General features: G+C 62.4%; 57 protein-coding genes and 1 riboswitch (2 of these 58 only partly in view). Of the genes, 28 read left to right on the forward strand and 29 right to left on the reverse strand.

Translation table 11 applies throughout. The features are described from left to right. From O4H62_RS09975 to O4H62_RS09985, 3 genes are all read left to right on the forward strand, one after another. Positions 1 to 693 carry the 3' portion of a methyl-accepting chemotaxis protein gene (locus O4H62_RS09975; RefSeq protein ID WP_269387388.1) on the forward strand. Its footprint begins 1,080 nt before the window's first position, so 693 of the gene's 1,773 nt are visible here — the last part of the coding sequence; the start codon falls outside the window, past its left edge; its stop codon occupies positions 691 to 693. Between the two features lie 66 nt (positions 694 to 759). After that, the gene (locus tag O4H62_RS09980) at positions 760 to 1,137 is read left to right on the forward strand and encodes a hypothetical protein (RefSeq protein WP_269387389.1); all 378 of its coding nucleotides are present in this window, start codon (positions 760 to 762) and stop codon (positions 1,135 to 1,137) included. 614 nt (positions 1,138 to 1,751) lie between these two features. Next, complete coding sequence (locus tag O4H62_RS09985) at positions 1,752 to 2,297, forward strand: YaeQ family protein (RefSeq protein ID WP_269387390.1); 546 nt, start codon at positions 1,752 to 1,754, stop codon at positions 2,295 to 2,297. 289 nt (positions 2,298 to 2,586) lie between these two features. Here O4H62_RS09985 and O4H62_RS09990 read toward each other — a convergent pair whose 3' ends face one another. From O4H62_RS09990 to O4H62_RS10000, 3 genes are all read right to left on the reverse strand, one after another. After that, a complete protein-coding gene (locus tag O4H62_RS09990; protein ID WP_269387391.1) occupies positions 2,587 to 4,251 on the reverse strand; it encodes an electron transfer flavoprotein-ubiquinone oxidoreductase in 1,665 nt (554 codons plus the stop codon). A gap of 391 nt (positions 4,252 to 4,642) precedes the next feature. Continuing rightward, a complete protein-coding gene (locus O4H62_RS09995; protein ID WP_269387392.1) occupies positions 4,643 to 5,341 on the reverse strand; it encodes a PAS domain-containing protein in 699 nt (232 codons plus the stop codon). Positions 5,342 to 5,809: 468 nt separating this feature from the next. Then, the gene (locus tag O4H62_RS10000) at positions 5,810 to 6,535 is read right to left on the reverse strand and encodes a Crp/Fnr family transcriptional regulator (RefSeq protein ID WP_269387394.1); all 726 of its coding nucleotides are present in this window, start codon (positions 6,533 to 6,535) and stop codon (positions 5,810 to 5,812) included. 170 nt (positions 6,536 to 6,705) lie between these two features. Between O4H62_RS10000 and hemN the strand changes: the two genes are divergently transcribed. From hemN to O4H62_RS10035, 7 genes are all read left to right on the forward strand, one after another. Further along, positions 6,706 to 8,055, forward strand: coding sequence for an oxygen-independent coproporphyrinogen III oxidase (gene hemN / locus O4H62_RS10005; protein WP_269387396.1), 1,350 nt, complete (start codon positions 6,706 to 6,708; stop codon positions 8,053 to 8,055). 120 nt (positions 8,056 to 8,175) lie between these two features. After that, on the forward strand, positions 8,176 to 8,460 hold the full coding sequence (locus tag O4H62_RS10010) for an acyl carrier protein (protein ID WP_152599498.1): 285 nt from the start codon (positions 8,176 to 8,178) through the stop codon (positions 8,458 to 8,460). 23 nt (positions 8,461 to 8,483) lie between these two features. Beyond that, the gene (locus O4H62_RS10015; protein ID WP_269387398.1) at positions 8,484 to 8,969 is read left to right on the forward strand and encodes a 3-hydroxyacyl-ACP dehydratase FabZ family protein; all 486 of its coding nucleotides are present in this window, start codon (positions 8,484 to 8,486) and stop codon (positions 8,967 to 8,969) included. Further along, on the forward strand, positions 8,966 to 10,168 hold the full coding sequence (locus O4H62_RS10020; protein WP_269387400.1) for a beta-ketoacyl-ACP synthase: 1,203 nt from the start codon (positions 8,966 to 8,968) through the stop codon (positions 10,166 to 10,168). Before O4H62_RS10015 ends, O4H62_RS10020 begins: the two co-directional genes overlap by 4 nt. Next, complete coding sequence (locus tag O4H62_RS10025) at positions 10,165 to 11,451, forward strand: beta-ketoacyl-ACP synthase (protein WP_269387401.1); 1,287 nt, start codon at positions 10,165 to 10,167, stop codon at positions 11,449 to 11,451. The genes O4H62_RS10020 and O4H62_RS10025 overlap by 4 nt, the downstream gene beginning before the upstream one ends. Positions 11,452 to 11,613: 162 nt before the next feature. Further along, positions 11,614 to 12,642: a zinc-binding dehydrogenase gene (locus O4H62_RS10030; protein ID WP_269387402.1), complete on the forward strand. Its 1,029-nt coding sequence runs from the start codon at positions 11,614 to 11,616 to the stop codon at positions 12,640 to 12,642. Between the two features lie 15 nt (positions 12,643 to 12,657). Then, on the forward strand, positions 12,658 to 13,650 hold the full coding sequence (locus O4H62_RS10035; protein ID WP_269387403.1) for a lipid A biosynthesis lauroyl acyltransferase: 993 nt from the start codon (positions 12,658 to 12,660) through the stop codon (positions 13,648 to 13,650). On the opposite strand, the gene O4H62_RS10040 is transcribed toward O4H62_RS10035, so the two are convergent. From O4H62_RS10040 to cobA, 5 genes are all read right to left on the reverse strand, one after another. After that, a complete protein-coding gene (locus O4H62_RS10040; RefSeq protein WP_269387404.1) occupies positions 13,647 to 14,078 on the reverse strand; it encodes a L,D-transpeptidase in 432 nt (143 codons plus the stop codon). The genes O4H62_RS10035 and O4H62_RS10040 overlap by 4 nt on opposite strands. Positions 14,079 to 14,209: 131 nt before the next feature. Next, on the reverse strand, positions 14,210 to 15,181 hold the full coding sequence (cbiB, locus tag O4H62_RS10045; RefSeq protein WP_269387406.1) for an adenosylcobinamide-phosphate synthase CbiB: 972 nt from the start codon (positions 15,179 to 15,181) through the stop codon (positions 14,210 to 14,212). After that, on the reverse strand, positions 15,181 to 16,203 hold the full coding sequence (gene cobD, locus O4H62_RS10050; RefSeq protein WP_269387409.1) for a threonine-phosphate decarboxylase CobD: 1,023 nt from the start codon (positions 16,201 to 16,203) through the stop codon (positions 15,181 to 15,183). Before cobD ends, cbiB begins: the two co-directional genes overlap by 1 nt. 2 nt (positions 16,204 to 16,205) lie before the next feature. Beyond that, complete coding sequence (locus tag O4H62_RS10055) at positions 16,206 to 17,507, reverse strand: cobyrinate a,c-diamide synthase (RefSeq protein WP_269387410.1); 1,302 nt, start codon at positions 17,505 to 17,507, stop codon at positions 16,206 to 16,208. Continuing rightward, positions 17,504 to 18,349: a uroporphyrinogen-III C-methyltransferase gene (gene cobA / locus O4H62_RS10060; RefSeq protein WP_269387411.1), complete on the reverse strand. Its 846-nt coding sequence runs from the start codon at positions 18,347 to 18,349 to the stop codon at positions 17,504 to 17,506. The genes O4H62_RS10055 and cobA overlap by 4 nt, the downstream gene beginning before the upstream one ends. Positions 18,350 to 18,458: 109 nt before the next feature. On the opposite strand from cobA, the gene O4H62_RS10065 reads away from it, so the two are divergent. The 5 genes from O4H62_RS10065 (at position 18,459) to O4H62_RS10085 (ending at position 21,441) form a co-directional block, all read left to right on the forward strand. Beyond that, the gene (locus O4H62_RS10065) at positions 18,459 to 19,565 is read left to right on the forward strand and encodes a cobalt-precorrin-5B (C(1))-methyltransferase (protein WP_269387414.1); all 1,107 of its coding nucleotides are present in this window, start codon (positions 18,459 to 18,461) and stop codon (positions 19,563 to 19,565) included. Beyond that, positions 19,555 to 20,247 (forward strand): cobalt-precorrin-6A reductase, encoded by a 693-nt coding sequence (locus O4H62_RS10070; protein ID WP_269387415.1) that lies wholly within the window; start codon positions 19,555 to 19,557, stop codon positions 20,245 to 20,247. Before O4H62_RS10065 ends, O4H62_RS10070 begins: the two co-directional genes overlap by 11 nt. Positions 20,248 to 20,332: 85 nt before the next feature. Then, a complete protein-coding gene (locus O4H62_RS10075) occupies positions 20,333 to 20,716 on the forward strand; it encodes a type II toxin-antitoxin system RelE/ParE family toxin (protein WP_269387416.1) in 384 nt (127 codons plus the stop codon). Further along, positions 20,713 to 21,051, forward strand: a complete 339-nt coding sequence (locus tag O4H62_RS10080) for a helix-turn-helix domain-containing protein (protein WP_269387417.1) — start codon at positions 20,713 to 20,715, stop codon at positions 21,049 to 21,051. The genes O4H62_RS10075 and O4H62_RS10080 overlap by 4 nt, the downstream gene beginning before the upstream one ends. Positions 21,052 to 21,090: 39 nt before the next feature. Then, positions 21,091 to 21,441 carry an MmcQ/YjbR family DNA-binding protein gene (locus tag O4H62_RS10085; RefSeq protein ID WP_269387418.1) on the forward strand — a complete coding sequence of 117 codons (351 nt, stop codon included), beginning with the start codon at positions 21,091 to 21,093 and terminating at the stop codon, positions 21,439 to 21,441. Between the two features lie 3 nt (positions 21,442 to 21,444). Here the strand turns inward: O4H62_RS10085 and cobM are convergent, their stop codons facing one another. From cobM to O4H62_RS10125, 8 genes are all read right to left on the reverse strand, one after another. After that, complete coding sequence (gene cobM, locus O4H62_RS10090; RefSeq protein WP_269387419.1) at positions 21,445 to 22,227, reverse strand: precorrin-4 C(11)-methyltransferase; 783 nt, start codon at positions 22,225 to 22,227, stop codon at positions 21,445 to 21,447. Continuing rightward, positions 22,224 to 24,074 carry a precorrin-3B C(17)-methyltransferase gene (cobJ, locus tag O4H62_RS10095; protein WP_269387420.1) on the reverse strand — a complete coding sequence of 617 codons (1,851 nt, stop codon included), beginning with the start codon at positions 24,072 to 24,074 and terminating at the stop codon, positions 22,224 to 22,226. The genes cobM and cobJ overlap by 4 nt, the downstream gene beginning before the upstream one ends. Next, complete coding sequence (gene cobI / locus O4H62_RS10100) at positions 24,071 to 24,799, reverse strand: precorrin-2 C(20)-methyltransferase (protein ID WP_269387421.1); 729 nt, start codon at positions 24,797 to 24,799, stop codon at positions 24,071 to 24,073. Before cobI ends, cobJ begins: the two co-directional genes overlap by 4 nt. After that, positions 24,796 to 26,037, reverse strand: coding sequence for a precorrin-6y C5,15-methyltransferase (decarboxylating) subunit CbiE (gene cbiE / locus O4H62_RS10105; protein WP_269387422.1), 1,242 nt, complete (start codon positions 26,035 to 26,037; stop codon positions 24,796 to 24,798). The genes cobI and cbiE overlap by 4 nt, the downstream gene beginning before the upstream one ends. Next, positions 26,030 to 26,671 carry a precorrin-8X methylmutase gene (locus tag O4H62_RS10110; protein ID WP_269387423.1) on the reverse strand — a complete coding sequence of 214 codons (642 nt, stop codon included), beginning with the start codon at positions 26,669 to 26,671 and terminating at the stop codon, positions 26,030 to 26,032. Before O4H62_RS10110 ends, cbiE begins: the two co-directional genes overlap by 8 nt. 3 nt (positions 26,672 to 26,674) lie before the next feature. Further along, on the reverse strand, positions 26,675 to 27,832 hold the full coding sequence (locus O4H62_RS10115) for a sirohydrochlorin chelatase (RefSeq protein WP_269387592.1): 1,158 nt from the start codon (positions 27,830 to 27,832) through the stop codon (positions 26,675 to 26,677). Between the two features lie 18 nt (positions 27,833 to 27,850). Further along, positions 27,851 to 28,090: a DUF6732 family protein gene (locus O4H62_RS10120; RefSeq protein ID WP_269387425.1), complete on the reverse strand. Its 240-nt coding sequence runs from the start codon at positions 28,088 to 28,090 to the stop codon at positions 27,851 to 27,853. Between the two features lie 268 nt (positions 28,091 to 28,358). Continuing rightward, a complete protein-coding gene (locus tag O4H62_RS10125; RefSeq protein ID WP_269387426.1) occupies positions 28,359 to 29,228 on the reverse strand; it encodes a TerB family tellurite resistance protein in 870 nt (289 codons plus the stop codon). Positions 29,229 to 29,365: 137 nt separating this feature from the next. On the opposite strand from O4H62_RS10125, the gene O4H62_RS10130 reads away from it, so the two are divergent. Beyond that, positions 29,366 to 30,151, forward strand: a complete 786-nt coding sequence (locus O4H62_RS10130; protein WP_269387428.1) for a TSUP family transporter — start codon at positions 29,366 to 29,368, stop codon at positions 30,149 to 30,151. Between the two features lie 4 nt (positions 30,152 to 30,155). Here the strand turns inward: O4H62_RS10130 and O4H62_RS10135 are convergent, their stop codons facing one another. The 9 genes from O4H62_RS10135 to O4H62_RS10175 all read right to left on the reverse strand — a co-directional run bounded on the left by O4H62_RS10135 (position 30,156) and on the right by O4H62_RS10175 (position 40,228). Next, positions 30,156 to 30,587, reverse strand: a complete 432-nt coding sequence (locus tag O4H62_RS10135; RefSeq protein WP_269387430.1) for an EamA family transporter — start codon at positions 30,585 to 30,587, stop codon at positions 30,156 to 30,158. Between the two features lie 15 nt (positions 30,588 to 30,602). Beyond that, positions 30,603 to 31,247 (reverse strand): cob(I)yrinic acid a,c-diamide adenosyltransferase, encoded by a 645-nt coding sequence (gene cobO / locus O4H62_RS10140; protein WP_269387431.1) that lies wholly within the window; start codon positions 31,245 to 31,247, stop codon positions 30,603 to 30,605. A 69-nt stretch (positions 31,248 to 31,316) separates the two neighbouring features. Then, positions 31,317 to 31,754, reverse strand: a complete 438-nt coding sequence (locus O4H62_RS10145; RefSeq protein WP_269387435.1) for a GNAT family N-acetyltransferase — start codon at positions 31,752 to 31,754, stop codon at positions 31,317 to 31,319. A 46-nt stretch (positions 31,755 to 31,800) separates the two neighbouring features. Next, positions 31,801 to 35,742, reverse strand: coding sequence for a cobaltochelatase subunit CobN (gene cobN / locus O4H62_RS10150; RefSeq protein WP_269387436.1), 3,942 nt, complete (start codon positions 35,740 to 35,742; stop codon positions 31,801 to 31,803). A 5-nt stretch (positions 35,743 to 35,747) separates the two neighbouring features. Further along, positions 35,748 to 36,803 (reverse strand): cobalamin biosynthesis protein CobW, encoded by a 1,056-nt coding sequence (gene cobW / locus O4H62_RS10155; protein ID WP_269387438.1) that lies wholly within the window; start codon positions 36,801 to 36,803, stop codon positions 35,748 to 35,750. A 4-nt stretch (positions 36,804 to 36,807) separates the two neighbouring features. Continuing rightward, the gene (gene cobU / locus O4H62_RS10160) at positions 36,808 to 37,332 is read right to left on the reverse strand and encodes a bifunctional adenosylcobinamide kinase/adenosylcobinamide-phosphate guanylyltransferase (RefSeq protein WP_269387439.1); all 525 of its coding nucleotides are present in this window, start codon (positions 37,330 to 37,332) and stop codon (positions 36,808 to 36,810) included. A 7-nt stretch (positions 37,333 to 37,339) separates the two neighbouring features. Continuing rightward, positions 37,340 to 38,095, reverse strand: coding sequence for a CbtA family protein (locus O4H62_RS10165; RefSeq protein WP_269387440.1), 756 nt, complete (start codon positions 38,093 to 38,095; stop codon positions 37,340 to 37,342). A gap of 12 nt (positions 38,096 to 38,107) precedes the next feature. Then, entirely contained in the window at positions 38,108 to 38,287 is a 180-nt protein-coding gene (locus O4H62_RS10170; protein ID WP_269387441.1) for a CbtB domain-containing protein, read from the reverse strand. Between the two features lie 49 nt (positions 38,288 to 38,336). Continuing rightward, positions 38,337 to 38,711: riboswitch (cobalamin riboswitch) on the reverse strand. 50 nt (positions 38,712 to 38,761) lie between these two features. Next, positions 38,762 to 40,228, reverse strand: coding sequence for a cobyric acid synthase (locus O4H62_RS10175; protein ID WP_430538404.1), 1,467 nt, complete (start codon positions 40,226 to 40,228; stop codon positions 38,762 to 38,764). On the opposite strand from O4H62_RS10175, the gene O4H62_RS10180 reads away from it, so the two are divergent. From O4H62_RS10180 to bmt, 5 genes are all read left to right on the forward strand, one after another. Continuing rightward, positions 40,227 to 40,592 (forward strand): hypothetical protein, encoded by a 366-nt coding sequence (locus O4H62_RS10180; protein WP_269387442.1) that lies wholly within the window; start codon positions 40,227 to 40,229, stop codon positions 40,590 to 40,592. The two genes, O4H62_RS10175 and O4H62_RS10180, sit on opposite strands and share 2 nt — an antisense overlap. A gap of 624 nt (positions 40,593 to 41,216) precedes the next feature. Beyond that, complete coding sequence (locus O4H62_RS10185) at positions 41,217 to 42,224, forward strand: ABC transporter substrate-binding protein (protein WP_269387443.1); 1,008 nt, start codon at positions 41,217 to 41,219, stop codon at positions 42,222 to 42,224. 201 nt (positions 42,225 to 42,425) lie between these two features. Then, positions 42,426 to 43,313 carry an ABC transporter permease gene (locus tag O4H62_RS10190; protein ID WP_269387445.1) on the forward strand — a complete coding sequence of 296 codons (888 nt, stop codon included), beginning with the start codon at positions 42,426 to 42,428 and terminating at the stop codon, positions 43,311 to 43,313. Further along, positions 43,306 to 44,358 (forward strand): quaternary amine ABC transporter ATP-binding protein, encoded by a 1,053-nt coding sequence (locus O4H62_RS10195; protein ID WP_269387446.1) that lies wholly within the window; start codon positions 43,306 to 43,308, stop codon positions 44,356 to 44,358. Before O4H62_RS10190 ends, O4H62_RS10195 begins: the two co-directional genes overlap by 8 nt. Positions 44,359 to 44,525: 167 nt before the next feature. Continuing rightward, on the forward strand, positions 44,526 to 45,536 hold the full coding sequence (gene bmt / locus O4H62_RS10200; RefSeq protein WP_269387448.1) for a betaine--homocysteine S-methyltransferase: 1,011 nt from the start codon (positions 44,526 to 44,528) through the stop codon (positions 45,534 to 45,536). Positions 45,537 to 45,615: 79 nt separating this feature from the next. On the opposite strand, the gene O4H62_RS10205 is transcribed toward bmt, so the two are convergent. The 4 genes from O4H62_RS10205 to O4H62_RS10220 all read right to left on the reverse strand — a co-directional run bounded on the left by O4H62_RS10205 (position 45,616) and on the right by O4H62_RS10220 (position 50,695). Continuing rightward, positions 45,616 to 47,643, reverse strand: a complete 2,028-nt coding sequence (locus tag O4H62_RS10205) for a vWA domain-containing protein (protein WP_269387450.1) — start codon at positions 47,641 to 47,643, stop codon at positions 45,616 to 45,618. Next, positions 47,640 to 48,209, reverse strand: a complete 570-nt coding sequence (locus O4H62_RS10210) for an RNA polymerase sigma factor (protein WP_269387451.1) — start codon at positions 48,207 to 48,209, stop codon at positions 47,640 to 47,642. The genes O4H62_RS10205 and O4H62_RS10210 overlap by 4 nt, the downstream gene beginning before the upstream one ends. Before the next feature lie 72 nt (positions 48,210 to 48,281). After that, entirely contained in the window at positions 48,282 to 48,992 is a 711-nt protein-coding gene (locus O4H62_RS10215; RefSeq protein ID WP_269387453.1) for a ferredoxin, read from the reverse strand. A 113-nt stretch (positions 48,993 to 49,105) separates the two neighbouring features. Next, positions 49,106 to 50,695 (reverse strand): trimethylamine methyltransferase family protein, encoded by a 1,590-nt coding sequence (locus O4H62_RS10220; protein ID WP_269387454.1) that lies wholly within the window; start codon positions 50,693 to 50,695, stop codon positions 49,106 to 49,108. A 251-nt stretch (positions 50,696 to 50,946) separates the two neighbouring features. On the opposite strand from O4H62_RS10220, the gene O4H62_RS10225 reads away from it, so the two are divergent. The 7 genes from O4H62_RS10225 to O4H62_RS10255 all read left to right on the forward strand — a co-directional run. Continuing rightward, complete coding sequence (locus O4H62_RS10225) at positions 50,947 to 51,648, forward strand: corrinoid protein (RefSeq protein ID WP_269387456.1); 702 nt, start codon at positions 50,947 to 50,949, stop codon at positions 51,646 to 51,648. 253 nt (positions 51,649 to 51,901) lie between these two features. Beyond that, positions 51,902 to 52,540: a DUF1638 domain-containing protein gene (locus tag O4H62_RS10230; RefSeq protein WP_269387458.1), complete on the forward strand. Its 639-nt coding sequence runs from the start codon at positions 51,902 to 51,904 to the stop codon at positions 52,538 to 52,540. A 146-nt stretch (positions 52,541 to 52,686) separates the two neighbouring features. Beyond that, positions 52,687 to 53,331, forward strand: coding sequence for an exopolysaccharide biosynthesis protein (locus O4H62_RS10235; RefSeq protein WP_269387460.1), 645 nt, complete (start codon positions 52,687 to 52,689; stop codon positions 53,329 to 53,331). Between the two features lie 127 nt (positions 53,332 to 53,458). After that, a complete protein-coding gene (locus O4H62_RS10240; RefSeq protein WP_269387461.1) occupies positions 53,459 to 54,229 on the forward strand; it encodes a formyl transferase in 771 nt (256 codons plus the stop codon). 143 nt (positions 54,230 to 54,372) lie between these two features. Next, positions 54,373 to 54,678, forward strand: coding sequence for a virulence factor (locus O4H62_RS10245; RefSeq protein WP_269387462.1), 306 nt, complete (start codon positions 54,373 to 54,375; stop codon positions 54,676 to 54,678). Further along, the gene (locus O4H62_RS10250; RefSeq protein WP_269387463.1) at positions 54,671 to 55,258 is read left to right on the forward strand and encodes a methylenetetrahydrofolate reductase C-terminal domain-containing protein; all 588 of its coding nucleotides are present in this window, start codon (positions 54,671 to 54,673) and stop codon (positions 55,256 to 55,258) included. Before O4H62_RS10245 ends, O4H62_RS10250 begins: the two co-directional genes overlap by 8 nt. Next, a protein-coding gene (locus O4H62_RS10255; protein WP_269387465.1) for a methylenetetrahydrofolate reductase crosses the window boundary here: on the forward strand, positions 55,255 to 55,985 show its 5' portion. It continues 370 nt past the right edge of the window; only the first 731 of its 1,101 coding nucleotides appear in the window; it begins with the start codon at positions 55,255 to 55,257; its stop codon lies beyond the right edge, outside the window. The genes O4H62_RS10250 and O4H62_RS10255 overlap by 4 nt, the downstream gene beginning before the upstream one ends.

Genomic DNA, 55,985 nt, shown 5'->3' on the forward strand with positions numbered 1-55,985 from the left:
GACGCGATTGCCGCCATGGACGGGATCAATGAGTCCTCCGGCCAGATCAGCAACATCATCGGGGTTATCGACGAAATTGCGTTCCAGACAAATCTGCTGGCACTCAACGCAGGTGTCGAAGCGGCTCGCGCTGGTGAGGCCGGCAAGGGATTTGCTGTTGTGGCGCAGGAAGTTCGCGAGCTGGCACAGCGGTCCGCAAAGGCCGCCAAGGAGATCAAGGACCTGATCACGACGTCTGGCAATCAGGTTAAGAACGGTGTGGCGCTGGTCGGCCAGACCGGCACAGCGTTGGAAGAAATCGCCAAGCAGATCCAGGAAATCACCAGCAATGTCGAGGCGATCGTTAAAGGCTCGAAGGAGCAGGCCTCTGGCCTTAGCGAGGTCAATTCGGCCGTCAACTCGATCGACCAGGCGACCCAGAAGAATGCGGCAGTGGCGGAAGAGTCGAACGCAGCAAGTCATGCCCTGGCAGACGAAGTTCATACGCTGAACACATTGCTGAGCAAGTTCACGACCAAGGTGTCGAGTCGTTCGGCACCAATTGCAAGCACCGCGTCTAACGGCTCTCGTGACATCTCCAGGAATGAGGATGCGCGTGCCGCCTCCCCGGTCCGGCAGATGGTCAAAAAGGTCGCCGGTGCTTTCTCGGGTTCGAGCAGTGCCGCTGCGGAAGCATCATGGGAAGAGTTCTGACGCAAAAGCAGGCCGGCCGCCGAATTGGCGGCTGGCCCTTTTTGAGTAACAAGGTGCCCGCCGAACATGCAAGCAGCGATGACAGCGTCAGAGTATCAAAGCGAAACGAAATCCGCGCCGCCGGCTTGGATTGCCTATAGCCTGATGGCCCTGCTTTGCGTTTCGGCAAGCCTTGTGACGGGCCTTGCACCCTACTTTTCGCCGCCAGCTGTCGACCGCCCAATGGGCGTCGTCTTTTTCCCACTATCAAATGGAAGGGAAAATATGGCGCGCCTCCTTGAGGCTGATCCCAGACTTGCCATTGTCGATTCCTGGTATTCCGAAAAGATTATTTTCATTGTTACGTCCGACCCGGACTTTTCCCGCAAATTGACAGGCATTGGCGCCATTCACGCCTTCGATGCAATCGCTGCGGGTTGCCATGTGACAAATCAGGAAATTTAACGCGAAGACGCCGTCAGGTCATGATCTCAACCCCGTTTGCCCGTGCTTATAGGTAAAACCCGGAGTGCATTTCCCGAGATCTTCCCCTGAAGGAAGTGAAGGTCGTGACGCAAAGATCCCAACAAATGCGCCGAAGTAGTCGGTTGGTGCTCAGCTACGCCAATGCTAATGTCGGTTTTCGGGAAATCGCAATGTCAGTCGAACGGCCGAATGAAGGCGCGAAGCGGTCATTGAGTGGATGCATCACCAAAGTCGGCTTTGGGCCGTTTCCTGCCCTGATCTTTTTCCCCGCGTCACACCGGCTTGGGTCGATGTAACGCCCCAGTGTTCCCCGCCTTTGCCGCTTCGACTATGACCGACCGGATAACCCGCTCTGGCGGGATGAAGGGTTTGCTGGTTACGCTGCGGCAACCGCGCGACGTCAGGAGGGAGGCCATACGCAGTGTTTTACGCCGGCTCGAAGGCGTGGCTTGGTTCGGACCACGCATTAAACGAAGTCAGGCCACACACCTTGCTGACACCTGTTCGCCACCTTTGTCAGTGGTTTTTTATCTGCTTTCACAATCGCATCAGACGCAGTAAGCATCCTGATCTTTGAATTTCTGGGACATCTCATGGCGCAAAATGCCACTATCTATAAAGTCGAACTTTCAGTCTCGGACATGGATCGTCACTATTACGACACCCATAAACTGACCGTCGCGAGACACCCCTCTGAGACAGATGAACGGCTGATGCTGCGCATTTTGGCCTTTGCGCTCAATGCCCATGAGCATCTCGAAATGACAAAGGGGCTTTCAACCGACGACGAGCCGGACATCTGGCAGAAGAGTCTGACCGGCGAACTTGATGTCTGGGTGGCGCTTGGGTGTCCCAGCGAAAAGCTGATGCGCCAATCCTGCGGCAAAGCCAAAAAGGTGATCGTCTATCCCTATGGCGGCAGAACCGCCGAGATGTGGTGGGACAAGATGAAAAACAGCGTCTCCCGCTTTGACAATCTGCAAGTGACCGATTTTTCCGACAAAGACACCGGTGAACTGGCAAAGCTGGCAAGCCGCGTGATGAAGATTCAGGTCAATATCCAGGACGGCGAGGTGATGGTCAGTGTTGGCGAAAGCATCGTTTACGTCACCCCGTTGAAATGGAAGAGTGCCGCATAACGCACGGGTTGCGGGCGAAATAGGGGCTTGAGTTGCTCGGTGGCGCCCAGCAGAATCCAATCTGGCTCACCACTATCCGCATTCAAGAATGCTGCGCCGCGGCGTCCGAGCTTACGCAAACTATTGCTTCGAGCCGCGAGTGACATTCAGCCATAAAGGCCTAAGGTCCAACGAGGACCCAAATGGACCAAAGCGGCTTTCAGACATATGGATTACCAAAGCCCGCACCACAAAGGCACGGCTACAAGCAAAGTGCATCCGGCCGTAGCGCCGCCGCCCTGCCCCGCCCTCACATGTTCGTATAGACCGGCCCCTCGCCGCCCTGCGGCGGCACCCAGTTGATGTTCTGGTTCGGATCCTTGATGTCGCAGGTCTTGCAGTGGACGCAGTTCTGCGCGTTGATCACGAAGGTCGGCGTGCCATCGGTCTCCACCCACTCATAGACGCCCGCCGGGCAGTAGCGGTTGGACGGCCCGCCATAGACCTCGAGTTCCGAGGTTTTCTGCAAGGCCGGATCCTTGAGCTGCAGATGAACCGGCTGGTCTTCCTCGTGGTTGGTGTTTGAAAGGAACACCGAGGACAGCCGGTCAAACGTCAGCACGCCGTCCGGCTTCGGATAGTCGATCTTCTTGTGCTGCGATGCCGGCTCGAGCGCTGCGTAATCCGGCTTGCCGTGCCCCATCGTGCCGAAAGGCGAGATGCCGAACAGGGTGTTGAGCCACATGTCGAGACCGCCCAGCGCCACGCCGCCGATGGTGCCGAGTTTCGACCACAGCGGCTTGACGTTGCGCACCTTCTTCAGATCCTTGCCGATCTCGGACGTGCGCCAGGCCGCGTCGTAGCCCTCAAGCGTGTCCTGCGCCCGGCCCGCCGCGATGGCCTCGGCGGCGTGCTCGGCCGCCATCATCCCCGACAGCACCGCGTTGTGCGATCCCTTGATGCGGGCGACATTGACGAAGCCGGCCGAACAACCGATCAGCGCGCCGCCCGGGAACGCAAGCTTCGGCACCGACTGCCAGCCGCCTTCCGAAATAGCGCGCGCGCCATAGCCGAGCCGCTTGGCGCCCTCGAACACCGGCGCAATCGCCGCATGGGTCTTGAATCGCTGGAATTCCTCGAACGGCGACAGCCACGGGTTCTTGTAGTTGAGGTGGACGACGAAGCCGACCGCCACCTGGTTGTCCTCGAGGTGATACAGGAACGACCCGCCGCCGGTCTTCAGATCCAGCGGCCAGCCGAACGAATGCTGCACTAGGCCGGGCTTGTGATGCTCCGGCTTGACCTGCCATAGTTCCTTCAGGCCGATGCCGTATTTCTGTGGCTCGCGGCCCTCGTCGAGCTTGAATTTCGAGATCAGCTGCTTGGCCAGCGAGCCGCGCACGCCCTCGCCGATCAGCACGTACTTGCCGAGCAGCGCCATGCCGCGGGCATAGTTGGGACCCGGCTCGCCGTTGCGCTCCACGCCCATGTCACCGGTCGCGACGCCGATCACGGCCCCGTTCTCGTCGGTCAGCACCTCGGTGGCGGCAAATCCCGGATAGATCTCGACGCCCAGCGCCTCGGCGCGTCCGCCCAGCCACTTGGTGACGTTGGACAGCGAGACGATAAAGTTGCCATGGTTGTTCATCAGCGGCGGCATCAGGAAATTGGGCAGCCTGACCGATCCGCCCGGTCCGAGCACCAGGAAATGGTCGGCCTTGACCGGCGTCTTGAACGGATGTTCGGGGTCGTCGCGCCAATCGGGAATGAGCTTGTCGATGCCTATCGGATCCACCACCGCGCCCGAGAGAATATGCGCGCCGACTTCGCCACCCTTTTCCAGAACAACGACTGTCAGGTCCGGATTGACCTGCTTGAGCCGGATCGCGGCCGACAGACCGGCGGGTCCCGCGCCCACGATCACCACATCGAATTCCATGCTCTCGCGCTCTGGAAGCTCATTCACATCAGTCATCGGACGTCCTCACCTCTTTGATCCGGCGACGCCCTGGCGAGGCAGACGCGCAGATTCAACACAACATCGGGCCCGGCGTTTCAGGCTGGAAGTCCGGGCAGGACCGCCCGCCCTCCAGGCAACACCGGCTGGCCTCGCGGCCGTTACATCCTGTTTGGCAAATGACGCGACCGAAGTCGAGCCGGGATGCGACAGGTTTTGCATTGTTCTCTAGCAAATATTGACGTGAACGTAAACGTCAGGAAGCACCGCGAACAACCCATCCCACGACGAGCATTGCCCGCAGGAGAACGGATCGTGTGATTTGGAAAGGTCCGATCACCGCCATTGGGATACGCATTGCGAACCGCCACGCAAGCGAACGTCAGCGAGGTCACGTCCGGTCCGGCGCTCAGGCCATCCGGGCAAACATCGGTTGCATATCCAGGACGAGAACCGCACCGGCGATGGCATTGCCGGGCACTGTCAGCGGCGTCATCCGGCAATTGATCTCGAACATCCGTCCATGAGCGTCCGCTGCTTCGTAGGTGTAGGAAAGGCGGGCACCGCCGAAACACTGGTCGATTCGCGGCTTCGCCCTGGTCTGGAACCGGTTGCTGTCAATCATGTCGAGCAGGTGGCGGCCGATGAAGTCCGACGGACGCTTGTTGTGAAATTCGGCGTTGCGTCGATTGCAGTAGATATAGCGATAATCGAGGTCGAAGACTGCGACCCGCTCCTGCAGCGAGTCCAGAATGAGTTCATGCAGGGCAGGATCATAGCCTTCCGGCAACGGGTGCATTTCTTTCTTGGGCGCCAGAGGCCTCGGGCCGCGGGTCGATTCGAGGTACCGGACAAACAAGGTCGACATCATTGTCGTGTAGCGCCTTACACTGCTGTCATCCTCGCAGTTCTTCATCGCAAGACGATTGAAAAAGGCTATCTGCGCCATGATCTCGTTGTGATCACGGGCCTCAAAGTCAAATATCTGACGGGTCAACGGTAGGAGTTGGGCATCGACGCGATTGATTTCGTTTTCATCACCATGACGCACGGCAAGAAGCAGTTCATTGCCAAGCTGGTCAAATTTCTGGATCAGAGCGGATAGCATCAAGCCCTCGATTGTCTTCCCCGGCTACTTTAGAAGTTCCTGTATAGTAGTATTTTCCGATCTTTCGCAAGTCGACTGAAGTCTCCCTGGTTTGACCTGAACCGATCAACGCCGGACTGAAACACGCGCCGCTAAGACCAATGACATGCGAACACACCGTGTCCACAATAAAAATAATTTGACCGGCAGAAGCCAACACACTCTATTTGCTCGATAATCAACCATAAACCTCCACTCGGAAGGACTGCCCGAAGGCTTTCTTTGCCCGATGGCGCAGGCTGACATCGACAACCAGGCATCCTCTTGTGGCTCATAAGAAATTCAGGTTTTTTTTCTAAAGACGCCGACCAACATCCCGGACCATCCCGTCAAGCCCTCGATCACCGCGTGCGCAATGCAATGCCTGCCCCCGGCGCAGACCTGTGCAGTGAATGAACGGGGAAGGCAACATGGAGATCTGCAGCGAGGCTAATGCGATGCTCGTTCAGCCAGCCTGGTCAGGTCCGGGACTTCGACCTTGCGATTGTTCCGGATCAGGATGACCCCGTCCTTGCGCAGCTTCGTCATCTGCCGGCTCACCGTTTCAATGGTCAGTCCAAGGAAGTCGGCGATGTCGGAGCGCGTCAGCGGCAGTTCGAAACTGACGGAACCTTCATCCATTTCCGGGTTGACGTGGGTGGCGATCAGATAAAGAAAGCTCGCGACCTTCTCCGACGCGGTCTTCCGCCCGAGCGTCAACATCCAGTCGCGCGCCTCATCGAGTTCCTTCAGGGTCTGCTCCAGCAACTTGTGCTCAAGCATCGGCGTGTCCCTGATCATGCGTTCGATCGTGGTTCTGGGAAAACTGCAGATATTCACTTCGGTCGCCGCATCCGCCGTGATCCCGCTGTCGGAGCGGAACGGCCGCCCGAGGAAATCGGGTGCGAATTGAAGTCCGACAATCTGCTGCCGGCCGTCCGCCATCATCTTCGTCAGCTTCACCACTCCGGATATGATGTTGGCATAGCTGTCCGTTTGCTGGGTCTCGCCGATCAGCTCCACCCCGGAATCGATGCGCTTGCGGGTCGACTGCTTGTTGAGACTGACAAGCTGATCTGCCGACAGCGCCCCGCAGACGCCCCTGTGGCGCGCTTCGCAGGCCCGGCAGAGCGCAGGAATGTCGGAATTGTGGATGTCTTTGCGCGGCGCGTCCATCAAATCCTCATTGGCGCTAGAACCATTTGGCCTTCGCACCCGGCAACATCGCGATTCAGGCCCTTTGGGCACCTCGGGTTTGCGATCAAAGAACAGCGCGGTTTGATCAAAGTCAAGGCGGGAAAGCGCGCAGCAGTCAATGTGCTGTGTGATACAAGAGAGACCGCAACATGCAAAAAGACTTCGTTCGCAAGCACGGTGGCCCGGCGCCGCGCTATACCAGCTACCCGACCGCCCCGCATTTTCATGCAGGCATAGATGGCGATGTCTACGCCCGCTGGCTGCGCCAGCTGACATCCGGACAGACGCTGTCTCTCTACATCCACATCCCTTGGTGCGATCGCCTTTGCTGGTTCTGCGGCTGCAACACCAAGCAAACCCTGAAATACGAGCCCCTGAAAACCTATCTCGCCGCCCTGGAAAACGAGATGGAAACGATTTCCAGCCTGATCGATCCCGGCTGCAAGGTTACGGCGCTTCACCTGGGCGGCGGGTCGCCGACGATGTTGCACCCTGACGACATGATTGCGCTCAACCAGATGCTGCGCAGCCGGTTTGACTTCGAACCGGACGCGGAAATCAGCGTCGAGATGGATCCCAACGACCTGACCGCTGAAAAATACGATGCGCTGGCGGAAATCGGCATGACCCGCGCCTCCATCGGCGTGCAGGATTTTGACGAAAAGGTACAAAAGGCGATCAATCGCGAACAGACATTCGAACAGACCCGTGAGGTCGTCGAGCAGGTGCGCGCCCGCGGCGTGAGATCCGTCAACTGCGATGTTCTTTACGGTCTGCCGCATCAGACCCGCCATTCCGTCGACCGCACCATCAAACAGGTTCTCTCCCTGAAACCGGACCGAATCGCGCTTTTCGGCTACGCCCATGTTCCGTGGATGAAGACACACCAGAAAATGATCGATGAGTCGGTGTTGCCGGATCTGACCGAACGATTCGCGCAGATGAATCGCGCCGCCTCGTCGCTCACATCGGCGGGGTACACCGCGATCGGCATCGACCATTTCGCATTGCCTGCCGACAGTCTGGCGATAGCCGCCGCCTCCGGCACGATGCGCCGCAATTTTCAGGGCTATACCAGCGACACCGCCGACGCCCTCATTGGCATGGGCGCCTCTTCGATCGGCCAGCTGCCCCAGGGCTACGTCCAGAATCAGCCGTCCACCGGCGAGTACCAGCGGCAGGTCAATCTCGGCAACCTGCCGGTTGTGCGCGGTTTCGAGCTGTCGACGGAAGACCGCATCCGGGCCCGCATCATCGAGCTTCTGATGTGCGATTTCGCTTTCTCGTTCGCCACCATCCGGCACGAGTTTGGCGGCGCCGCCGAGAACATCCTTGACGAAGCCGAATATCTGGCACAATGCGACACCGACGGCATGATCGGGTTTTCCGGTGGTCTTTTCCAGATCACCCCGAAGGGCCGACCATTCGTTCGCTCGGTGGCGTCTGCTTTCGACGGCTACTTCGGGACCGGCGTGGCACGCCATTCGCTTGCAGTCTGATCTTTCCGTTCCCATTTGATGGCGGCAGACAGGTTGGCCTGAAACAGCGGAACAAAGAAGCCATTGGCTTTTGCGCCGGATTTTTCTATAGGTTCGGCCAAACCATCATCCAATGAGGAAATGAGCGTGACCGCAACATTTGACAAGGTCGCCGACATCATCGCCGAGACCAGCGAGATTGACCGCGACTCCATCACCCCCGAAAGCCACACAATCGACGATCTGGGCATCGACAGCCTCGATTTCCTCGACATCGTGTTTGCCGTCGACAAGGAATTCGGCATCAAGATCCCGCTCGAGCAGTGGACTCAGGAAGTCAATGACGGCAAGGCTTCGACCGAAGAATACTTCGTGCTTGGCAATCTTTGCGCCAAGATCGACGAGCTGAGGGCCGCAAAGGGCTGACGCCCGGCGCGGCGGGGCAAGTCATGCAGCTTGAATATTTTCAGATGATCGACCGGATCGAGGCGCTTGACCTCGAGGCCGCAACACTCATCGCAAGCTCGACGGTCCCCGACACCAGCCCCGTATTCGAGGGTCATTTTCCCGGCATGCCGCTGGTGCCAGGTGTCCTGCTCATCGAGACAATGGCCCAGGCCTGCGGCTTCGTGATTCTGGCCAAGACCGGCTTTGCGGCGATGCCTTTCCTGATGGCAGTCGATGGCGCCAAGATGCGCGATTTTGTCAAACCGGGAGCCGCTTTGGAAATCACGGCCGTTCTTGAGCACGAAGGCTCGGGCTACGCGGTCACCAAGGCAAGAATAACAAGCGGCGGCAAGAAGGTGGCTGACAGCCAGCTCAAGTTCAGAACCGTTGCTTTCGATCAGGTCCCGCTTGCCGATATCGTGCGAACCCGTGCCGGCGAAGTGGGCCTCTTGACCGCAATGGCGAAGGCTGCAGGAGAACGGCAATGACAGATACGCGCCATCAGGTTGTCGTGACCGGCGTCGGTCTGGTGACTTCGCTCGGAGTCGGATGCCAGGCTCACCGCGAGCAGTTGATGGCGGGCACCGTGCCGGCCAGGGTGATCGACAGCGAGCGCTTCCCGCCCTACACCATCCACCCCCTGCCCGAGATCGACTGGTCGGCGCAGATTCCGCGTCGTGGCGACCAGCGCCAGATGGAGAACTGGCAACGGCTGGGCGTTTATGCGGCCGGCCTCGCGCTTGATGACGCGGGCCTGAAGGAAGACGCCGAAGCCTGCGCCTCGATGGACATGATCGTTGCCGCCGGCGGCGGCGAACGCGACATCGCGGTCGATACCCTGATTGTCGAGGAAGGCCGCAAGCGCAACGACCGCGAGCAGCTGCTCAACGAGAAACTGACAACCGAGTTGCGCCCGACCCTGTTCCTGGCGCAACTGTCCAACCTTCTGGCCGGCAACATTTCCATCGTCCACAAGGTAACCGGCTCCTCGCGCACGCTGATGGGCGAGGAAGGCGCGGGGATCTCGTCCGTGGAAACCGGCTATGCCCGCATCGCCGCCGGACAATCAACCCACTGCCTCGTGGGCGGCGCCTATCTCGCCGAGCGGCTCGATCTGCTGATGATCCGCGAGGCGATCCAGTCGCTGGGCAAGGACCCAAAACAGCCATTCTGGACCGGTGACGGCAGCGCAAGCGGCATGAACCTGGGAACAGCGGGGGCATTTCTGGTGCTCGAATCGCTTGACCATGCCCAGGCGCGTGGCGCCCATGTCTACGCCCGGCTCGACGCTGTTCTGGGAGATCGCGGCTCACGCGAGGGTGATCGCCTGGAGCAACGGCTTGCCCGGCTCGCCGATGACACCGGCGCAACGGGCGGCGAGGACACCGTCGTGTTCTCCGGCGCCACCGGCCTGCCGGAACTCAGCGCCCGCGAACGGGCCTTCCTTGAAGCACAGTTTCCGGCCACACCGATCCGCACGATCAGCGCCCTGTTTGGCCATGCCATCGAGGCACAGTTCCCCGCGGCTGTCGCGCTGGCCTGTCTGGCGCTTGATGACGATGCACCGGTCAGCCCCTTTGCGGCCGGTGAAGACGCCGTTGCAACAAGAGCTGCCAACTCGGCGATCGTGACCACCATTGGCCATGTTCGCGGTGAAGGCATGGCCCGACTGACGAGGATGTCATGAGCAAAGCCGCCTATAGGGACCATCTTGGCCGTCCGCTTGTCGCGGTGACCGGCATGGGCGTCGTTTCCTCCCTAGGCCAGGGAGTGACAGACAACTGGCAGGCGCTCACTGCCGGTCGGTCCGGCATCCACCCGATCACGCGGTTTCCGTCCGAAGGTCTGTCCACCCGCATCTGCGGCACCGTCGATTTCATCGACATCCCGGCGCCGACAACGGTCGAGCGCTCCTTTGCCTTTGCACGCGAAACCACGGTCGAGGCCCTGGCCGAGGCTGGCATCTCGGGCGATTTCAATGGCCCGCTGTTCCTCGCGGCTCCGCCGATCGAACCCGAATGGATCACCCGTTTCGACCTCGGTGACCGCGTCAGACCGGAACAGATGACCGGAAACGCCTATGACCAGTTTCTCGCCGTCCTGCGCGAGAAGGCCGATCCCGTCGCGCACGAGTCAATGCTGTTCGGATCGATTTCGGAGCGCCTGGCCGACAGGTTCGGAACCCGCGGACTGCCGGTTACCCTCTCGACTGCCTGCGCTTCCGGCGCCACCGCCATCCAGCTCGGCGTCGAGGCAATCCGCCAGGGCCGCACCGATCGTGCGCTGAGCGTCGCTACCGACGGATCCGTCAGCGCCGAAGCCCTGATCCGCTTCTCGTTGCTTTCCGCACTGTCCACCAACAACGATCCGCCGGAGAAGGCCTCCAGGCCGTTCACCAAGGATCGCGACGGTTTCGTCATCGCCGAAGGTTCCGCCACCCTGGTGCTCGAATCCCTGGAAGCCGCCGTCGCGCGCGGCGCAAAGGTTCTCGGCATCATCAGCGGATGCGGCGAAAAGGCCGACGATTTCCACCGCACCCGTTCCTCGCCCGGCGGTGCGCCGGCGATCGCCACCATCCGCGCCGCCCTCGAAGACGCCGGACTTTCGGCCGATGAAATCGGCTACATCAACGCCCACGGCACCTCGACCCCTGAAAACGACAAGATGGAATATCTGGCGCTGTCGACGGTGTTCGGCGATCGCATGCCCGACGTTCCGGTGTCCTCGAACAAGTCGATGATCGGTCACACGCTGACGGCTGCCGGCGCTGTGGAAGCCGTGTTCTCGCTTCTGACCATTAGCACCGGCACGCTGCCGCCCACGATCAATTACGACAATCCGGACCCGTCGATTTCGCTCGACGTGGTGCCCAACATCAAACGCGATGCCAACGTCACCAGCGTTCTCTCCAATTCATTTGGATTCGGCGGACAGAATGCATGCCTTGTCATGTCGGCTGAACCCGCTTAAGTCATCTCCCGCCAAGGCGACGGCTCCGACCATACGCATCGGGCATCTGCCGAAAGCGTGAGCGCCGGGACGTAACGCTCGCCTGGATGCCGGGCGGACAGCGAAGCCTGCAAGATACACTGGCGGCAGCAAGGCGCCGCCAAGCGGAGAAGGACATTATTCATGCGGGCATTGCAACTGATCGAGGATCGCAAGCTTGAGACGGTGGATCTGCCTCCTCCCCCGCCGCCGGGCATCGGTGAAGCAACGGTTTCGATCAAGGCGGTGGCGCTCAACCACATCGATGTCTGGGGCTGGCGCGGCATGGCCTTTGCCAAGCGCAAGATGCCGCTGGTCATCGGCGCAGAGGCATCCGGCGTGGTCAACGCGATCGGGCATGGCGTCTCCGGACTGGTTCCGGGACAGCTGGTTTCGATCTATGGCGCCCGCACCTGTGGCCTCTGCCGCCCTTGCCGGGAAGGCCGGGACAATCTGTGCGAACATGTCAGCGGCGTTCACGGCTTCCATCTTGATGGCTTCGCCCAGGAGCAGGTCAATCTGCCGGCACGGCTTCTGGTTCCCGCGCCTCCCGGCGTGACTGCGATCGGCGCGGCCGTGGCCCCGGTCACTTTCGGCACCGTCGAGCACATGCTGTTCGACAATGCCAAGCTTGAGCCCGGCGAAACCATCCTGATCCACGCCGGAGGATCCGGCATCGGCACGGCCGCGATCCAGCTTGCCAAGAAAATCGGCTGCACCGTCATCACCACTGTCGGCTCCGACGCCAAGATCGAGCCCGCCAAGGCTCTGGGCGCCGATCATGTGATCAACTACCGCGAGGATCGCTTCGAGGGCGTGGTCCGCAAACTCACGAAAAAGCGCGGCGTCGATGTCGTCTTCGAGCATGTCGGCGCGGACACCTGGGCCGGCTCGATGCTGTCGCTCAAGCGCGGCGGGCGCCTGGTCACCTGCGGCTCGACATCGGGCGTATCGACGCAGATGAACCTGATGATGCTGTTCCAGCAGCAACTCAAGCTTTTTGGCTCCTTCGGTTGCCGGATGGAGAACATGGCCGACGCCATGCAGAAGATGGCCGCCGGCCTGGTCCAGCCTGTCATCGACACGGAAGTGGGTTTCGATGAGATCGATACTGCACTCGCCCGTATGGAAGGCCGCGACGTCTTCGGCAAGATCATCCTGCGGATGGATTGAGGCCGGCGCACGGACATGTCCAACACCTTCCGCATGGTGCTCACGCGCATCGTCATTGCACTCAGGCGCGCCAGGGACTGGGTGATCGCCATGGCGATCTTCGGCCTGCTGCGGCTGATATCGCTGCTTCCCGCCGACAAGGCGATCAATTTCGTTGCCGCCATGGCCCGGCGGATCGGCCCCCTGACGCCGCGCCACAAACTGGCGATGACCAATCTGGCAAGAGCCTTTCCGGAAAAATCGAACGCCGAACACCAACAGATCGCCCTCGACATGTGGGGCAACATGGCCCGGCTGGCGGCTGAATACGTCTTCCTCGACGAGCTGTTCGACTTCGATCGCAGGAACACGAGCCCCGGGCGGATCGAGACCGCCGGCGACGAGATCTTCGACAAGCTGCGCGACGAGAACAAGCCGTTCATCGTCTTCACCGCCCATACCGGCAATTTCGAATTCCTGCCGATCGCGGCCGCAGCCTACGAACTCGATGTCATGGCGCTGTTCCGGCCACCCAACAATCCCTACATCGCCAAGAAGGTCCTCGGAGCCCGGCGCACCAAGATGGGGCATCTCGTCCCCTCGCGCGCCGGTGCCGCGTTCACCCTGGCGCGGCGGCTTGAAGCCGGCAAGGGCGTCGGCGTTCTGGTCGACCAGAAATTCCACAAGGGCGAGGAGACCACCTTTTTCGGTCTTGAGGCGCACACCAACCCTCTGCTTGCCAAGCTGGTGCGCCAGTATGACTGCGTCGTTCACCCTGCCCGCGCGATCCGTCTTCCGAACGGACGCCACCGGCTGGAGCTCGAGCCGGAGTTCGAAATCCCCCGTCATCCCGATGGCAGCGTCGATGTGAAAGCCACCGCGCAAAAGCTGAACGACAAGGTCGAAAGCTGGGTCCGCGAATATCCCGGTCAGTGGCAATGGTTCCATGACCGATGGAACATCAAGCACCAACTCAAGCAGGCGAAAAGGCCCGGCAGCCCCGGGCCCGATGCATCATCCAAGTCTTAATAGTTGATCACGATACGGGTATTCTTGTTGCCGGCCTTTTGCACCAGCGAGAAGAATGTGGCTGCGTTTTCAGGCGCAAGACGAACGCAGCCATGTGATGCAGGCCTGCCGAGACGTTTGGTGTCGTAGGTAGCATGAACCGCATAGCCGCGGTGATAGAACACCGCATACGGCATCGGCGCATTGTTGTACTTGCGCGAACGGTGGTGACGCGACAGCCACTGGGCCGAATAACTTCCGGTCGGTGTGGAGTATCCCTTGCGACCGGTTGAAACAGGCCACTTGTATTTCACAACGCCATTCTGGCTGACCACCATCGTCTGGGTCGAGATATCGACTTTGGCGATGAGGTTCGCCGCAATGGCCGAAGCCGACGACAAAGGCGCAAGTAAGAGAGCAAGAAGCCCAGACAAGAACAGATTTCGCATGTGTGTTTCCCCAGTTACCCTGCTGCTGAATGTACTAGCCGGCTGCTACTTTAGGCACAGGATTTTGTAAGTTAAAGTTAAAATACTGCATAAAATCCGACAGGCATCCCTATGCCATTGAATTTTGTGAATTAAATTGAAACAACAAAAACCAGCCCGACCATCAGCGCCAGGCAGTCGCAGGCGCGCCGGAAAATCATCAGAGCGGCACGGATATCTCCGGCATTCGCGTCTCTTCGGCCTGCCGCATTGAGGCTGGCCTCCATCACCATCTCGCCCCCATATTGCCGCGGGCCGGCCAGCGCCAAGCCGAGAGCACCGGCCATTGCAGCCTCTGGCCAGCCGGCATTGGGGGATCGGTGCAGGCCGGAATCGGTGAGCGCCACGCCCAGGGAACGGCGCATGGCAGTTCGTCCACTCACCAGTCCTGCCCCGGCGGCAATCAGCAATGCGGACAGGCGGGCCGCCGGCCAGTTGGCTGCGTCATCCAGTTTCGCCGCCGCCCGTCCGAAATCCCGATGCCGCTCGTTGAGATGCCCGATCATCGAGTCCGCGGTGTTAAGCATCTTGTAGGCCAGGAGGCCGGGCAGCCCGAGTAGCGCATACCACAGTGCCGGAGCGACGATTCCGTCAGAAAAATTCTCGGCCAGGCTCTCGATCGCGGCTCTGGAGATCCCCGCTTGGTCGAGCGCTTCAGGATCACGCCCGACAATCATCGAAACCGCCCTGCGCCCGCCGGTCAATCCGTTTTCGCGAAGCCCGACCGCGACCGCAAGGACATGGTCTGCAAGGCTCTTCTGCGCCAGGAACACCGCGACCACCAGCACTTCAAGCACCGTTCCGGCAACACCCATGCCATCGAACAGCCGGACAAGGCCCCAACCGCAAACCGCCGCCGCCAGCAGCAATGCGAGCATTGCCAGCAGCCCCTTGCGGCGGCGCGTGGCCGCGGGATCCGAACTCCGGTTGAAGCGCCGGTCGACAAATCCGAGGGCGTGGCCGAAAATCACCACCGGGTGGCTGATCCGCCGCCACAGCCAGTCCGGATCGCCGATGATGCGATCGACAACCAGGGCGGCCAGCAGAACCGCGAGATGACCCATTACGAAGCCTGCGGCCTCGCAAGCCGCAATGTTTCGCGAAGCCTGACGGCGGACAACTCGTCGGGGACGAGACCGATGCGGATCCGCGACGGGCTGTGCTCGAAGGCCCGCACCAGTACCTTGTGACTGGCGAGAAGGTCGCGAACCGCGGCACCGTCACCCACCTCGCAATAGAAGAACAGCGCGGTTTCCCCGACAATCGGCACGCTCGCCATTTTCAGCGCCGACCGTGTCATCGCATGGGCCTTGTCGAGCTTGTTGCGAAGCTCGTTGACGAGATCGCGCCGGGAAAAGGCATGCGCGGCAATTGCCAGCGCCGGGCCGGACACCGCCCAGGGGCCGAGCCGGTCACTCAGGATCTTCGCAAGCGCGGGTTCGGCGAAAACAAAACCCAGCCGCAGGCCGGCGAGACCGAAGAACTTGCCGAAAGAGCGCATCACCAAGAGATTGGGCTCCATCCCGGCTGCCCCGACCATCGTCAGGTCCTGCCGCATGTCTGCGAAGGCCTCGTCGATGATTACCAGCCGGTGGCGCTGCGCCCGGACAAAACCGAAGATATCGTCGCGCGGTGTCTCGCGGCCATCCGGATTGTTCGGATTTGCCAGCACCGCAACGCTTGCTCGCGTTACGGTCGCACCATCCAGCGCGTCGATCGGATCAACCTCCATGTCCATCCGCCGGAAGGCCTGCTCGTATTCGCCATAGGTCGGCGAGACGACGGCGACCTCCGACGCGTTCGGCGTCAGGAACGGCAGCAACTGGATTGCCGCCTGCGTGCCGGGTACCGCGATTGGCACCACAGATCCGCCATAGTGCCGCATCGCCAGTTCGCAGACCCGCCGCACTTCGCTCTGCTCGGGCAGACGCCGCCAGCTGTCGGCTGAAATCTCGGGCAGCGGCAGGCTGAACGGGCTGATCCCGGTCGACAGGTCAAGCCATTCGGAAGCCGTGCCGCCATACTTGGCGATGGCCTCGGAAAGCGCCCCTCCATGGGCGATCGGTGCAGCGGGCTGTTGGGTCATGTTCAATCTATCCGGTCGATCACATGCATGAATGATCCTGCAACTCTGCCGCGGCGCAGCCCGGCAGAGCCAAGGTCCGCGCCCAACGCATCGCGCGCTGCGAACAGCCGTCCGTCTGCCTCGCCTTCCGAGACGACGGTGGCGTAGTGAAACTCGTGCGCCGAAAGCTCCATGTTCCAGAAGAAACCCGGCTCGGGCGTGAGCCGCCTGTAGCCCAGATGTCGTTTGGGGTTGGCGAAGCTGGTCACCAATGGCAGCGCGCCGAGCATCTCGTGACGCACGCCGTCGGCGTCAATCAGGCCCTCCCCCAGCACCATGTAGCCGCCGCACTCGCCATAGACCGGAATACCCCGATCGATAGCCGCCTGCATGCCCGCCTTGAACCGACCTGCGCCGGCTATCGCGCCCGCGTGAAGTTCCGGATAGCCGCCGGGCAGCACCACGGCGTCGCAGTCAGCTGCGGGCGCCTCGTCGGCGAGCGGCGAGAAAAAGGTCAATTCCGCCCCGCGCCGCTGCCAGCCGAGCAGCATGTGTTCGTAGAAGAACGCGAAAGCCACATCCCTCGCCACGGCGATCTTCTGCCCAGGGGGCGGAAGCCGTGGGATATTGGCGGGCGCCGGCTTGGCGGGCGCGCGTTGCGCCAGCCTGATCAGCTTGTCGAGATCGATCCGGCTTTCCATCACGTCGGCGGCATCGTCGATCAGCTCGGCAAGCCGCTCGTTCTCGCCCGCCTGCACCAGCCCGAGATGGCGCTCGGGCAGCACCAGCTTCTCGTTGCGGGGCAACGAGCCGAGTACTTCGACGCGGGCATTCTCCAGTGCCTGGCGCAACATCCCGTCATGCCGGGGGCTTGCCACGTGGTTGAGGATCACCCCGGGCACCAGCACATCGGGATGGAAATTGGCAAAACCCCGCGCCAGCGCCGCCACCGAATGCGACATTCCGGTGCAGTCGATCACCAGGATCACCGGCAGGCCGAGAAGACCTGCAAGGTCTCCGGCAGAACCCGAGCCGTCCGCCGCACCATCGAACAGCCCCATCATCGCCTCGATCATCAGCATCCGGCCGCCCTGCGATTGCAGCGAGGCATTGGCGAGCAGCAGATCGCTGCGCATCGCCCACGGATCGTAGTTGAGGCAGACCTCGCCGCTGGCCGCGGCATGAAACGCCGGATCGATGTAGTCCGGCCCCGCCTTGCCCGGCGCAAGAGCCACGCCGCGGCGCTTGAGCGCCCTGAGCAGTCCGAGCGTTACCGTGGTTTTGCCGGAGCCCGACCGGGGCGCCGCAATCATCAGGCCTGTCATGCACTGTCTTTCTGCGCGTTTGCGCGATTTCCCAGGGGATCGGCGGTCAACACCCTGCCGGCTGCAGCGCCCATCCAGTCAAGCGCCGGTCGGAGCCGCACAACCTGCCCGACCACGACAATTGCCGGCGGTTCAAGGCCCGATGCAGCCACATCGTCCGCCGCCCTTGCGAGCGTGGTTTCAAGCACGTTCTGCGTGGCGGTGGACGCGTCGGTGACGAATGCCACCGGCTCGTCCGCGTCGCGCCCGGCCGCCATCAGCCGAGAGGTAATCGTGGGGATGTGCTTCATCGCCATGTACATGACGATGACCTGGCTTCCCCGGGCGACCCCGTCCCAGTCGATCTTGTCGGGAACGACACCGCTGGAATCATGCCCGGTCAGGAAGGTGACTGTATGATTGGTGTCGCGATGCGTGACCGGGATGCCCGCATAGGCCAGCCCGCCGATGCCGGCGGTGATCCCCGGCACAATGCGGAACGGGATGTGATGCTCGACCAGCGTCAGCGCTTCCTCGCCGCCGCGCCCGAAGACAAACGGATCGCCGCCCTTGAGCCGCAGCACCCGGTGTCCTTCGCGCGCCAGTTCGACCAGCCTCAGCGAGATGTCGCGCTGCTTGGCCGACGGCTTGCCGCCGCGTTTGCCGGCGTATTCGAGAACGGCGCCGGTGCGCGCCAGCTTCAGGCAATCGGCATTGACCAGCGCGTCATGAACGATCACGTCGGCCTGGGCGAGCGCATTGGCGGCATGCAGCGTCAGGAGCCCGGGATCACCCGGACCGGCGCCCACCAGCCACACTTCGCCGGGCTTCATCTGCGGCAGATTCTGTTGCCAGTCGCTCATGCGTTTCCGTTCAACCTTGTAAGGTGATTTCGACAAATCACCATGGGTTACACCCGTATCAATCGCACTCTATAACGGCAACAGGCAAGACACGACCGGGAACTGCGACATGGACGCTGGCGAAAACGAAATCCGGCTGGAAAAGCCCGCCACGGCGCTGCGCCGCGGCTGGACCACCGGGGCCTGCGCCACCGCCGCGACCAGGGCGGCGCTGACAGCGCTGCTTACCGGCGAATTCCCCGACCCCGTCGAAATCACCCTGCCCAGGGGCGAGACACCCAGCTTTGCGCTGGCGCGCGAACAGGCAGACAGCGACCGGGCCATGGTCGGCATCATCAAGGATGCCGGCGACGATCCGGATGTCACCCACGGCGCTCTGGTGATGGCAACCGTCCGCCTCCTGTCCCAAGGCTCGGGCATTGTCTTCAAGGCGGGCGCAGGCGTGGGTACCGTCACCAAGGCGGGTCTCCCCGTCCCGGTCGGCGAGCCGGCCATCAACCCGGTTCCCCAGATGATGATGACGGAGGTGGTCACGGCCCTGTGCCATGAGCACGGCATTACGCCCGACATCGAGATTGAGATCGCCATCGAGAACGGCGCCGAGCTGGCGCTCAAGACATGGAACCCGCGGCTCGGCATCGTCGGCGGGCTTTCCGTGCTCGGCACCACCGGCATCGTCCATCCTTTTTCCTGTGCCGCCTGGATCCACTCGATCCATCGCGGCATCGATGTCGCCCGCGCCGAAGGGTTTCCGCATGTACTCGGCGCCACCGGCTCAAGCTCGGAGAAGACCGCACAAGCCTTTCATGGCCTGTCCGACATTGCCTGTCTCGACATGGGCGATTTCGCCGGCGGCCTGCTTAAATATCTCCGGGCCCATCCTGTCCCGCGCCTGACCATCGCCGGCGGCTTCGCCAAGATGTGCAAGCTGGCGCAAGGGGCCATGGATCTGCACTCGGGACGCAGCCAGGTCGACATGGAATGGCTCGCGAGCCAGGCGGATGCGCTTGGTGGAATCCACTTGAAGGACAGGATTCTGGCAGCCAACACGGCGCTGGAAGTACTTGAAATGACTCGCAGTGAAGGCATCGATCTTCCGACAGCAATCGCGGATAAGGTGCGCTCGGTCGCGCTCGATGCCCTGCGAGGCGCGCCGGTTGCAGTCGATGTCATGGTCACCGATCGTTCAGGAAATCTGCTCGCCCATGCCCAATAGCACCGGACCTGTCGAAACCATCCTGATCCTCGGGGGAACCCGGGAAGCGGCGCAACTCGCCAAAGAGCTGGTCGCAACCCATCCCGACGCCCGCATCATCACCTCGCTCGCCGGCCGCACGAAGGAACCTGCGCCGCTCGCCGGCGAGGTCCGCACCGGCGGCTTCGGCGGTGTCGACGGGCTCGCGCGCTATCTCGTCGAAAATACCGTGACCCGGCTGATCGATGCCACCCACCCTTTTGCCCGCCAGATCAGCGCCAATGCTCTCGAAGCTTCAAGAGTTTCCGGCGTGCCGCTCGAGATCCGCACCCGCAAGCCCTGGACCCGGCAACCCGGCGACACCTGGATAGAGGTGGAAACGCTGGAGCAGGCGCGCGACGCCATCCCGCCCCGCGCCCGGGTGCTGCTGGCGCTCGGCTCCCAGCACATCGGTCTGTTCGCCAGCCGCGACGACGTGCATTTCGTTGTCCGCATGATCGACCCGCCAACTGTCCCGCTCGACCTGCCCGATCACGCCCTTGTGCTCGGCCGGCCCGGCGACACGGCGGCAGTGGAAACCATGCTGCTGATCGCCCACTCCATCACCCACATCGTCTGCCGCAACTCCGGCGGCACCGCCGCCTACGCCAAGATCGAGGCGGCGCGGGAATTGGGGCTGCCGGTGATCATGGTTGGGCGCTGACAAGACCTAGCCATCGATGCGCATAGTTGTCTGTTTCCTGTCATCGATCTTGACAATTAATGAGTAATTACTCATAATCCCGGATATGGACCGCTTACCACGCCCCGAACGTCCCCTGTTCTGGATCGCCACAAGTCGGAAGGACTACGCCGAATTCCCGCCGAGAATTCAGGAAGAATTCGGATTTCAGTTGTTCCTGGCTCAAACCGGCCAGCATCCGCCCTCCGCGAAGGCACTCAAGGGACTGGGTTCAGGAGTCGTTGAACTGATCGGTGACTATGATGGCGACACATTTCGTTCCGTCTATACGGTCCGTTTTGAAACAGCGGTCTATGTGCTGCACAGTTTCAAGAAGAAATCCAAGCGCGGAATCAGAAGCCCGAAGGCCGAACTGGATCTTATCAAACGTCGGCTCCAAGTCGCACAAGCGGATTACAAATTGCGCATGCATGAGGATTACAAGAAATGAACACTGACCCCGACCAGATCTATGCCAGCGATCCCAACATCTTCGCAGAGTTGGGACTGCCGGACGCCGACAATCATTTCTTGAAAGCCCAGATCGTAGCTGAACTGTATCGGCTCACGCAGCGCGCGAAGATGACTCAGGCTCGCGCCGGCGCCTTTATGGGAATCAGCCAGCCGGAAGTCTCGCGCCTTTTCAAGGGCAACTTTCGCGAATATTCGATGGAGCGGTTGATTGGCTTTCTCACGGCATTCGATCAGGATGTCGAGATCGTCGCCAAACCGCGGGTCAAAGACAGCGTGCGGGGCAAGATCACTTTCAGGCCAGTCGACGCATAGTCATTTATTCGGAATGTCTCATGCAATAGGCACAAGCCGATGAGCCGTGAAACCGTCAACTCCATCTGCGCGACCCTGCCGGGGGCTGAAGTCTCCGATCCCTGGGGTGGAGGTCACGATGCCTGGAAGATCGGCGGCAAGATGTTTGCCTCCATCGGCGCGGTGATGCCCGGCGTCGCGGTAAAGACCGACAGCGTCGAAACGGCGGTCATGCTCATCGAGATGGGCGTCGGAACCAAGGCACCGTATTTTCACGCCTCCTGGGTGCTGCTTGACTGGGACATGGAGCCAGAGGAACTCAGAGCGCGCGTCCTCCAGTCCTATCGTCTCGTTCGCAAGAGCCTGCCAAAGAAAACCCAGGCCGGGCTGCCGGAATTTTCCGAAGGGTAACGCTCAGACAGCCTTCGCCTTCTTCTTTTTCCCGACATTCCGGAGCACATGCGAGTAATCGGAATTGTACAGATCGCTGTCGCGGAAATTGTTCTCGCCGAACACCTTGCCGACCAGAATGAGCGCCGTGCGGGTGATCTTGTGGGCGCGGACCTCTTCCTTCATCCCTTCCAGCGTGGTGCGGATGTAAAGCTCGTCCGGCCAGGTGGCGCGATAGGCGATCACCACCGGGCAATCGGCGCCGTAGAACGGCTCCAGCGAGCGGCGGACATAGTCGAGATTGCGGATGGACAGGTGGATGGCGAGCGTCGCCCGCGACTGGCCGAGGATCTCGAGTTGCTCGAATTCCGGCATCGAGGATGCCTTCATGCCTGTGCGGGTGATGATCACCGTCTGGGCAATTTCCGGCAATGTCAGCTCGGTCGCCAGTCTCGCGGCCGCCCCGGCGAAGGCCGGCACACCGGGCACCACTTCATAATCGATCCCGAGCGCATCGAGCCTGCGCATCTGCTCGGCGACCGCGCCGTAGATCGCCGGATCACCCGAATGCACCCGCGCCACGTCCTGACCGGCCGCATGGGCGGTCTTCATTGCCGCGATGATCTCGTCGAGATGCATCGGCGCGGTGTCCCTGACCAGAGCATCGGCGGGCGCCGCATGCACGATCTCCTCGGGCACCAGCGATCCCGCATAGAGGCACACCGGGCAGCGCTGGATCAGCTTGAGGCCACGCACCGTGATGAGGTCCGGTGCGCCTGGTCCAGCCCCGATGAAATAGACGGTCATGCCGCGTCTCCTGCAATGGTGTTGGTCATGGCCGTTCCTTCCTTCCGCGCGTAACCACGTGGCGTGTAGACCCAGGTCCTGCCGTCGCCGGTCGTCACCGTCGAGGAATTGGATGAACCCACGACAACCACGGTCAGCATGTCGACATCGTCGACATTGAGGGAGCCTAGGGCCACGATGCGGATGAGTTCCCCTTCGCGACCGAGATTGGTGGCGAGGATCACCGGGGTCGATGCCGGGCGATGCTCGAGCAGCTTGTCGCGCGCCCAGGCGAGCTGCGTCCGCCGCTTCTTCGACACCGGATTGTAGAAGGCGATGACGAAATCTCCCTCGCCCGCCGCCGTCACCCGCCGCTTGATATCCTCCCATGGTGTCAGGAGATCCGACAGCGAGATGGTGCAGAAATCGTGTCCGAGCGGAGCGCCGGCGCGCGCGGCGGCGGCCTGCAGCGCCGAGATTCCCGGCGACACCGCGATTTCGATCCGCCGCGCCTCCGGCGTCAAACCTTCAGGCCCCTCGGCCTTGTCGAGCAGTTCGAAGACCAGCGTCGCCATCGCATAGATGCCGGCGTCGCCGGAACAGACCAGCGCCACGGATTTTCCCTCGCCCGCCAGTTCCATCGCATGGCGCACGCGGGCCTCTTCCTTGCCGAGATCGAAATCATGCCGGGCCTTGCCCTTGGCCAGCGGTCCGAGCAGATCGAGATAGAGCGAGTAGCCAACCAGATCGGTGGAGGCCGAAACCATTGCCGAAACCTCCGGCGAACGCCAGCCGCCGGCCCCCGGCCCGATGCCGACCACCATCAGCCTGCCGCGGGCCCGACCCGGCAGGGTCGCCTCGGTGAAAGCTTGCGGTGCCTGTCCGATGGCGCATGTCGCGCGGCGGCTCTTGCGTTTCTCCGCGATCAGCTCGCCCGATGGGCCAGCGGCCGCCAGTGCTGCACCCTCGGCCACGCCATGGCAGCCGACTTCGGCGAAGACGATGTCGGAAGGGGTCTTGAGCCGAGGCGTTTCGGTTTCCAGCGTCGCCGCATCGAAGAACCGTGCGGGGCAACCGAAGTGCTTCGCCACGTGGTGAACTGCCGTCTCGTCAGCTTTCACATCGATCGACGCAACCAATCCAACCGACGCAGGAGACAGGCCAGCCAGAGCAAGAGTGTCGAGCGCCAGAGCAAGAGCTTCCTCCCCATCCGCACCACGTTCGCAGCCAATCCCGAGAACGAGATTTTTCGGGTGGTAGAGCAGCGCGCTAGCAAGCGGCGAAACAATCGTGTTCGAGGTGGCCAGGACAACCTCGCCATCAGCCGACAGCGGCAGACCGCTGTCGCTCAGCCATGCCGCCTCACCCTCCAGCCGCGCCGACTTACCGGCAACAAGATCCGCCATCGCCTGCTTGGCATTTTCCGGGTTGGCCAGCACCCAGCCTTCCGGCGGCTGGTCGAGCGCGACGCCGAACTTGAGATCGCCCGCCGTGGTGATCGCGGCAAACCCGTCAAGGGCACTGGCAAGCTCACGCGCCAGATCATTGCCTCCGTGATGCCCACCCAGAAGCGGAACCACACACGACCCGTCTTCGGCGACAGCGATCACGGGAGGCTCGCTCATCTTGTTACCGAGGTGCGGAGCCAGAAGCCGGATCACCGCACCCGAGGCCATCAGCGCGACGATGGAACGACCGCCCTGAAACAGGGAGGCTAAATGTGACCCCACATCTGTAAAGGTTACGTCAATGGTTTCCGTTATACGCCGGTCCAGCCCGTGCACCTCGCCGCCGGTCGCCCGGGCAATGCGCCTCGCCATCGGCAGGGCCGCGTCGGAAAGGATGATGATGGCGGGAGATGTGGTCATGGTTTGCTCCCGGGCAGCGACTGGATCCAGTCCTCGCCGCCCTTGTAGATCAGGATCATCGAAAAATACGGAGCCGTGTCCTCGGGGACTTCGGCAAGCGGCATCAGCCGTTCGGCATCGAGCGACACGCGTTCCACATAGATTGCATGAGGCAGCAGATTCATTTTTTCAATCAACGCTCTCAAGCGCTTGAAATGCCTGCCTATCTTAATGATCGCTAATGCATCTGCGACGTTGAATCGATTTGTGAGCTCTTCATCGCTAAGTGGACCCGGCACGACGCTGAGCACATCGTTGCGCGCGGCCAGCGGACGCCCCGCAGCACTCGCCGCAGCCATCATCGAAGAGACACCCGGCACCACCTCGGTCGGGTATTTCTCCGCCAGCCGCTCGAACACATACATGAACGAGCCGTAGAAAAACGGATCGCCCTCACACAGCACCGCCACGTCACGGCCCGCATCGAGATGCGCCGCAATCTCCGTTGAGGCCTTGTCGTAGACATCGCGCGCCGGGAACCGCTCGGTGCGCATCGGCACCACGATCGGAATTTCCGTCTGCCCGCCGGGCAGGTGCGGCGCCGCAATCGCGCGCGCAAAACTCGGGCCCGTATCGGGCGCCGGCCAGGCGATCACCGGCACGCTCTGCAGGATGCGATGCGCCTTCAGCGTGATCAGGTCGGGGTCTCCGGGACCAAGCCCGAGTCCGTAAAGTTTGCCGCTCATGCATCCAGTCCTTTCGTCGCCGACCAGATCGTCACCGGCATCAGCGGCTTCCAGCCGAGGTAGCGGCCGACCGGTTCGGCGCGGCTCACCTGCAGCCTCACGAGTTCCCCGCCATGCACCGACTGGAGCGCGAACAGCCTGGCCTCGCCCTCCACCGTCACCGCGTTCGCGACCAGTCGGCCGGAGGGTTTGAGCGCATCCCAGCAGGCTTCGAAAACGCCATCGTTAGAGATCCCGCCGCCAATGAAAACGGCGTCCGGCGTCTCAAGCCCGGCGAGCGCATCGGGGGCCGTACCAGCAACGATCTCGAGCCCCGGCGCGCCTAGCGTAATCGCGTTGTGCGCCGCCATCTTCCTCCGCACTTCATTGGCCTCGACGGCGATAGCGCGTGCCCCGCGCGCCGTCCGGATCCATTCGATGCCGATCGAGCCGCACCCCGCACCGACATCCCACATCAAGCCACCCGGCACCGGGCCGAGCCGCGACAATGTCACCGCTCGCACCTCCCGCTTGGTCAGTTGCCCGTCATGTTCGAACGCCTCGTCGGGCAGCCCCGGAACGGGCGGGAGCAACGCAGCACCCGGCTGCGCCACGCAGGCAATCGCCAGCGTGTTGAAATCCGCGAAGTGCGGCTTGTCGGCGGCGATCCGGTCGGCGCGCATCACCTTGATCCGTTCGTCCGGTCCGCCCATGTGCTCAGCCACATGCATCTCGGAGCGGCCATAGCCGCGGGCGCTCAGAATCTGTGCTGCCTCGACAACCGTATGCCCGGTGGAGGTTAGCGCGATGATCCGCGCACCGGGATGAACATGCGAGGCAAGCCCGTGCACCGAGCGGCCATGCAGGGAAATCATCGCCACGTCCTGCAGCGCCCAACCGAGCCGCGCCGCAGCCAGCGAAAAGGCCGACGGCGACGGGATCACCCGCATCTCCTCGGCATTGAGCTGGCGCATCAGCGTCGCGCCGACGCCAAAGAACATCGGGTCGCCTGTCGCCAGGATCGTCACCGGCTTGCGGCGCCGCGCCATCACCAGTGCGATGGTCTCCTTGATGCCGAAGGTCCAGGGGATGGTTTCCCGCGCCCCGCAGTCAATCCGCGAGAGCACCCGCTCGGGCGCGATGATGGTCTCGGCCGCCTCGAACAGCAGACGCGCCGGCGGGGTCAGGCTGTCGAGCCCGTTGTCGCCGATACCGATGATGGTGAGCCAGGGCGCTTGCGCGCCCGAACCGCTAGCCATGACCCTCAAGCCCCCCGGCAAGCGCGTTGACAGCGGCGCTGGCGAGCGCGCTTCCGCCGCGCCGGCCTTTGACGGTCAGGAACTCGACACCGCGCGGATCGGCGACAAGCGCCTCCTTGCTTTCCACCGCACCGACGAACCCGACCGGCACTCCGATGATCGCCGCGGGCCTGGGCGCACCGGCATCGATGAGTTCGAGCAGCCGGAACAGCGCCGTCGGCGCATTGCCGATGGCAATTACCGCGCCCGCCATCCGCTCGGCCCAGAGATCGACCTGCGCCGCTGACCGCGTGGTCTCGTCGCGCGCTGCAATCTCGCGCACTTCTGGCTCGTTGAGCAGGCACTTGACCTCGTTGCCGGCAGGCATCAGCCGCGTGATGATCCCGTGCCGAACCATCTCCGCGTCGCACAGAACCGGCGCGCCCGCTTCCAGCGCCGTCCGTGCGCTCTTCGCGAACCCGGGCGACACGACGATGTCGTCGGCAAGATCGACCATGCCGCAGGCATGGATCATCCGCACCACGATCGACCTTGTGTCCGCGCCGAAACGAGCCAGATCCGCTTCCGCCTGGATGATGGCAAACGACCGCCGGTAGATTTCCGCCGGATCACGGATGGGCGTTGGCGCGATCAAGTTTCAGCTCTTCTTCTTTTCCATCGAGCGCGGACCGTGCGGATGGTCGGCATGCGGATAGGGATGGTGATGATGATCGTGCGAATGGCTATGGTCGTGATCATGCGGGTGGTCGTGCGGACGATCATGGTCATGCGAATGGTCATGCACCGGCTCGAGCGAAGCCGGGCTTGCATGGCTGTGCACCGGTGTCCACGGCAGCCCGTGCGCCTTGCAGAAATCCTCGTCCCGGCACGACGCGTCGCAGTCGCCGTTGCAGGGGCAGTTTTCCAGCCCGCCGCCAATGCCCTCCACGTGATGGTGATGGCTCTCCTGCGGCAGGCCGACCTCGGCCTCGAAGCCCAGCACCTGTTCGCGGTACTTGCACATCTGGCAATTCATCAGTGCCTGGCCTTCGACGATCTCCTGCACCCGGTCCTGGAAGGTGTCGAGCACCAGCGGATGATCGCTAAGGTAAGACGCCTTTATGAACTGAATCTCGGGGTGGTTGGCCGCCACCGCGTCGGTCTCGGAATAGATCCGCTTCACCAGCACGCCGGTGAACAGGAAATAGGGGAACACGATGATGCGCTTGTAGCCGAGCTTCGCCGCATGGCTGAGCCCCGGTCCCACCAGCGGAAAGGTGACGCCGGAATAGCAGGTTTCGCCCCAGCCGAAGCCGAAGCCTTCCCAGAGCATCCGCATCACCTTCGACACATTCGAATTGGCATCGGGATCGGATGATCCCCGGCCGACAACCATCAGCAGTGTGTCATGCAAGGCCACCTCGCCCTGCTCCCTGTTGGCCGTGTCGAGCGCCTCCTGGATGCGCGCGCCGGCGGCGCGGATCATCTTCAGGTCGATGCCGAGTTCGCGGCCGTAATTGATCACCGTTCCGGGATTTTGCGCCTGGTAGGTGTTGAGCACCGAGGGGATGTCGTTCTTGGCGTGGCCTGCGGCAAACAGCATGCCCGGCACCGCTAGAACCCGGGTGACGCCCTTGGCGCGCAAGCGGTCGAGCCCTTCGGAGATCACGGGATTGCAGAATTCGAGGTAGCCGTATTCCACCGGAACATCCGGATAGCGGGCCTTCAGCCCCTCGGCGACCGTGGCAAATTCGCGTGCTGCGTTCTGGTTGCGGCTGCCATGGCCGCAGACCATGATGCCGGCCTTGTCCGGAATTCCGTTGCTGCTCACGATTCAGGCCTCCGCTGTTTCGGTGTTCTTGCCGCCATCGGCCTTGTCCGACGTGTCCTTGGCGGCAGACTTGCTCTTGCTGCCACGCTTGATCGCCCAGGCCGCAATCGCGCCCGCGGCAGCAGCCGCTGCCCAGCCGAGCCAATGCGAATGGCCCGCCAGATCACCGACATGACCGCCATGGGCCAACGCCGCATGAGCGAAAATGAAAGAACCAGCAATGGATAAGGCAAGCGTGCGCATCGGGGCCTCCGGACAACGTGACAACAACAGCACGATACGCCGGATGAAGAGACGCCGGCCCTGAAGCCGCATCCCGTCTTACCGAACCGGACAGCCCCGGATTTGGCCCTTGATTTAAGTCGGCCGCACCGGAATTTCTCTCAGCCTGTCATCAGGCGCCGTCGCACATGGGCCGAGTCATAGGGGTTCGGGATTTGGAGGTCAAACCCCGATTGCGCCAGCCAGGCGCTGATCTGCGCCAAAGCCGAAATGAGAGCCGGATCGCCTCTCAGGCAAACCCCAGCCGTCGGGCCGTCGCTTCGAGCAGACGCCGTTCCCGCGCGTCTACCTCGCCATCCGCCTTGGCGACGGTCGCCAGGTGATCGAGGATCTCCCGTTTCCGCGCTTCGTCGAGGTCGGCGAGCATGGACGCGGCCTGCGCGTCCGTGGTTTCATAGCCGAAATCATTGAGGTATTTCAGAATATCGGACAGCTCGTCGCCGTTCAGCCCCAGAAGCCGTGTGCAGATGGCGGCAAAGGCGTCGGCTTCCGCAGGCTCGACCGACTTGTCGGCGAATGACATGCGGACCAGAAGCAGCAGCTCCGCCGTCAGCACCGGGTCGTGCGCCACCTTGCTCAGTGACGTGGACTGGTCCAGAAACGCCCGGACCCGCTCTCCGAAACTCGGGCTTTTGCCCGCCGCATCATTCATCACCTGTTCCTTCTCCTTGAGATCGATAGCACCCGGCTCCAGCCCGAGCAGGCTGGCGGTCCTGCGCAGCAATCGTTCATCGCGCTCGTCCCTCGTGGTGTTGGCGCGAGCGATCTGCATCATGTCGTCAAGAAGGATGGTTCGCGCCTTCGTGTCAAGCTGGCCCAGCAGTGTGAAGGCCTGCGCCTCGTACGACCGGGCCTTGGGCGAGTCGAGAAGCGCGTGCAATTCAGGCATGTCGCGCGGACTGATGCCGAAATGCCGCTCACAGATCCGTTCGAAAGCGGTGAGTTGGGAAGGTTGCACGATGCCGTCGGCAAGCACCATCCGGAACAGCAGGAGAATCTCAGCCAGACGAACCGGATCTTCGGACAGCTCGTCGAGCGCGCCTGAAAACTGCGGCTTGCGCCCGAACAGGCGTGAAATCGAAGTAAAAAGCCCAAGCATCCCGGCAGCCCCCTCAGGCCTCGATGAGTCCCCACCGATCAAAAAGTAACCTGTACCTGCCGATTGTCCAGAGCATCCCTGCATGCGATAGGTCCCGCCTCGTTTCTCCGGTAACTCTCCGCCAGACAGGCTAGCCCATGGAAGACCTGACGCTCTCGCTCACCTTGTTGCTGCTGGCTGCGGCATTCATGGCCGGCTTCATCGATTCGATTGCCGGAGGCGGTGGCCTGATCGCGGTCCCCGCACTGCTGCTCGCCGGCCTGAGCCCAGTCGAGGCGCTGGGCACCAACAAGCTGCAGGGACTGTTCGGCTCCGCATCGGCCACCGTCGCCTATGCCCGCAAGGGCCATGTCGACCTCAAGACCCAGCTTGCGCCGGCGGCCCTCTCGGCACTTGGGGCGGCGCTGGGCGCGCTGCTCGCCACCGTCATTCCGGGCGATGTCTTCCGTGCCTTCCTGCCCTTTTTGCTGGTGGCCATCGCGCTCTATTTCGCGCTCAAGCCGAACATGGACGATATCGACCGCGCCCGCCGGCTCTCGCCCTTCCTGTTCGGGTTGATCGTCGTGCCGCTGATCGGTTTCTACGACGGGGTTTTCGGCCCCGGCACCGGGTCCTTCTTCATGCTCGCCTTTGTCGCGCTTGCGGGCTACGGCCTGCTCAAGGCCACGGCGCATACGAAGCTTTTGAATTTCGCTTCCAATCTTGGCGCCTTCACCGTCTTCGCCTTTGTCGGCGTCATTTCCTGGAAAATCGGGCTGATGATGGGTGTGGCGCAGTTTCTCGGCGCGCAGACCGGGTCGCGGCTGGCCATGAAGAACGGCGCAAGGATCATCAAGCCGCTGCTGGTGATCACCTGCGTGGCGCTGGCTCTCAAGCTGATCAGTGATCCGGCAAACCCGGTGCGGGTCTGGTTCGGGATCTGAGCGGTCAAAACACCGCGAGCAGGATCGCGCCGGCGCCGATCAGCACCACCCCGAGCCAGTTGAGCGCGGAGAGCTGTTCGCCCAGGAACAGCACGCCGAAGATCGCCACCAGCACGATCGACAACTTGTCGAGCGGTGCCACCCGCGCCGCGTCTCCCAGTTTGAGAGCCCTGAAATAGGCAAGCCAGGATGCGCCTGTGGCCAGTCCCGAAAGGCCGAGAAAGACCCAGGTCTTGATCGGGATGGAGGACGGATGGCGCCATTTTCCCATGGCCGTCAGGATGGCACCGAGCACCAGCATGATCACGCAGGTGCGGATGAAGGTGGCCAGATCGCTGTCGATGTCGCTGATGCCGACCTTGGCGAAGATCGCCGTCAGCGCGGCGAACACCGCCGCCACCAGCGCCCAGAACTGCCAGCTTGCCGAAAGGCTCATCCCCTGTCCCTTCTGTTAGAACTCCACACCGATCTGCGCCTTGATGCCGGACCGGAACGGATGCTTGATCATTTCCATCTCGGTCACCAGATCGGCATACTCGATCAGCTCTTCCTTGGCGTTGCGGCCGGTGAGCACCACATGGGTCATCGCCGGTTTCTCGGCCTCCAGAAACGCGATCACCTCGTTCACATCGAGATAGTCATAGCGGATGGCGATGTTGATCTCGTCAAGCAGCACCATTGAATTGCGCTCGTCGCGGATCATCTCTTTTGCTTTCTCCCAGGCGGCCTTCGCCATCTCGATGTCGCGCGCCTTGTCCTGGGTGTCCCAGGTGAAGCCCTCGCCCATGGTGTGGAACTGGCACAGGTCGGAGAAATGCCTGAGGATCAGGTCACGCTCGCCGGTCGACATCGCGCCCTTGATGAACTGCACCACGGCGCAATGCTTGCCGTGGGCGATATGACGGAAGATCATGCCGAAGGCGGCCGATGACTTGCCCTTGCCCTTGCCGGTATGGACGATCACCAGCCCCTTCTCGCCTGTCTTGGTGGCCATGATCTTCTCGCGCGCCACCTTCTTCTTGGCCATTTTCTCGGCATGGCGGGCGTTGAGTTCGTCCTCGCTCATGCCATCGGTGATTTTTCCGCGTTCGCTCATCGCATATCCATCCTGTCCATCATCATGTCGGACAAGCGGCAATGGCCGCCTGCCGTTTTCCTATTGGGCCTACACAACCCCGGCGATGTCAAAGGTCTTTGCAAACCAGATCCGCTGCGGCGCGCCGCCATGGGCAGGCAACCGGCCACATTCGGTGTAGCCGAGACTTTCGTAAAACCGTGGCGCCTGGAATTCGAACGTGTCGAGATAGACCCCGACAAGCCCCCGCTGCCGGGCGATCTCTTCCGCCCTGGCAAGCAGCATTTTGCCAATCCCGCTGCCCCGCTGCTCCTCGGTGACCCCAAGCAGCTTGATGAACAGCCAGCGCTGCACCGAATGCGCCGTCAGGCCCCCGGCCAACCGGCCACCGGCATCAACCGCCTTGAGATGCAGCGGCACCGGATCGAACGGATGGCCCCGCCTGGCGGCCGGCTCGTCGACAATCGCCTCGATCGTTGCGGCGAATTCGGGGTCGCCGATTTCGTCAACCGTGATTTCAAACGTCATGCAGTGTCCCTATCCAATCGCGCTGCCGGCCCATGACCGCGCAGCCTTATTCACGCCCGGGCGCTTGTCCCGCCAGTTCGCCAAGCGCAAACTTGGCCGAATTGCTCTTCGGCGTCCACAGCCCGCGCTCGATCGCCTCTTCGAATTTCGCCGCCATTTCCTGAAGCGCATCGGGGTTCTTGTCGCGCAGGAAGGCGAGCGTCTCCTCGTCCATCAGGTAGGCCTGGTAGACCGCGTCGAAATGCGCGTCGCGCACCGCCCCGGTGGTCGCGGCAAAGGCGAACAGGTAATCCACCGTCGCCGCCATTTCGAAGGCGCCCTTGTAGCCGTGCCGCTTGACGCCATCGATCCACTTCGGATTGACCGCGCGGCCGCGCACCACACGCGCAATTTCTTCTTCCAGCGAACGGATCACCGGACGTTCGGGCCGGGAATGGTCGTTGTGATAGATCGCAGGCCGCGTGCCCCTTGCTGCTTCCACCGCGGCCGTCATGCCACCCTCGAACTGGTAGTAGTCGTCGGAATCGAGGAGGTCATGCTCGCGGTTGTCCTGGTTCTGCACCACCGCCTCCACCGTCGAGAGCCGCTGTTCGAAGAGCTTGTGCGCCGCCTGCCCCTCTTCGCCCGCGCCATAGGCATAGCCGCCCCAGACGACGAAGGCCTCGGCCAGGTCGCTGCGGTCGGTCCAGCCGCCCTCGTCGATCAGCGCCTGCAGTCCGGCGCCATAAGCACCCGGCTTTGAACCGAACACCCGGAACGAGGCCCGGCGATAGGCCTCTGCTTCGCTCATCCCGGCCTCGACCAGCCGCGCGCTTTCGGCCCTCGCCCGCGCCGCAAGCGGATTGTCGGCCGCATCCTCGTCAAGTGCCGCCACCGCGCGCACCGCCCGGTCAAACAGCGAGATCTGGTCGGGAAACGCATCCCGGAAAAAGCCCGAAATCCTCAAGGTCACGTCGACGCGCGGCCGGTTCATCATCGCCAGCGGAATGATCTCGTAGCCGGTCACCCGCCGCGAAGCCGGGTCCCACAGCGGCTTGGCGCCGATCAGCGCCAGCGCCTGCGCGATGTCGTCACCGCCGGTGCGCATGTTTGACGTACCCCATGCGGTCAGCGCCATCGAGGTCGGCCATTCGCCATGATCCTGCACGTGGCGGGTGACCAGGAGCTCCGCCGATTTCCGGCCAAGCTCCCAGGCCGCCGGCGTCGGCACCGCGCGGCTGTCGACCGAATAGAAATTCCGCCCCGTCGGCAGCACATCCGGCCGCCCCCGCGTCGGTGCGCCCGATGGTCCAGGGGCCACGAACCGTCCGTCGAGTGCGGTGAGAAGTCCGTCGATCTCCGCGGCTCCACAGGCCTCGACCGACGGCTTGATCCGCTGTTCGATCTCCTCCATCACCGCCCGCGTCTCAGCCCAGCCGTCCGACACCGGTGTGCGCCCCGAGACCAGGTCGATCGCCAGCAGCTCGATGCGCTCCACCGTATCGCCATTGCTGCGCCAGGGGTCGGCGGAGACGGCTTGCAGCTCTGCCGGCCTGGGACCGGTCCAGGGATCGGCCATGGCGCAGTCGAGCGGATCGAACGAAGCCCCCTCCCCACCCCCTCCCCACACGGGGGAGGGGCTCGGCTCAGCATTCCCGGGGCGGTCTCGGAGACCCTTTGGCGTCTGAGACTGCGGATCGTCTGTAACATCATTTACTGGCGACACAGCTGCCTGAACTTTTGGTGCGATGGCACGACCTGCTAGCCCCTCCCCCTTGTGGGGAGGGGTTGGGGAGGGGTCTTTCTTGGACAACCCCAGATCACGCGCGATCGCCCGGTGCAGGCTATCCTCGCCAGGCCCCTCGCCGCGTTTGATCCGCGCCAGCGCCACCGTCAGGTCGGTCAACAATCCACCCTCCGGCGATTTGCCGAAAATGTGCAGCCCGTCGCGGATCTGCATTTCCTTGAGGTCGCACAGCCAGGCGTCGAGCTTTTCAAGCGCCAGGTCATCGTCATCGCCCGGTGCGATCCCTGCGTCCGCATCAAGCCCGATGTCGCGCACCAGATCGAGGATCTGGCCCTTAAGCAGCTTCAGCCGTCGCGGATCGTGGCCCGATGCCTCGTAATATTCATCGACCAGCGCTTCCAGATCCTTGAGCGGGCCGTAGCTTTCCGCCCGTGTCAGCGGCGGCGTCAGATGATCGATGATGACGGCCGAAGTGCGCCGCTTGGCCTGCGTCCCCTCGCCCGGATCGTTGACGATGAACGGATAGACATGCGGTGTCGGCCCGAGCACGGCTTCGGGGAAACACGCGCGGGAAAGTGCCAGCGCTTTCCCCGGCAGCCATTCGAGATTGCCGTGCTTGCCCATGTGGATGACGGCATGCACATCGAATTGCTCCCGCAGCCACGCATAGAAGGCGAAATAGCCATGCGGCGGCACCAGGTCCGGCGCGTGATAGCTTGCCTTCGGATCGATGTTGTAGCCGCGCGCCGGCTGGATGCCGACAACCACATGGCCAAAACGCAACAGCCCGAGACGGAAGGCTCCGTCTCGAAAGAACGGATCGTCCTCCGGGCGGCCCCAACGCTCATACACTGCATCCCTGATTGACGGATCGAGTGTTTCGAAGAAAGCCTGGTATGCATCAAGCGCCAGTTGCTCGCCGCCTTCACGGTCAGCGCGGTTCGCATTGGTCGGCCCGGCCTTCAGCGCCGTCACCAGCGCATCCCCATCGGCGGGCAGGTCACCGGTTTGATACCCGGCCGCCGCCATCGCGCGCAGCACTTCCACCGTGCCCGCCGGCGTATCGAGCCCGACACCGTTGGCGATGCGGCCATCACGATTCGGATAGTTGGCCAGCACGATCGCCACTCGCCGCTCGGCCGCCTCGGTACGCCGCAACCTTGCCCAGCGTGAAGCCAGCTCGGCGACAAACCGCACCCGGTCAGGTTCCGGCGCATGGGTGACGATGTTGGCTTCGACCGTCTCGTCAAACCGCGCCGCCGACTTGAACGACACCGCCCGGCTCAGGACCCGGCCGTCAACCTCCGGCAATGCCACATGCATCGCCAGGTCGCGCGATGTCAGGCCCTGCTGCGATCCGGCCCAGGCCTCGCGCCCGCCGCCGGCAAACACCGCCTGCAGCACCGGAGCGCCGGTCGATTCGAGCACGGTGCCCCTGGTCGCGCCGCCCGGCGAAGACACCGCGAACCCGGTTGCGTTGATCACCACGTCCGGCGCGGCATCGGAAAAGATCGCTTCGACCGTCCCCACCGAAACCGGATCCTTGAGGCTCGAGACGAACACCGGCAGCGCATTGATGCCCTGATCCGCCAGCGCCTCGCACAGGGCTGCGACAGGGGCGGTCTGGCCGCTCTGCACCAGCGCCCGGTAAAAGCAGATCGCAGCCACCGGCGCGCCATCCCGCCAGCCCTTGCGAAGGTCCGCCAGCGTGGGGTTGGACGCGCCCGGATGCCACAGCCCCGCCTTCAGCAGCGGAGCGGCAGGCGCGGGCCGTTCGCCGCCGGAGATCAGTGCTTCGGCAAACTCGATGAGCCCGCGCGCATTCTCCGCGCCGCCTTCGATCAGGTAGGCCCACAATTGCTCGCGCGCTTCCCTGTCCAGCGTCGACAATGGCTCCAGCCCCGGGTCGGGCCGGTCATCGCCGGGAAGTGCTGCGATCTGGAAACCATGCGCAACCGAGGCCGCATGCAGGCTTTCAAGCGCATAGGAGAAATAGCTGGCGCCGCCGAGCGCCCGCACGATCACCAGCTTGGCATGCCGCGCCATCTTGGCAACGAAGGTGTCGACCGACATCGGGTGCTTGAGATCGGAAAGGCTTGCCAGCCGCCATTTCAGCCGCCCGGTTGTCTGCCGTGCGGCGGCTACGCTCGCAAGTTCGGTATCCGCCGCGCTCAGAAACAGGATGTCGCCGGGCGACTGGCCCAGATCGACGGCCTCGTCGCCATCGCTCAGGCTTCCTTTCTGCGCGACAAGAAGATGCATCCCGCTTAGCCGGCCAGCGCGGCCAGGCTCGCGCGGATTGCCGCCTCGTCGATGTCATGCAGGCCGATCACCACCAGCCGGGTTTCGCGGGCCTCGCCGCCGGCCCAAGGCCGGTCGAAATGCGTGTCGATGCGGCTGCCGACGGCCTGCACCACCATCCGCATCGGCTTGCCCGCCATGTCGGCAAAGCCCTTGAGCCGCAGGATGTCATGGGTGACGATCAGTGCCTTGAGACCTTCGGTAAACGCCTTTGCATCACTGATCGGCCCAAGTTCGACAACGAAGCTCTTGAACTCGTCATGATCATGCTCGTGGCCATCCGCGTGGTGCAGCTCGTGGTGCGACTTGCGGTTGGCGATGTCGTCTTCGGTGCCGATCCCGAGACCGAGCAGCACTTCCGGCGCCACTTCCCCCTGCCGGGCCTCGACGAAGATCGGCCGACGCGACATATGATCGGAAATCCCGGCGCGGACGCCTGCGAGATCAGAAGCGCTGACCAGGTCGGCCTTGTTGAGAATGATCAGGTCGGCGGCTGTCAGCTGGTCCTCGAACAACTCCTCGAGCGGGCTTTCGTGATCGAGCCCTTCATCCGCCTGGCGCTGTGCGTCGAGCTTGTCGTGATCATGGGCGAAGCGGCCTGCGGCGACCGCGGCGCTGTCGACCACCGTGACCACGCCGTCGACCGTCACCTGCGTCTTGATGCCCGGCCAGTTGAACGCCGCCACCAGCGGCTGCGGCAAGGCCAGACCGGACGTCTCGATGACGATGTGATCGGGGCGGTTCTCGCGCGCCAGCAGCTTCTCCATGGTCGGGATGAAGTCGTCGGCGACCGTACAGCAGATGCAGCCATTGTTGAGCTCGACGATGTCGTCCTCGCTGCACACCTCGTCGCCGCAGCCCTTGAGCACGTCGCCATCGACCCCGAGATCGCCGAACTCGTTGATGATCAGCGCAATCCTCTTGCCCTTGGCATTGGCCAGCATGTGCCGGATCAGCGTGGTCTTGCCGGCGCCGAGAAAGCCGGTGATCACGGTGGCGGGAATTTTCGAACCATTCAACATCGGGTCAACCCTTCATCTTCATTGGCAGGCCGGCGGCGACGAAATAGACCTCGTCGGCCAGTCTTGCGATTGATTGGTGGAGGCGGCCGGCATGATCGCGAAACGCGCGCGCCATGGCGTTGTCAGGCACAATGCCGAGACCCACCTCATTCGATACGAAGACCACCGGCCCTTTCAGCAAAGGCAGCGATCCGGAAAGTTCGGCAAACGCGGCGTCGAGATCGTGCTCGCCGAGCATCAGATTGGTGACCCACAGGGTCAGGCAGTCGACGAGGACCGGACGATCGGCGCGCGCATTCTCAGCGAGCGCCCCGGCCAGTTCGACAGGCGCCTCGACGGTTTCCCATCCTGCTCCGCGCCGGTCCTGATGCGTCGTGATGCGCGCGCGCATTTCATCGTCCCAGGCCTGGCCTGTCGCAAGGTAAAGCCTTGACTCAGAAGCCTGCTCGACCAGACCTTCGGCAAAGGCGGACTTGCCCGAGCGCGCCCCGCCGAGCACAAGCGTCACCGCTGGCAGATTGCCCGTCACGCCCCGGTCACGCTTCTGCGTCCCTGGGAATTCGGGACAGGAAAAATCCCAGCAGACCACCGAGCAACAGCCAGAAGAACAATGTGGTTGCGAGCGACGCAGCCGCATAGGCCGAGGCGATATAGGCGGGAACTTCGCTCGAAAGATCCTCAGGCACCGGTGATCCCCACACATGCGGCGCAACGATGATGACGACACCAAGCACCTTGACCAGCCATTCCGGCCGCATCGTCAGACACCAGACCCCGATTGCGGAAGCCAGCACGGCAATCATCCACCAGGCCTGCCGGTCGCCGAGATCGGCGTAGGGAAACCCCGGCACCGCCGGCGGCAGGCTCATCGCGGGCGCAAGCTGGACGCAGAACCATGCAGCCGTCCCGAGCAGCACGCCTCGCACCACGCCGTCACGGCCTGCCGGGAACTCGAGCCCCGCGAGCAGCGCCACGGCTGCCAGCATCAGCGCAAAGCCGGCGCCGGCAACCAGGTTGGCAAGAATTGTATCGCCCAGCCGACCAAGACCGAGCATGGAGCCGTCATCCTCGCTGCCGGAGCCGTGCGCACCTGCGTCATGGCTGTGACCGGCGGACTCCGTGTCTTCTGCCGTGCCTGCATCAGCCGTACCGTGATGGTGTCCGGCTTCGCCATCCTCATAGGCCTCGGCCTGCATGATCAGCGGAATCGTCTTGACATATTGGGCGGGCGTTATTGCCATACCGGCAATCAGCCCGGCGGCCAGAGCCGCCAGGAGCAACCTGACAATCATGAGATCAATTCCTTAGTGGCAGGGAAAGCCGTAGGAATGACGGGTGTCGTGCGCCGCATCGTGCAGCGTCTGCGAGTTGGCAAGGCCAACCCCGAACACCAGAATGGAACCGATGACCAGAGCCATCAGGCCGGCAACGGTGCGTGCGCCGTTACGATCGGTCAGGGAAAGCGAAACAGATTTAGCAGTCATGACAACCTCCGTGAATGACTTCGGGAAAACATTCTCCCAAAGGTCCGGCTCTCAACCGGTGCGAATGGCAGGTCTCCTGGCTCACGGGTCGCGTCGACGTTGCCGTCGAACATCGGCTGATATCGGCCTTCCCAACGTTGAGGCGGTCATGAAAACGGGACGATTCGTAGACAAAGAGGCGTCCGCGCCGATTGATCATGCCGCCACGTCAGTGGCTTGTCCGGTCCGGAAGCTTCAGGTTGACGGAACGGCACCATTGCCCTCCGCTACACTGCCCTTCCAGGGCCGGTGATATCTGCCTCGCCGCTCTACAGTCGCGGGGTCGGCTGCGATAAGGATGCCCTGATTGGGTCCACCCCGTCGCATTCCCTTTTGATCCTGAAAACCAACTTGGGTTTCTGGAACCATTCGAACCTCAACTGATAGGCCGCACACTGCGGACTGTCAATCGAGACTGCGCCATCGCGCGATCCGTCAGCGACGCATCAGTGCGGATGTCTGCATCAGGCGCTCGAACCCGACGAGACGGTCAAGCTCGGCGGCGATATCATCCAGCGCCGCATCGACATCGGCGCGATAATTGGTTTCGCCACCGCGGATTCCGAACTCGGCCAGCAACCTCGCGCGATAGGCGTCTGAATCGAACAGGCCGTGCAAATAGGTTCCCGACACCTTGCCGTCGGGCGAAATCGCGCCGTCCGGACGTCCGTCGAGAAACGTCATCGGCCGGGCGCTGTCCGGGCCGTGGCTGACGCCGAGGTGGATCTCGTAGCCGGACAGATCGACGTCGTGCTCGGCCGAGCGCGCCTGGATGTTGCGGACGGTCTTCTCGGGCGCCATTTCGGTCTCGATGTCGAGCAGACCGAGCCCTTCGACGACCCGGTCTTCGCCTTCGAGCCCGAGCGGGTCGCTGACCCTGCGCCCCAGCATCTGGTAGCCGCCGCAAATGCCGATGATCCGCCCGCCGCGCCGCTGATGCGCGAGCAGATCGGCGTCCCAGCCCTGTCGGCGGAAATCGGCCAGGTCGGAAATCGTCGATTTCGATCCCGGCAGGATCACCAGAGCGGCATCTTCGGGCAGCCGCTCGCCTGGACGCACGAACGCCAACTCCACATCCGGCTCGGCCTTGAGCGGATCGAAATCGTCGAAATTGGCGATCCGCGACAACACCGGCACCGCGATCTTGAGCCCGCGCTTGGCGCCCTGAACCAACCGCTCGAGCGCAACCGAATCCTCCGCCGGCAGCCGCGCCGCGGCCTTCAACCAGGGCACGACGCCCAGGCAGGACCAGCCGGTGAAACCGCCGACGGCGGCGATGCCGTCGTCAAACAGGCTGACATCGCCGCGGAACTTGTTGATCAGATAACCCGCGACCATCGCCCGGTCTTCATCCGGAAGGATCGTGTGCGTGCCGACGATCGACGCGATCACTCCACCGCGGTCAATATCGCCGACAAGAACGACCGGAACACCGGCCAATGTCGCAAACCCCATATTGGCGATGTCGCCAGCCCTCAGGTTGATTTCCGCCGGCGAGCCGGCGCCCTCCACCAGCACCAGATCCGCCTCGGCGCTGACGCGGCCGAAACTCTCCATCACCGCCGCCATCAGCTGTGGCTTGAGTTTCTGGTAATCGCGGCCCCGGGCATGGCCGAAGACCCTTCCCTGCACCACCACCTGCGAGCCGGTTTCCGACTGCGGCTTGAGCAGCACCGGGTTCATGTGCACGCTCGGCGGCACCCGGCAGGCCAACGCCTGCAGCCATTGCGCCCGTCCGATTTCGCCGCCGTCGTCGGCAACGGCGGCGTTGTTGGACATGTTTTGCGGCTTGAACGGACGAACCTTCAGGCCGTGATTTGCCGACAGCCGGCAAAAGCCCGCAACCAGCACGGTCTTGCCGACATCCGACCCTGTACCCTGAAACATCAATGCCCTTGTCATGGAGCCGTCGATAGCACCGCGGACCGCGGATCAAAAGGGCTTTCGTGGCTCTCCCGGCAACCATTGCTTCACCCTGTTTTCGCAACTGCGGGAAATTCTTTTTGCGACATCTGAATTGCGACACGACGCGACGGTTTCGATGCAGCTTGGCGCTCGCGATGAGCATAGATCAGCCACAGATGGTGCTTGCCATTTGAAGAATGTCGTCAACACCAAACGGAAGGACATCGCCATGTTGTACGTATTCAACTCCGCCAATCGCGTTCAGATCGCATGGAACAGCGTGCTTCCGGCTCCGAAGGCAAACGAGAAGCCCCGTTCCGGCGCGCTCAACAACCTCATCCGTACACTTTCCGCCGGCTGAAGTGCCCTCCCGGAAACACCGGAAGCAATAAATTCAGACAGGCCGGATGCGCAAGCGTCCGGCCTTTTTCTTTTTTCCACAAGCTCTAAAATGCGAAGGCCGCCGGGCTCTTTCGATCCCGGCGGCCTGCCAAAATACACTGACGCCCTCACAAAAACGCGCGAGGGTCGCGACATCCCGGTACGCAATACCTGATCCGGGATGGTCGGCGGTTGTCCCCCGCCGTGCAAACAGGTTTAACCCGGACATCCTTACCGGAGGGTTATTGAAACCCTAAGCATTCGTGAATCCTGCGAATTATTTCGGCATACCCCTCACATATGATGCGCTGCACTACCGGTGACCGTCTGAATCACGAATTCTCGATGCTACGGTTGATTTCTTTCGCCAAGTCCTTACCCTGATAGACGGCATTTCAATTGGCCATTCGCCTTCGACAGAGTTCCGTTGGCTCAACTTGCGCCGTTTGATGTCGCCTTTGCGTCTTAGTTGGCGCTTGAAATGGTTTTCAATGACCATGAGGCGAATTGCCTTCAATTCCATCGGTGTCCGGTAATCAGCAGTGACCGGGTCTGCCGAAAAACGGAACAACCACTGCATCAATAAGACTGGGAGGTCTTACATATGAAGAAGCTTCTCGCTTCCACCGTCCTCGCCGTTGGCCTTATGGGCTTTGCCGGCGCAGCATCCGCTGAAGATTGCGGACGCGTAACCATCGCCAACATGAACTGGGCATCCGCCGAAGTTCTGGCCAATATCGACCAGATCATCCTTTCCGAAGGCTATGGCTGCGAAGCCGAACTGGTCGCCGGCGACACCACGCCGACGCTCACTTCCATGGTTGAAAAACAGGAGCCTGACGTTGCTCCCGAAGCCTGGATCAATTCGCTTCGCACCCTGCTCGATGCGGCCGTTGCAGAGGGCAAGCTGCACTATGCGTCCGAATCGCTCAGCGATGGCGGCGTCGAAGGCTGGTGGATCCCGAAATATTTCGCGGAAGCCCATCCGGAGATCAAGACGATTGATGACGCCTTGGCCAAGCCCGAGCTGTTCCCTGCCCCCGGCATGGAAAATGCCGGCAAGGGCGGCGTCTACAACTGCCCGGAAGGCTGGGGCTGCCGAATCATCACCACCAACCTGTTCAAGGCCTATGGCGCTGCGGACAAGGGCTGGGTAACGGTCGAAACCGGTTCCGCCGCGGGCCTCGACGGCTCGATCGCCAAGGCCTATGAGAGGGAAGAACCGTGGCTCGGCTACTACTGGGCCCCCACCGCAATCCTTGGCAAGTACGAAATGGTCAAGCTTGACCATGGCGTCGAGCACAACAAGGAAGAGTGGGACCGTTGCACCTCCATCACCGACTGCCCGGATCCCAAGAAGAACGCCTGGTCCAAGTCCGAAGTCTACACGGTCGTGACCGACAGCTTCAAGAAGCGCGCCGGTCCGGCCTATGACTACCTCGCATCCCGCAGCTGGCCCAACTCCACTGTCAACGGCTTGCTGGCATGGATGGCCGACAACCAGGCGACCGGTGAAGCCGGCGCTCGTCATTTCCTCAAGGAAAACGAAGACATCTGGACCAAGTGGGTCTCCCCGGAGGCGGCCGAAAAGGTCAAGAAAGCAGTGATGTAATCCATCGCAAACAATGTGGCGGGCTCCGGTCCGCCACATTTTTATCCAGATGATTGCGGTCGGGGAAGACAGCACCGCAACGGTCTGGAACCGCAACCGGGGGCAGCGACTAAAAGGAGCATTCATCTGGCCAAAGGCGGGTATGAATTGCTGATCGACTGATGACCGGCCAACAGAATTATCCGTATTTGGAGCGTCAATATGGACTGGCTCATAAAATTTCCCGCCATGGATACCGAGAGACTGACAGCCTTGAAAAAGGCGATCGATCTCGGTTTTCGCGATTTCACCCGTGCTTATGGCGATGTATTTGAAACAGCGCTCTATCCGGTGCAGTACTTCATGTATCGCGTCGAACAGCTGCTCACCACCTCGCCCTGGCCCCTGGTAATCCTGGCTTTCGCAGTGATTGCATGGCTGGCAAGCCGCAGTTGGAAAATCACCCTCGGTGTTGTCATCACGCTCTTGCTGATTGGCTATTTCGACATGTGGGAAGACACCATGAAGACCGTCGCGATGACGGTGGTGGCGACGATCATGGCGATTATTTTCGGCATACCCATCGGCATCCTGATGGGGCGCTCGGACCGGGTCCAGGCAATCCTCAATCCGATCCTCGACGTGATGCAGACCATGCCGAGTTTCGTCTATCTCATTCCGGTGGTCATGCTGCTCGGTATCGGTCGCGTCCCTGGCCTGATCGCGGTGATGGTCTACGCCATTCCACCGATCATCCGCCTGACCAATCTCGGCATAAGGCTCGTCGACAAGGATGTGCTTGAGGCAGCCGACGCCTTCGGCTCATCCAACTGGCAACGCCTCAAGAACGTGCAGATGCCGCTGGCGCTGCCGACCATCATGGCCGGCGTCAACCAGACCATCATGATGGCGCTCGCCATGGTCGTGGTCGCCTCGATGATCGGCGTTCAGGGTCTCGGTCTGCCGGTGCTCAAAGCCATCGCCAACCAGTACTTCACGCTGGGTATTTTCAACGGCCTCGCCATTGTCGGCATTGCCATCATTTTCGACCGCACCAGCCAGGCCTATGGCAAGCGGCTGCAGAAGCACCTGGAGGTGGTACATGGCTGAGCAAGAATCCGGCATCGGAATAAACGTCCGCAATCTCTACAAGATATTCGGCGCCAATCCGGATGCCTATATCGACGCCGTCAAGGGCGGCATGACCAAGGCCGAACTCAACGAAAAGCACAACCATGTGCTGGGCCTCAAGGACATCAATATCGATATGCCCGGCGGCGGCATCCAGGTGGTCATGGGCCTGTCCGGCTCGGGCAAGTCGACGCTGATCCGCCATATCAACCGGCTGATCGACCCGACCGCGGGCGAAGTCATCGTCGGCGACGAGGATGTGGTCAAGATGAACGAGGCGCAACTGCGCGAGTTCCGCCGCCACAAGACCGCGATGGTGTTTCAGAAGTTTGCGCTTCTGCCGCACCGCACGGTGCTTGAAAACACCGTCTACGGCCTGGAAATCCAGGGCGTCCCCCGCGAAGAGCAGGAAAAGCAGGCACGCGGCTGGATTTCCCGCGTCGGGCTCGACGGCTTCGAGGACAATTATCCCAACCAGCTTTCGGGCGGCATGCAGCAGCGTGTCGGCCTCGCCCGCGCCCTGACCAACGACGCGCCGATCCTGCTGATGGACGAAGCCTTCTCGGCGCTCGATCCGCTGATCCGCATGGACATGCAGACGGTCCTGCTCGATCTGCAGAAGGAAATCCGCAAGACCATCGTCTTCATCACCCACGATCTCGACGAGGCGCTGCGGCTCGGAGACCGCATCGCCATCCTGCGCGATGGCGAGGTGGTCCAGCAGGGCACCAAGCAGGAAATCGTGCTGCGTCCGGCGGACGAGTACATTTCGAGCTTCGTGCGCGAGGTCAACCGCGGCCGGGTCATTTCGGTCGACATGGTGATGACACCGCTTTCCGGCGAACCCCAGGGCATGCCGGTGAAGCTGGGCACCGTGCTTGAAGTTGCAGCCAAGAAAATGACCGACAGCAATGTCCCCATGGCGCATGTCACGGATGCGGACGGCAAGCCGGTCGGTGCGCTGGGCATTAATGAGGTCATCTCGGCAATGGTGACGCCGGTCGATCACGAGACTGCCGCCTGATCTCCGTCTGCCGGGACCAGGGGTCCGGCAAAACGCAGGTTTCAGCCAATGGCCACACCCCGCCGGCGACGCGATTGCCGGCGGGGTTTTTTCATCCGCAACCGTCACATCTATTGCAATGACATAAAGATATCTTTATACGGTGAACAAACCTACAGGAGATCTGAATGTCCGCATCCAATCCGCTCGCCGACCTGCTGGCCGAAAAAGGCATCCTGCTCGCCGATGGCGCAACGGGCACAAACTTGTTCGCCATGGGACTGGAATCCGGCGAGGCTCCCGAGCTCTGGCTGGAATCCGCACCCGAGAAGATCACCAAGCTACACCAGGATTTCGTCGACGCGGGGTCGGACATCATCCTGACCAACAGTTTTGGCGGAACCCGCAACCGGCTCAAGCTGCACCAGGCCGATGACCGGGTGTTCGCGCTCAACAAGAAGGCCGCCGAGATCGCCCGCGCCGTCGCCGACAAGGCGCCCCGCAAGGTGATCGTGGCCGGCTCTGTCGGCCCGACCGGCGACCTGCTGGTTCCGCTTGGCGCCATGACCTACGACTCCGCGGTCGAATCCTTCGTCGAACAGATCGAGGGCCTCAAGGCCGGCGGCATCGATATTGTCTGGATCGAGACCATGTCAGCCCGCGACGAGATCCGGGCCGCGGCCGAAGCCGCCGTGCGCTGCGGCCTTCCTTACGTCTACACCGGCTCTTTCGACACAGCCGGCAAGACCATGATGGGCGTGCATCCGCGTGACATTCATTCCATCGCCAGCGATATCGGCGAAGGCCCTGTCGCGGTTGGCGCCAATTGCGGCGTCGGAGCATCGGATATCCTGTCGTCCCTGCTCGACATGACATCTGCAGATCCGAAAGCCATCGTCGTGGTCAAGGGCAATTGCGGCATCCCGGAATTCAGGGGCACCGAGATTCACTACTCCGGCAACCCGCCACTGATGGCCGATTACGCCCGCCTCGCCATCGACGCCGGCGCCCGTATCATCGGCGGTTGCTGCGGCACCTCGTGCGACCACCTCGCCGCCATGCGCGAGGCCGTCGACAGCCACATCAAGGCGCAGCGCCCGACCGTGGAAACCATCGTCGAGCGTATCGGCCCGATGCGCAACACGGTGGCCACCGACAATCCCGCCCCCACCCGCGAGCGCCGCGGCCGACGCGGCTGAAGCGGTGTTCCTGTTCTGAAAAGCCGACAGGCCGGGACTCGCGCTCCGGCCTGTCGCTGTTTGGAACCGTGTGGTTGCGCTACCGGTCCAGACCGCGCGCCAGCCGCACCAGTTGCAGAAACTCCGACCTGTAGCCGAAAGGATCATCACCGCGCGCCTCGCGGGCAATCCGCTCGATCTCGTCATAGCTGAAACCCGCGAGCTGGGCGATGTTGCGCAGTTTCTGGCCGAAGGCTGCCACCGCTATGGAAAACCGCACGTCCTGGGAAGCCGCAGCAAAGCTCTGGGCTTCCGCCTCCCGCGTCACCGGGATTTCGGTGAGCCGGCTTTCCGCTTCGCCCGGCGTCTTGGCACGGATCTTGAGGAACGCCAGCTCGTCGCCATGCTGGTCCGGGGTGGCCGGGGTCTCCGCACCATAGCGCAGGTCGCTGTTGAGCACTGCCGGGCTCCCGACCGGCGTGATCTCATAGATCGCGGTCACCGTGTGACCCGAGCCGATCTCGCCCGCATCCACCAGGTCATTGTTGAAGTCCTCACGGTTCAAGGCCCGGGTCTCGAAGCCGATCTGGCGATACTCCGCCACCATGGCCGGATTGAACTCGAGCTGGAACTTTACATCCGACGCGATCGGGAACAGCGACGCCGAGGCTTCCTGCACCAGCGTCTTCTCGGCCTCCGCCAGGGTATCTATATAGGCGGCAACGCCATTGCCGTTTTGCGCGATCGCCTGCATCAGCCAGTCGTTGTAATTGCCCTGCCCAAAGCCGAAGATCGACAGGAACACACCGCTCTCGCGCTTTTGTTCGATCATCGCGGTGAGCGACCGGTCGTCGCTCTGGCCGACATTGAAATCGCCATCGGTTGCGAGCATCACCCGGTTGACCCCGCCCTTGACGAAGCCTTTCTCTGCCAGCCGGTAGGCCTCTTCCAGGCCCGCGGCGCCCGCCGTCGAGCCTCCCGGGCGCAGATTGTCCATCGCCTCGAGAACCTTGCGCTTGTCGGAAACCGGTGTCGGCTCCAGTACCGTACCCGCCTCGCCGGCGTAAGTGACGATCGACACCGTGTCGTCCGGATCAAGGGAGTCGACGAGAAGCCTGAAAGCCGATTTGAGCAAGGGCAGCTTGTCGGCGTCGTTCATCGAGCCGGAGACATCAATGAGAAACACCAGGTTGGCGGCCGGGCGCTCGGCCGGCGTGATGTCGTAGCCCTTCACCCCGATATGCAGGAGCCTGGTATCCGGATTCCATGGCGTCGGCGTCACCGTGACTGTGGCGCGAAACGGCGTTTCGGCGGACTCCGGACCAGGATAGGCATAAGGGAAGTAATTGACCATTTCCTCCACCCGCACCGTCTCCGGCTCGGGCATCACGCCCTGCTTCAGTGCCCGGCGCACCATCGCGTAGGACGAGGTGTCGACATCCGCCGAGAAGGTCGAAACCGGATGTTCGACTACGGACTTGACGCCGTGGCTCACGAAATTCTCGACCCGGTTGCGCTCTGGTTCAGCAAGCGGCGCGCGATAGGCCCGGTCTGCACCGGCGAACCCTTGCTGATTGACTGAGCCTGCGAGATCCTGCCGCGCGATCGCGCCCATCGGCTGACCGATCGACTGCTTTGGCGCTGCGCCGACTGGTTGCAGGGCTTGTCTGGCGGCAGGCGATGCAGCCACCCTGGGCGACGGCGCCGCATCCGCTAGCTCCATGTCTTTCTGCCCCGAAGCAGGCGGCAATGGTGCTTCCATCGCCATCTCCGGGTCTGCGGATCGGCCCATTTCCAGCGGCGCCAGCAAATCCGGCGCAAAGCCGTGCTGGTCGCTGGCGATCTGCCAGGTCATGTAGGCTGCCGCAGGCAGGATCATCAAGGTGGCAAGCGCAGTGCCCGCCATATAGCGCTGGTTCATCAGTCCACTCCGTATCGAGGTTACGATACGGGTTAGACGTCCGACGTCGGGCGATCCTTGGGTGTTGCGTTGTTTTTGGGTGGCGCGTTGATTTTCCGGACCGGCCTTGTCAAAGGCCTGAAGCGCGCTGTCAAGCGCCTGGCGTTTGGCATCCTCAAGCGGGGGGGGCGCGCTGCGCGCCAGTCTTTTGAGATCCTTGTCGATCATTGCTCGTCTCCAGACCCGCGCAGCAGCGTTTCCAGCCGCTTCCGCGCGGTGTGCAGATGGTAGGAAACCGTCGATTCGGCGCAGCCCATTACGACGGCGGCATCGGCGTGGCTCAATTCCTCGCCGTAAACCAGCAGCACGGCATCGCGCTGCTTGTCCGGCAGGGTACGGACCGCATCCCACACATAATCGCTGTGGCTCGGCTTGTAGCTCGCCATGTCATCCCCGAGAGCGGTGGTGTGGACCGCGAGCGCCTCAACCTTACGCATCTCGCGGGCAATGAACCTGGCATGGTCATGGGCCGCATTGATGGTGATCCGGTAGAGCCAGGTCCTGAACGCACTCTCGTTGCGCCATTTGCGGATCGCAAATCCAAGCCTGACACAGACATTCTGCGCAATGTCCTCGGCCGCGGACCTGTCGCGGCACCATTTCCAGGCCACGCCATGAATGAAGGCATAGTGGCGCTCGACAAGCATGGCGAAGGCTTCACGGTCGCCAACAGACGCCCGCTCCGCCAACGTGTCATCCGCCGGCTCTTCGTTGCTCTGGGTCTTCGGCTGCATGCAGGCACGCGTCTCCATCATTGAAGCTTTGACGATACCGATCCGGCAATCCTTGGGTTCTGTGACACAAATTTATGAATAAGCCGTCATATGGAACTGGATCTGTGCATCGTCGTAGCGATGCCCGCGCTCGACAGGACAGGCGTCGCGCGCCAGGCAGCCGGACGTCCTGCAGCCTTTCCGGCCGGGTTCGGTCTTGAGCCAGGCGCGGCACGACAAGACGTCGAGACCGGCGGGGCCAAACGCATTGACCGGACAGGCGGACAGGCACGGCTTGTCCGCGCAGGCGTCGCAGGGATGCGGCACGTCCGGGCCCACTGTGGTTTCTTCGATTGCCGCTATTTCCCCCTTTAGCCTCGCCAGCGCCTCCGGCCCGAACAGGATAGCACCGCGATAGCCGTGCCAAAGCCCGAAGTCCGGGTGAATAAGCATCCCAAGCGGCGAAGGCTTCAGCCCTTCGGCGGCCATCGCCCATTGCTGGAATGGCTGCCAGGGCCGGTCGGAGGGAAACACAGCCTCCCCGCCTGCAGCCTTAGCAAGCGGGGTGATCACGGTTTTCGACCAGGTGTCGAGCGGATCCGCGATCCCGGGATGCTTCTCCCACCAGGCCTCGAAAACCGGCCAGAACCCGCCGCCGGTGTGACCGACAAGGCAGATCGCCAATGCATCGCCGCCTGACGCCATGGCGACAGTCGTAATGTCGGGAAAAACCCATCCCCTCAGGCAAAGCCCGTGCCCGGCCAGCGCGGCATCAAGCGCGTCTATGCCGCCGGCACCGCTCACCGCTCCCGGCCGCCTGTGCCGCCGTCGCGGAACGCGGATCTCCAGACCTCCTTGTGAATAAGGCCTGCCACTCTCGCCTGACCGCCTGTCTCCCTGGCTTTATCGGGCTGTGTTCAAGTGAACGCGTCGGGCATCGAATCCTTGCGCTGGGCGATGTAGTCGAGCAAGGCCTGGTCGATGGCCGGATCCAGCTCGGGCGCCACATAACCATCGAGCCATGAGCGACAGAGCGCCCGGGCCCGTTCCTCGATGCGCTTCTCGCCTTCGGCCAGCCACTGCTCATAGGAATTGTTGTCGGCCAGCGACGAGCGATAAAACGCCTGCTGGAAATTGGCCTGCGTATGCGCACAGCCGAGATAGTGGTTGCCCGGTCCGACTTCGGCAATTGCGTCCATCGCCTGACCGGTTTCCGACAGGTCCACGCCTTCGGCAAAGCGCTGCTGCATGCCGAGCTGATCGACGTCGATCATGAATTTCTCATAAGAGGAGACCAGCCCGCCCTCGAGCCATCCGGCAGAGTGCAGGGCAAAATTGGTGCCCGCCAGCAGCGTCATGTTCAACGTCGAGGCGCTCTCGTGCGCGGCCTGCGCGTCGGGCACCTTCGAGCCACAGAGCGAACCGCCTGTGCGGAACGGGATCTTCAGCCGCCGCGCCAGCTGCGCAGCACCATAGGAAACAAGCGCCGGCTCGGGCGTGCCAAACGTCGGCGCGCCCGACTGCATCGAAATAGACGCGGCGAAGGTGCCGAACAGCACCGGCGCACCGGGACGGATCAGCTGGGTAAAGGCAGCGCCCGCCAGCACTTCGGCCAGAATCTGGGTAAGCGTACCGGCCACGGTCACCGGGCTCATCGCACCGGCGAGGATGAACGGCGAGACCACGCAGGCCTGGTTGTTGCGGGCATAGACCTTCAGCGCGCCGAGCATGGTTTCGTCAAACACCATCGGCGAGTTGGCGTTGATCAGGTTGAGCGTCACGCAGTTCTGGTCGACGAACTCTGCGCCGAACAGGATCTTGCACATTTCAATCGTGTCTTCAGCCCGTTCCGGTGCGGTCACCGACCCCATGAACGGCTTGTCGCTGTATTTCATGTGGCTGTAGACCATGTCGAAATGGCGCTTGTTGACCGGCACGTCGACCGGTTCGCACACCGTGCCGCCCGAATGGTGCAGCGCCGGCGCCATGTAGGCCAGTTTGACGAAATTGCGGAAATCCTCGATCGTCGCGTAACGGCGCTCGCCGTCGAGATCCCGCACGAACGGAGGTCCGTAGACCGGGGCGAACACGGTGGCCTTGCCGCCGATCTGCACAGAACGCGCAGGATTGCGAGCGTGCTGGGTGAACACTTCCGGCGCGGTCTTCAGCAATTCGCGGCACAGCCCCTTCGGGAAGCGCACCCGCTCGCCCTTGATGTCGGCGCCGGCCTCGCGCCACAGCGCGATGGCTTCCGCGTCATCGCGAAACTCTATGCCGATTTCCTCAAGCACGGTGTCGGCATTGCGCTCGATCAGGCTCAGACCTTCCTCGTCCAGCACTTCGTAGTTGCCGAGCTTGCGCATGATGAACGGCATCGACTGGCCGGGACCGCCGCCCGAGCGTTGCGCCCGCCGAGCCGCAGCACCCCTGCCGCGCCGGCCGGCGCCCGCCTCGGGTGCTGCGTCTTGAGCCAAATCGGGTGTGGAAAGCGTATCTGGATGAGCCATCAAAATGCCTGCACTTTTTAAATTGCGCACCATCGCGCTGATTTACCCATGCTAGCCAAAACCGGCCACCGCACATTCCTCAAAGCGCCAAGCCTTGGCGCATCAGGAATACCGTATAAAAAGCGCCTCGTCGCATTTTCCGTTTTACGCGTCGTTTTCAAGGAACTTTTTGCAAACAATCGCCTATATCGCTAAGCACAATGGGTCTGGTGCGTCGAACCACCGGACGGGCGCATTCAAGGGAGATACCGATGTCTGACGAAGAAATCATCCTGTCCGAACTCTCTGACGATGAACTTGTCCAGCAGATGCATGATGATCTGTATGACGGCCTAAAGGAAGAGATCGAGGAAGGCACGAACATCCTTCTGGGTCGCGGATGGACCCCTTACGACGTGCTCACCGAAGCCCTGGTCGAGGGCATGCGCATCGTCGGCGAGGATTTCCGCGACGGCATCCTGTTCGTTCCCGAAGTGCTCATGAGCGCCAACGCGATGAAGGCGGGAATGTTCATCCTGCGCCCCCTTCTCGTTGAAACCGGCGCCCCCAAGCTTGGCAAGATGGTCATTGGCACCGTCAAGGGCGACATTCACGACATCGGCAAGAACCTCGTCGGCATGATGATGGAAGGCGCGGGCTTCGATGTCGTCGATCTCGGCATCAACAATCCAGTCGAGAACTACCTCGAGGCCATTGAGCGCGAACAGCCCGACATTCTCGGCATGTCCGCCCTGCTGACCACCACCATGCCCTACATGAAGGTCGTCATCGACACGATGAAGGAAAAGGGCATCCGCGACGATTTCATCGTTCTGGTCGGCGGCGCGCCGCTCAACGAGGAATTCGGCAAGGCCGTTGGCGCCGACGCCTATTGCCGCGATGCAGCTGTCGCGGTCGAGACCGCCAAGGAGCTGATCAAGCGCCGACACAACCGGCTCGCCGCCGGAGCCTGAACGGCTCGGACCTGGTCAACCGAACATGAAAAAGCTGCCGGCTGGCCCTGGTCAGCCGGCCCGCTGGCAAGCAATGGCGTCACAGGCTGATGTCACGGGTTGCTTTACGGCACGGCCGTCGCCCCTTATCGTTGGGGTTCATGACGCCGGCGTCGTGGCGAAAACGAAGACTGCGGCAACATCCCGATAAGTCATTCCTGCCTGCCCCTCCGGCCCTTGTGACCTGGGATCTGGCTCAGACGAAAGGCATATCATGGCCGATCAACGCGAATTATTGGAAACTGTTGAGCTCCCGCACGCGGCCGTAGGCAAAAAGGTCCGGGTGATCGCCTGCGGCATGATCGGTCGCGAGGTCCTGGCGGTCAACCGGCAGCTCGGTCACGACCATGTCGACCTGAAATGCATCGACGCCAATTATCATCATTACCCGGATCGCATCGCCCCGGCTGTGGATCAGGCCATCCGCAAGGCCCGCGAGGAAGGTTTCGAACACATCTTCATCGGCTATGCCGATTGCGGCACGGGCGGCGAACTCGACAAGGTCTGCGCGAGCCACGGCGTCGAACGGATCGAAGGGCCGCACTGCTTTTCCTTCTATGTCGGCAACCAGGCTTTCGAGGCCGCCGGTGACGACATGATGACGACCTTCTTCATCACCGATTTCCTCGCCCGTCATTTCGAGACCTTCCTGATCCGGCCCCTCGGCCTCGACCGGTTCCCGAAGCTGCGCGACACCTATTTCGGCCATTACGAGCGCGCGCTCTATCTGGCCCAGACCGATGATCCGGAGCTTGACCAAAAGGCACGCGCCGCTGCCGAGCGTCTCGGCCTGAGATTTGAGCGCCAGTTCACCGGCTACGGCGACCTGGAAAAGGCGCTCTCACCTCTTTGATCCCCTGGGCATTGGCTCCCCTGTCTCAATGCCGCAAAGCGTTAACGAAAAATAACTTCTGCTCATCGGAAATGAGGCGATTATTGCCACAATTTTTAAGCAATCCATGCTTAGATGGAAGGCAGTCGTCATTCAGGGTATCAGCAGTGAGTCACCAGTCCGCCGCCGCAACCGTTCCCGCCATCGCAGCCAGCTCGCGCCGGCATCCGGAGAAGCTCTCGGAGCTGCTCGAGCGTCTTGCGCGTGATGCAGGCGAACGGGTCAGCATGCGTGAGATCGCCACCGCGCTTGACGACCGCTCGTTTGGCGCCTTTCTGCTGGTGTTCGCCATTCCCAACCTGATTCCGCTGCCGCCCGGCGCGACGATGGTGCTCGGGCTTCCGATGGTGTTTGTCGCCTGGCAGATGGTGATCGGCTACCAGAAGGTCTGGTTGCCGCAAGCGCTTGCCAACTACACGATCGACCGCGCCACGTTCCAGCGCATGGTGACAAAGGTTTCCCCCTGGCTTCGCGGCGCCGAAAACTGGGTGCGCCCGCGCAACTGGCCGCTGGGCGGAGCGCTGCGCGAACGGCTTTTCGGCATCTTTGCCCTGCTGCTCGCGATCACCTGTGTCTTGCCTATACCGTTCGGCAACTGGCTGCCGGCCTTTGCTGTTGCCATTCTCGGCGTCGCCCACACCGAGCGGGACGGCAATTGCCTGGCTCTCGGCGTCCTGGCCGGCCTCATTTCCGTGGCTGTGGCAGGATTTGTGGTGACCGCCACCGGCGCGTTCCTGATGCTGATTTTCTGACGACCGCGCCATTTGAACACGCCGGTTTCCATTGTAAACCTGCAACAGGGCTGCATTCCGCGCCGACAATAGCCGGATCTTAACCTCGAGCGGACTATCCTTGCGTTTTCACCGCGATGGAATCCGCATGGACAGACAAAGCACTATCCTCGTCATTACCGCAGGCGGCGCCTATGCTTGGGTGATCGTCAATGCTCTGGCCTCCCGCTTTGCGGGACTTGAGGTGGTGCTTGAGCAACCCGAATCCAAGAGCGTGTTTCTCAGGCGGCGGGCCCGCAAGATCGGCTGGCTTCAGACCGCCGGGCAGTTCGGCACCATGGTCATTTCCCGCTTCGGTAAGCGTTTTGCGAGCAAGCGGACGAACGAGATCATCGCCACGAGCGGCGCCAGGACGGACCTGGTGCCCGAGGTGCCTGTCACACGCGTGTCCTCCGCCAACGGCGCCGATTGTCTCGACCTGATTGGTGCCCGCAAGCCGGACGTCGTCTTCCTTGTCGGCTGTCGCATGCTGTCAAAAGCAACACTGGCGGCCATCTCCTGTCCGGTGATCAACTACCACTCGGGCATCAACCCGAAATACCGCGGGCTGGCCGGCGGCTGGTGGGCGCGCGCCACCGGCGATCATGAAAACTATGGCACCACCGTGCACCTGGTCGATGCCGGGGTCGATACCGGCGACACGCTGCATCAGGCCTTCCTCACCCCGCACCCGGACGAAACGCTGCTCACCGACTCTCTGGCAATGGCTGCCGGCTCCCGCGACATCGTTGTGCGCGCTGTCGAAGACGTGATCGCGGGCACGCTTGAGCCCAGGACCAGCGACCTGCCGTCGGTCCAGCGCTTTCACCCGCCGATCTGGACCTATCTCGCCACCGGTCTTTTCAAGCGCATCTGGTAGTTTTCCAGGGGTCCCGGTTTGACCGCTGCTCTCAAGCAAAATATCTCCCGCATCACGCAGGTCGTTTTTGACGCGCCGCGCGTCGTCGTGAGCGAAGCTGTCTGAATTTCCCATGCGCATTGTAACTTTCAAGGAGACCTCAAATGGCCAACCGCATCGTCGTCTACTGGCGTGACATTCCCGCCCAGGTGATCATCAAGAAGGGACGCGCCACCGCCAAGCGGGAGCTGTCGCTCAGGTTCACCGAGGCGATCGACATGTGCGCCATGCGGACAGGTGCGGCCGAGACCGACGACTACCTCGCCGAATGGCGCCGGGCCGATCCGGTTGAAGTTTCCGACGATCTGGAAGCCGAGGCCGACAAGGCAGCGGCAGAGCTTGAAGCAGCCTACGACAAGGAGCGCCTCGTGGCCCTGGTCAAGGGCGGAGGCAGGGAGAGCCATGGCTGACCAACCGACCAAACCGACACAGGCGAGCCTCAACAAGAAGGCGGCGCAGACCACGTCCTACAAGCCGTCAGGCGTCTCGGCCACGGGCCGCAATGCGCGCAGCTTTGCCATCAGATTGTGGTCGGTGCGGCACTCCCGCGCACTCGAATGGGTCTACGCGCATTTCGCCGATGTCTTCCTCAAGCTGCATCCGCTCTGGAAGGCCGTCGGCTACGAACGCGCCGAAGGACCGATCAAGTTCATCGAGAAACACACCAAGGGCTTCCTGTTCGACTGCCGCATGTGCGGCCAGTGCGTGCTGTCGTCGACCGGCATGTCCTGCCCGATGAACTGCCCCAAGCAGTTGCGCAACGGTCCGTGCGGCGGCGTCCGCGCCAACGGCAACTGCGAGGTCGAGCCCGACATGCCCTGCGTCTGGGTCCAGGCCTGGTCCGGTGCCAGCCAGATGAAGGGCCGCGACAACATCTTCAATGTCCAGAAGCCGGTCGACCAGTCATTGCGGGAAACCTCGTCCTGGCTGCGGGTCACCGCCGCCGCCGCCGCCAAGCGTGATGCCGCCGCCGAGGGAACTGCACAATGAGCCAGGCCGATATCAATCCGCTGGATCCCAGCGCGCCACTCGAGCCGATTCCCGGCCACTCCTCGCACGGACGTCTCGAACGCATCCTGCGGCGCGGTGAATTCGCCGTCACCGCCGAACTCAATCCGCCTGACAGCGCCAATCCGCACGATGTCTATGAACGCGCCGCAATCTTCGACGGCTGGGTCGACGGCATCAACGCGGTCGACGCCTCCGGTGCCAACGCGCACATGTCCTCGGTTGGCATCTGCGCGCTTCTGACCCGCATGGGCTACGCGCCGATCATGCAGATCTCCTGCCGCGACAAGAACCGCATCGCCATCCAGGGCGACGTGCTCGGCGCCTCCGCCATGGGCGTGCAGAACATCCTGTGCCTGACCGGCGACGGCGTGCAGGCCGGCGACCAGCCCGGCGCCAAGCCGGTGTTCGATCTCGACTGCATGTCGCTTCTCGAAACCATCCGGATCATGCGCGACAACTCGAAGTTCCTGTCGGGCCGCAAGCTGACCAGCCCGCCAACGGTGTTTCTCGGCGCCGCCATCAATCCGTTTGCGCCACCCCATGATTTCCGCCCGCACCGGCTGGCCAAGAAGATCGCCGCCGGCGCCCAGTTCGTGCAGAGCCAGTATTGCTACGACGTGCCGATGTTCAGGAAATACATGCAACAGGTTCGCGACATGGGGCTCGACAAGGAGTGCTTCATCATGTGCGGCGTCGGTCCCCTCGC

Origin of the sequence: Parahoeflea alexandrii (assembly GCF_027214025.1) — a bacterium.
GTDB classification, from domain to species: domain Bacteria; phylum Pseudomonadota; class Alphaproteobacteria; order Rhizobiales; family Rhizobiaceae; genus Hoeflea; species Hoeflea alexandrii_A.

Bases quoted from the DNA above. Each gene is read 5' to 3' on its own strand.
- O4H62_RS10225 (WP_269387456.1), top strand. From the start codon at position 50,947: ATGTCTGACGAAGAAATCATCCTGTCCGAACTCTCTGACGATGAACTT.
- O4H62_RS10015 (WP_269387398.1), top strand. From the start codon at position 8,484: ATGCAGCTTGAATATTTTCAGATGATCGACCGGATCGAGGCGCTTGAC.
- O4H62_RS10180 (WP_269387442.1), top strand. From the start codon at position 40,227: ATGGAGCCGTCGATAGCACCGCGGACCGCGGATCAAAAGGGCTTTCGT.
- cobD (WP_269387409.1), bottom strand. From the start codon at position 16,203: ATGACCCAACAGCCCGCTGCACCGATCGCCCATGGAGGGGCGCTTTCC.
- O4H62_RS10025 (WP_269387401.1), top strand. From the start codon at position 10,165: ATGAGCAAAGCCGCCTATAGGGACCATCTTGGCCGTCCGCTTGTCGCG.
- cobJ (WP_269387420.1), bottom strand. From the start codon at position 24,074: ATGACCACATCTCCCGCCATCATCATCCTTTCCGACGCGGCCCTGCCG.
- O4H62_RS10190 (WP_269387445.1), top strand. From the start codon at position 42,426: ATGGACTGGCTCATAAAATTTCCCGCCATGGATACCGAGAGACTGACA.
- O4H62_RS10245 (WP_269387462.1), top strand. From the start codon at position 54,373: ATGGCCAACCGCATCGTCGTCTACTGGCGTGACATTCCCGCCCAGGTG.
- O4H62_RS10250 (WP_269387463.1), top strand. From the start codon at position 54,671: ATGGCTGACCAACCGACCAAACCGACACAGGCGAGCCTCAACAAGAAG.
- O4H62_RS09980 (WP_269387389.1), top strand. From the start codon at position 760: ATGCAAGCAGCGATGACAGCGTCAGAGTATCAAAGCGAAACGAAATCC.
- O4H62_RS10120 (WP_269387425.1), bottom strand. From the start codon at position 28,090: ATGCGCACGCTTGCCTTATCCATTGCTGGTTCTTTCATTTTCGCTCAT.
- O4H62_RS10125 (WP_269387426.1), bottom strand. From the start codon at position 29,228: ATGCTTGGGCTTTTTACTTCGATTTCACGCCTGTTCGGGCGCAAGCCG.
- cobM (WP_269387419.1), bottom strand. From the start codon at position 22,227: ATGACCGTCTATTTCATCGGGGCTGGACCAGGCGCACCGGACCTCATC.
- O4H62_RS10065 (WP_269387414.1), top strand. From the start codon at position 18,459: ATGGACGCTGGCGAAAACGAAATCCGGCTGGAAAAGCCCGCCACGGCG.
- cobI (WP_269387421.1), bottom strand. From the start codon at position 24,799: ATGAGCGGCAAACTTTACGGACTCGGGCTTGGTCCCGGAGACCCCGAC.
- O4H62_RS10240 (WP_269387461.1), top strand. From the start codon at position 53,459: ATGGACAGACAAAGCACTATCCTCGTCATTACCGCAGGCGGCGCCTAT.
- O4H62_RS10030 (WP_269387402.1), top strand. From the start codon at position 11,614: ATGCGGGCATTGCAACTGATCGAGGATCGCAAGCTTGAGACGGTGGAT.
- cobA (WP_269387411.1), bottom strand. From the start codon at position 18,349: ATGAGCGACTGGCAACAGAATCTGCCGCAGATGAAGCCCGGCGAAGTG.
- O4H62_RS10070 (WP_269387415.1), top strand. From the start codon at position 19,555: ATGCCCAATAGCACCGGACCTGTCGAAACCATCCTGATCCTCGGGGGA.
- O4H62_RS10205 (WP_269387450.1), bottom strand. From the start codon at position 47,643: ATGATCGACAAGGATCTCAAAAGACTGGCGCGCAGCGCGCCCCCCCCG.
- O4H62_RS10135 (WP_269387430.1), bottom strand. From the start codon at position 30,587: ATGAGCCTTTCGGCAAGCTGGCAGTTCTGGGCGCTGGTGGCGGCGGTG.
- O4H62_RS10055 (WP_269387410.1), bottom strand. From the start codon at position 17,507: ATGACAGGCCTGATGATTGCGGCGCCCCGGTCGGGCTCCGGCAAAACC.
- O4H62_RS10170 (WP_269387441.1), bottom strand. From the start codon at position 38,287: ATGACTGCTAAATCTGTTTCGCTTTCCCTGACCGATCGTAACGGCGCA.
- O4H62_RS10175 (WP_430538404.1), bottom strand. From the start codon at position 40,228: ATGACAAGGGCATTGATGTTTCAGGGTACAGGGTCGGATGTCGGCAAG.
- cbiB (WP_269387406.1), bottom strand. From the start codon at position 15,181: ATGGGTCATCTCGCGGTTCTGCTGGCCGCCCTGGTTGTCGATCGCATC.
- cobW (WP_269387438.1), bottom strand. From the start codon at position 36,803: ATGTTGAATGGTTCGAAAATTCCCGCCACCGTGATCACCGGCTTTCTC.
- O4H62_RS10130 (WP_269387428.1), top strand. From the start codon at position 29,366: ATGGAAGACCTGACGCTCTCGCTCACCTTGTTGCTGCTGGCTGCGGCA.
- O4H62_RS10085 (WP_269387418.1), top strand. From the start codon at position 21,091: ATGAGCCGTGAAACCGTCAACTCCATCTGCGCGACCCTGCCGGGGGCT.
- cobN (WP_269387436.1), bottom strand. From the start codon at position 35,742: ATGCATCTTCTTGTCGCGCAGAAAGGAAGCCTGAGCGATGGCGACGAG.
- O4H62_RS10195 (WP_269387446.1), top strand. From the start codon at position 43,306: ATGGCTGAGCAAGAATCCGGCATCGGAATAAACGTCCGCAATCTCTAC.
- O4H62_RS10000 (WP_269387394.1), bottom strand. From the start codon at position 6,535: ATGGACGCGCCGCGCAAAGACATCCACAATTCCGACATTCCTGCGCTC.
- O4H62_RS10210 (WP_269387451.1), bottom strand. From the start codon at position 48,209: ATGCAGCCGAAGACCCAGAGCAACGAAGAGCCGGCGGATGACACGTTG.
- O4H62_RS09985 (WP_269387390.1), top strand. From the start codon at position 1,752: ATGGCGCAAAATGCCACTATCTATAAAGTCGAACTTTCAGTCTCGGAC.
- O4H62_RS10010 (WP_152599498.1), top strand. From the start codon at position 8,176: ATGAGCGTGACCGCAACATTTGACAAGGTCGCCGACATCATCGCCGAG.
- O4H62_RS09990 (WP_269387391.1), bottom strand. From the start codon at position 4,251: ATGACTGATGTGAATGAGCTTCCAGAGCGCGAGAGCATGGAATTCGAT.
- hemN (WP_269387396.1), top strand. From the start codon at position 6,706: ATGCAAAAAGACTTCGTTCGCAAGCACGGTGGCCCGGCGCCGCGCTAT.
- O4H62_RS10230 (WP_269387458.1), top strand. From the start codon at position 51,902: ATGGCCGATCAACGCGAATTATTGGAAACTGTTGAGCTCCCGCACGCG.
- O4H62_RS10020 (WP_269387400.1), top strand. From the start codon at position 8,966: ATGACAGATACGCGCCATCAGGTTGTCGTGACCGGCGTCGGTCTGGTG.
- O4H62_RS10165 (WP_269387440.1), bottom strand. From the start codon at position 38,095: ATGATTGTCAGGTTGCTCCTGGCGGCTCTGGCCGCCGGGCTGATTGCC.
- O4H62_RS09995 (WP_269387392.1), bottom strand. From the start codon at position 5,341: ATGCTATCCGCTCTGATCCAGAAATTTGACCAGCTTGGCAATGAACTG.
- O4H62_RS10040 (WP_269387404.1), bottom strand. From the start codon at position 14,078: ATGCGAAATCTGTTCTTGTCTGGGCTTCTTGCTCTCTTACTTGCGCCT.
- cbiE (WP_269387422.1), bottom strand. From the start codon at position 26,037: ATGGCTAGCGGTTCGGGCGCGCAAGCGCCCTGGCTCACCATCATCGGT.
- O4H62_RS10145 (WP_269387435.1), bottom strand. From the start codon at position 31,754: ATGACGTTTGAAATCACGGTTGACGAAATCGGCGACCCCGAATTCGCC.
- O4H62_RS10080 (WP_269387417.1), top strand. From the start codon at position 20,713: ATGAACACTGACCCCGACCAGATCTATGCCAGCGATCCCAACATCTTC.
- O4H62_RS10035 (WP_269387403.1), top strand. From the start codon at position 12,658: ATGTCCAACACCTTCCGCATGGTGCTCACGCGCATCGTCATTGCACTC.
- O4H62_RS10220 (WP_269387454.1), bottom strand. From the start codon at position 50,695: ATGGCTCATCCAGATACGCTTTCCACACCCGATTTGGCTCAAGACGCA.
- bmt (WP_269387448.1), top strand. From the start codon at position 44,526: ATGTCCGCATCCAATCCGCTCGCCGACCTGCTGGCCGAAAAAGGCATC.
- O4H62_RS10075 (WP_269387416.1), top strand. From the start codon at position 20,333: ATGGACCGCTTACCACGCCCCGAACGTCCCCTGTTCTGGATCGCCACA.
- cobO (WP_269387431.1), bottom strand. From the start codon at position 31,247: ATGAGCGAACGCGGAAAAATCACCGATGGCATGAGCGAGGACGAACTC.
- O4H62_RS10185 (WP_269387443.1), top strand. From the start codon at position 41,217: ATGAAGAAGCTTCTCGCTTCCACCGTCCTCGCCGTTGGCCTTATGGGC.